Source organism: Corynebacterium sp. KPL2680, assembly GCF_040225675.1.
GTDB lineage: Bacteria > Actinomycetota > Actinomycetes > Mycobacteriales > Mycobacteriaceae > Corynebacterium > Corynebacterium rhinophilum.
In genome coordinates this window covers 57,672-114,378 of the sequence record NZ_JBEHFM010000003.1, presented here as the reverse complement: position 1 = coordinate 114,378, position 56,707 = coordinate 57,672, and the positions used below count along the sequence as shown (strand labels likewise).

The window sequence follows — 56,707 nt, the reverse complement described above, 5'->3', positions numbered from 1 at the left end:
ACGAAACCCTGCAGGCCATGCTTAATGGGCAGGTAGATGGCTACTTCGTCTTTGGCCAGAATCCGGCGGTGGCGCAGTCCAATGGTGGCATGCAACGTCGCGGTTTGGCATCGCTGAAGTGGCTAGTGGTGCGCGATTTCCAGGAAATCGAAACCGCATCGTTCTGGAAGGATGCACCGGAGATTAAAAACGGCGAGTTGAAGACCGAAGACATCGAAACCGAGGTCTTCCTAATGCCCGCAGCCACCCACGTGGAAAAGGCCGGTACCTTTACCCAGACCCAACGCATGCTGCAGTGGCGCTTCCAAGCGGCGCCGCCGCCAGGCGATGCCAAGAGCGAGCTGTGGTTCTTCTACCAGCTGGGCAAGAAGCTGAAGGAACGCCTGCGCGATTCCACTGATCCGCGCGATCTCCCGCTTCAGAAGGTGACGTGGGATTATGCGGAAGATGAGGAAGGTGAGCCGAACTCTGAGGACGTCCTCAAAGAGATCAACGGCTACTACCTGGATGGGCCTAAGAAGGGTGAGCTTTTGCCCACCTTCGTGGAGATGAAGAATGACGGCACGACCTCCGGCGGCTGCTGGATCTACACCGGCGTGTACAAGGACGGCGTTAACCAGTCCGCGCGCAAGGTCCCGGGTTCGGAGCAGAACGAGGTCGCGCCCGAGTGGGGCTGGGTATGGCCTGCTAACCGCCGCATTTTGTACAACCGTGCATCGGCCAAGCCGGATGGCACCCCGTGGTCCGAGCGCAAGAAGTACGTGTGGTGGGACGAGGCCCAGGGCAAGTGGGTAGGCGATGACGTCCCTGACTTCCCGGTGACGAAGTCGCCCGAGTACAAGGCTCCCGCCGATGCCGTCGGTCCGGACGCCCTTGATGGCACGGACGCCTTCATCATGCAGGCGGACGGTCGCGGGTGGCTCTTTGCGCCTTCCGGGCTTTCCGATGGCCCTTTGCCCACCCACTACGAGCCGCAGGAGTCTCCGGTGACCAACGTGCTGTATAAGCAGCAGCAATCGCCGACGCGCTTGACCATCAAGCGCCCGGATAACTTGCAGCGTCCAGAACCGGGCATGCCCGGTGCGGAGGTTTTTCCGTTCGTATTTTCTACCTACCGCCTTACGGAGATGTACACCTCGGGTGCGATGTCGCGCCGCCTGCCTTATCTGGCGGAGCTGCAGCCGAGCCTATTCTGCGAGGTGGATAAGGACTTGGCCGCAAAGCGCGGCTTGGAAAATGGCGAGTGGGCGACGATTATCTCGCCGCGCGGCGTGATTGAGGCGCAGGTCTTGGTCACCGATCGCATGCAGATGCTGAAGATTAATGGGGAAGAATTCCACCAGATTGGCCTGCCCTTCCACTACGGCGAGTCCGAGACCACCGCTGTGGTCGGTGACGGTGCCAACGATCTCTTGGGCCTTACGCTCGAACCGAATGTGTTCATTCAGAACTCAAAGATCGGTGCCTGCGATATCCAGCCGGGCCGCCGGCCAAGGGGAGAAGGCCGCTTGAAGCTGCTCAAGCAGTATCAGGAGCGGGCGCAGCTGAGCGTTGATTCCGGCAATGATTTGTTGTCGATTCCTGACTCGTTTACTTATAACCCCGAGCCCGAAAAGCACAGTCAATCTGGCGCGGATAGTAGTGATGATGAGACGGCAAGCGATGGCGAAGAAGGTAAGTAAATGACTAATCTACTGACCGAGGACGCGGGCCGGCACGGCGATGATTCCTACCGCCGCATGGCCTTTTTCACCGATACGTCCGTGTGCATCGGCTGCAAGGCCTGCGAGGTGGCGTGCAAGGAATGGAACCGCAACCCGGTAGAGGGATATGACGTCACCGGTAATTCCTATGACAACACCGGCGCTTTGGGCGCTAATACGTGGCGCCACGTGGCCTTTGTGGAACAAAACAATGACCGCATCGAAAAGGCACGCGAAGAGGGAAAACAGCTTATTTCCCTTGGCATGCCCACCATCGGCGGAAAGCCGGATGAGGTCGATACCACTCCGCCGGATACGGATACGTTCCGGTGGTTGATGTCCTCGGACGTCTGCAAGCACTGCACGCATGCAGGGTGTTTGGACGTCTGCCCAACGGGTGCTCTCTTCCGCACCGAGTTTGGCACCGTGGTCGTCCAAGATGATGTGTGCAATGGCTGCGGAACCTGCGTGGCGGGATGCCCCTTCGGCGTCATCGAACGCCGCGATGACGGCGGGGTGTCGTTGAAATACGATAAGACCGCGACGGTGGATTATCAGGATAATTCGCACGCCGGCATCAACGTGCTCAACAAGCTCAAGCAGCGCAAGCCCCAAGGCACAGACCATACGCCTGGCGAGGCAATGCCGATTAAGAATGTGGGCGTCGCCCAGAAGTGCACCATGTGCTATGACCGCCTGAAACAGGGCGAGCAGCCGGCCTGTTCCAAGACGTGTCCGACGGATTCCATCCAGTTCGGTACCTATGAGGACATGCTGGCCGCAGCGAAGGATCGCGTGCGCGTCCTGCACGAACAGGGCATAACGGAGGCGCGGCTCTATGGCGCCAATGACAATGATGGCGTGGGCGGAACCGGCTCTATCTTCTTATTGCTGGATTCGCCAGAGGTCTATGGCCTGCCGCCGGACCCGCGCGTGCCCACTGCGGATTTGCCGAACATGTATAAAACCGCGGCCAAGGCCATCGGTGGGATGGCACTCGCCGTGGCGGGTTCCTTTTTGATTGGAGGGCGCAAATGAGCGGTTTTGATGAGTACCGGCCACCGCAACCGGAGCGGCCGAATCGCTACCGTAATTTCGACGGGCCAAAGCGCAAGAAGAAGCGCAAGCGCCCGGGCGCGGGTGCGCAGGATGGCTCCAAAGAGGAGCGGATGGCAGAAGACTTTGAGTTTTCTTCCTACTACGGCAGGCCCGTGGTTAAGGCCCCGCCGTGGGAGTGGCCCATCGGTGGATATTTCTTATTGGGCGGTATAGCCGGCGGATCGGGCCTTTTGGCTACCGGTGCACAGGCCGCAGGCAACGCACCTTTGCGCCGGACCACGCGGGTAGCGGCCTTTGGCGCGGCGGCCGCAGGATCGGTCTTTTTGATTTTGGACCTGGGCCGGCCGGAGCGCGCGTTGAATATGTTCCGCGTCTTCAAGGTGACCTCGCCGATGTCGCTCGGATCGTGGCTGCTCGCGGGCTTTTCCACCGCGGCGGCCATTCCGGCCGCGGTAGAGGTGGATAACGCGACCAAGCGGAGATTTCCGCTGCCGAAGTGGCTGCGCGCGAGCCTGAGCAAGGCCGCGACTCCGGCCGGAGTGATAACCGGTGTGCTCGGTGGCCCACTGGCCGGATATACGGCGGTATTGCTGTCTAATACGTCCAACCCAGTGTGGAATGACATGAAGCGGCACTTGCCCTATGTCTTTGTGTCCTCGGCTTCGGCAGCAGCCTCTGGCCTGGCCATGGTGACCACTCCGGTAAAGCACGCCGGTCCCGCCCGTGCCTTAGGAATGGCAGCTGCGGCCAGCGATATCGCGGCGACGAAGGTGCTTGAAAGCAATATGGAGCCGGAGCCGCGCGAGGAATTGCATCACGGAACGCCGGGAAAGCTCATGCGCGCCTCGGAATACTTGATTGCCGCTGGCGGGGTGGGCAGTGCGGTGGCGGCGGCGACGAAGTCCCGCGCCGTGTCTGTGGCCGTGGGCCTATCATTGCTTGCCGGATCCGCGTGCACGCGCTTTGGCGTGCTCAACGCGGGCCTTGAAGCGGTCAAGAACCCGGCCACCACGATGGGCCCGCAAAAGCGCCGCGCGGAGCGGCGCCGGCGCGAGCAGGGTCTTGCCACCGACGTGCTCAGCGCAGGCTAGCGAGGGCTGGCCAGGCTTAGTCGAGGTTGGCAAAGGAATCGGCGAGCTCTTCGCCGATCTCCTGCATGCGCGATTGCTCCGCCTCTAAGGACTCGGAATCGCGGTGGAGATAGTAGTTGACCGCCGCGTCATGGACCGTGGTCACGCAGGTGGTCGAGATGGCATCCTCGACCTCCCAGGCCGAGCAATAAAAATGCCGGTCCGCTGCGGTGAAATCGAATGGTTTGTACTCATTTCCCGCGCGGCCTTGGGCGGCATTTTGCTTATCGATGTCCTCATTGACCAGTTCCAAGTAGCGCTCTGCCGCCGCATCTGGGTCATCAGGGCATACGACCTCGTTATCGGACTCGTATTTCGTGCCCAGTACGCTAACCTTCTCCGGCGAGTCGCCGCCGTAGAGCACGGAGAAGGAGTCATCCTCATCGCTGGTGGAATCGGGATCCTGGTTAGCGCCGATGAGGGTGTCGGGAAGGGAAGTGCGCAGCTCCGATAATTCGATGGGTGAGCAGCCGCGGTTGGTGCTCCCGTCGGCACAGGCGACAAGGCCCGCGCCGAGGGCGAGGGTGGCAAGGGGCAGGCTAAAAAGGCGGTGGCTCATCTTAGGAAATGGTGATGTAGGAATCGTCAGAAAGCGATGTCGTGCGGCCGATGACGGGGTAGCCCGGGACTTCGCCGATGATGAGGAGGCCGCCGGAAGTTTGGGCATCGGCAAGCAGCACTAGCTCTTCCTCCGTAAGGGAGGAGGGCTGCAGGTGCGGGCGCACCCAATCCAGATTGCGGCGCGAGCCGCCCGGGATAAAGCCTTCCGCGAGGGCATCGGTGGCACCGTCCACGGTGGGGACCGCGGAAAAGTCCAGCTCAGCCGATACGCCGGAGGCGCGGCACATCTTGTACAGGTGGCCGAGCAGCCCGAAGCCGGTGACATCGGTGGCCGCGCGCGCACCGGCGGCGACCGCATCCTGGGCGGCCTGGCGGTTGAGCGCGGTCATGGAATCGATGGCTGCTTGGGATACCTCGCCGGTGGCCTTGTGCTTATTATTCAAAATGCCCACGCCGATGGGCTTGGTCAGCGTAATGGGCAGGCCGGCCTCCGCGGCATCGTTGCGCATGAGTTTTTCGGGATCGCCGATGCCCGTCGCCGCCATGCCGTACAGCGGCTCTGGGGCGGTAATGGAGTGACCGCCGGTAATGGAAATGCCCGCCTCGGTGGCTTTATCCATGCCGCCGCGCAGCACCTCGCGCAGGACGTCCAACCCAAGCTTTTCATTGGGCCAGCCCACGAGGTTGATGGCGGTAATGGGGGTGCCACCCATAGCGTAGACATCGGATAGCGCATTGGCTGCGGCGATCTGGCCCCAGGTATAGGGATCATTGACCATGGGGGTGAAAAAGTCCGCGGTGGAAATCACGGCGAGGCCGTTGTCGATCTTGACTGCTGCAGCATCATCGCCATCGTCGAGGCCGACCAGGACATTGGGATCGGCCTTGCCGATGAGCCCTTCTACCGCTGATTCCAATTCCCCGGCGGGAATCTTGCAGGCGCAGCCGCCACCGGCGGCGAAAGAGGTTAAATTAATCTGCTCGGTCATGCTGGTCATTTTACCCGCCGGAAAGTGGTGGGGCGGCGGCGGTGGGGTGCGCGCGGGATCTGTAAAGTAGCCAGGCGGAGGCGTACGTGTCCTGGTGGGCGCCCCGGTCTTCAAAACCGGTGAGGCCGAGCATCTCGGTCTGGCAGGTTCGATTCCTGTCCGTCTCCGCCATACGCGCGCAAGGAGGAAAACGAGTGCCGAGCCATAACGCTGGTCGCCCCGCGAATAATGCCCGTGATCCCCGCCGGAATTTACCCCGCATGGATGAGCTTTTGCGGCTCCCCGCGGTAGAAAGCGCGCGGGAGATAATCGCCGAACACGCCATCCGCGCCACGATTCAAGGCGTGCTCTCCGCCGCCCGCCGCGGGGACGTGCCCGTTGCCAGCGTGGAAAAAGAAATAGCACTAAGGCTGGCAGAACACAGCACCCATTCCTTGCAGCCGGTCATCAATGCTACCGGTGTCATTATCCATACAAACTTGGGCCGCGCCCCACTGCCAGAGGCCGCGATCGCCGCGCTGCAGGACGCAGCCGGATATACCGACGTGGAAATGGACTTAGACACCGGGCGGCGCTCGTCCCGGCGTGGTGCCGGTGCCACCCAGGCCCTTTTGGCGGCCTGCCCCGGCGCGGAGGATGCGCTGGTGGTCAATAACGGTGCGGCGGCCCTATTGCTGGCCACGGCCGCGTTGGCCCCGGGCAAGGAGATCATCATCTCGCGCGGCGAGCTCATTGAAATCGGCGCGGGGTTCCGCCTACCCGAGCTGATTGAATCCACCGCGACGCGCCTGCGGGAGGTAGGCGCGACCAACCGGACGCACCTCCATGATTATGAAGGCGCGCTGGGGGAGGAGACCGGCGCGATTTTGAAGGTGCACCCGTCCAATTTTCGGATTGAGGGGTTTAGCTCCTCGGTGGGTGTGGGCGAGTTGGCGCAGCTGGCGAAGAAACAAGACACGAACCTTATTGTGGATCTCGGCTCAGGCTTGCTCACCCATGATCCGGTCCTGCCAGACGAGCCCGATATTCACGCGCAGCTCAAGGCCGGGGCGGATATTGTCATCGCCTCGGGCGATAAGCTGTTGGGCGGGCCGCAGGCCGGGATCCTGTTGGGCACTAAGGGCGCGATTGCGGCGGTGAAGAAGCACCCGTTGGCGCGGGCGGTGCGCATCGATAAGCTGCGGCTCAATGCCTTGGAAGCAGCGATCACAACGCCTGCCAATGCGGTGCAGCAGGCGCTCCACCTTGACCCGGCGTGCCACCGCGCGCGCACCGAGGCCATCGCCGCGGCGGTGGGCGGCGAGGTTGTTGACCACGCAGGCCGCGTCGGCGGGGGAGGCGCCCCCGAATACCCGCTGCCTGGCGTTGCGGTATCCCTGCCGGAGGAACTGGCGCCAAAGCTGCGCCAGCACACCCCGCCGGTGATGGCGCGCCAGCACCAGGGCCGCTGCCTCATCGACGTGCGCTGCGTGCCCGAGACCCAGGATGAGGTGCTCATCGCGGCCATCCGGGCGGTGATGTAGGTGTACGTTATCGCGACCGCCGGACATGTCGATCACGGCAAATCCAGCCTGGTGCGCGCCTTAACGGATATGGATCCGGATAGGTGGGCCGAGGAAAAGCGCCGCGGGCTGACCATTGATCTGGGCTTTGTGTGGACGGCGCTGCCCTCTGGTGCGGACGTGGCGTTTGTCGATGTCCCCGGCCACGAAAAGTTCTTTGGCAATATGCTCGCCGGTGTGGGCCCGGCCTCCGTGGTGCTCTTCGTGGTTGCCGCGGACGAGGGCTGGCAGGCCCAATCCACCGACCACCGCGATGCGCTGCACGCGCTGGGTATCGAGCACGGGATTATCGCCCTGACCCGCAGCGACCGCGCCGATGAAAAGCGCCGCGCGGAGGTCACTGCCCAGGTGCGCACGCAGTTTTCTGCCACGCCGCTTGCCGATGCCCCCATTATCCCTGTCTCCTCCCACACCGGCTATGGCCTGGCGGAACTGGGCGCGGCGCTCGATGACTTGGTGGCCCGCGTGCCCGCACCCGACACAGACGCCCCGGTGCGCCTGTGGATCGACCGCGCCTTTAGCGTCAAGGGCGCGGGAACCGTGGTGACCGGGACGCTGAGTGCTGGCACGCTGCGCACCGGCGATACCTTGGTGCTTTCCACCGCGGCAGGGGACAAGCGCGTGGAGATCCGCGGCTTGCACAGCGAAAATACCGCGCAGGAATCCTTGGGCCCCGTAACACGTGCCGCAGTTAACCTGCGCGGGGTTGATGCCGCCGATATCCACCGCGGTGACCTGCTGCTTAGCCCAGGTGCGTGGCGCGCTATCGATACCGTAGACGTCCACCGCACCTTTGGCACCGCACTTGATGAACTGCCCGATAACCTCGTGGTCCACTGCGGTACCGCCGGAGTAGAAGCGCACCTGCGGCCGCTATCAGCGGATTTTGCCCGCCTGCGCCTATCGCGCGCTATGCCGCTGGTCATCCTGGATCGCCTTGTCGTCCGCAGCCCCGGTGGCCGCCATGTCAGCGCCGGCGTGGAGGTCATCGACGTGCGCCCGCCGGAGCTATATCGCCGCGGTGCCGCCCGCAAGCGTGCCGAGGCATTGGCGGAGCACACCTCTTTCCGCAATCCTTCCTCCTACCTGCAGCGTGTGGGCTATGCCCGGCGCGCGGACCTGGAACTCGATGGTTATGACACCGATGCCACGCCGTCGGGCATCATTAACTTTCAACAGTGGTGGATTGCCGCCCGCCAGGTAACGCGCTGGAAAGAAGCGCTGACTACCGCGCTGCAGGAGCACGCCGCGGCCAATCCGCTCGCACCGGGCATGCCGCGCAAGGCGGCACTCGATGCCTTGGGACTTAAGGAAGAGGGGCTGCTGCGCCTAGCGGTGGCCGCTGCCCACGCGGAAGAATCCGAAGGCCTTATCCGCCTGCCGGGCCACACCGTGGATCTTGGCGCCGCCGAGTCCGCCGTGGCCGAATTAGAGCGCATGTTAGAAAAGGAGCCCTTCGCCGCACCGGAGGTGCACGAGCTTAAAGAGCTGGGGCTGAGCGAGAAAGAACTGGCCGCAGCCGAGCGCGCCGGGCGCCTATTACGCCTGAAAGACGGGATCATCCTCTTACCGGACGCGCCGGGCAAGGCGCGGGAGCGCCTCTCACAACTCGAGCAGCCCTTCACCCTGTCCGCCGCCCGCCAAGCGCTAGGGACCACCCGCCGGGTGGCCATCCCGCTGCTGGAATACCTCGATGCCCACGGCATTACCCGCCGCGGCGAAGGCGGCAAGCGCACACTGCGCTAAGCAAACGTGTCCGATCTATTTGCGGTGATTTCCGCCGCGCGGGCGGGACTGCTCGCGCGCCACGCGCCGGGCACGCACGCGGGCGGATTCGGAAGAAAAACGGCCCGGTTCCTCCGCGACGGGAAGTGCGCGCCAGCTCAGGTTTTGTGAGCCCGGCATGGATGAGACCAAGTCGGCCAAGCCACTGCTAGCGGGTGGTGCTGCGGCCTCATCGTTGTCGCGAGCACGAGGCGCCGGCGGGGTGGGAGATGCCTTTTCTTCTTTGTCTATGCCTACCGTGGCGCCGTCCTCTGGGGCAGCACTGTCCTCTGCGGCAGCGCCGTTCTCCGAGGTAGCGCTGGGCGTCGCGGGCGGGGCTTCTGCAGAACCTGTGGTTGCCGTGGCCGCGTCGGTATTGGGACTGACCGGGCGCCGCGTGCCTGTGGGAAGATCGCCGGCGATGTCAGCGGACTCCAGCGCGAACTCCCACTCCTCGGGCGGAGCTGGGGTGGCCCGGTGGGACGTAGTGGCACCAGGAAGCGCGGTGCGGCCAGACGGCACCCGCAGGGGTGGCACCGCCGGGGAGAATAATTCGCTATCTGGGGAATCCGCTGCGGGGATATCGACCGCGATCATCCCACCGGCGCTATACGCACGGGCGGCCATCGTGGTACCGGCTTCTTGCGCCGCCGCATACGCGGTGCGCAGGCCAGGCAACTGGCTCAACGCGCCGCACGGGCCGAGCACAGTATCGCCGCAGGCGGCCACGACGGCATCATCGATGACTTTGAGTGTGACAAAGAACTGCTGCGTTTCAAAGTGAGATAGCTGCGACTCGGTCAGGTCGCCCGCCGCAGTATCAACGACTGCACCGTGGCCGCCGGCGAGCAACGCCGATTCGGCCGGCTGGTCATTGACCGGCACCATCCACGGCCACAGCCCGAGGGAGACGGCAACCTCGAGTTCGCCCTCAACAATGCCGACCGTGGCTACTGTCTGCGGGGTGGCTTGCGATGCCTTCAACCGGTGCAGGTCCGGGTATTCGGCTGCCTCTACCTCATCGAGAAACCCGATGAAGCCAAACTCCGAACGCACCCGCCAGCCGTTGGAGTAGGTATCGGGCTCTAGAGAGACATCGATAAGCGCGGGCTGACTACCCATACCAGGGATGCTGAGCACCGTGCCGGAGATAACATGTTCCAATATAGCGACGTGTTCAACACCGAAGTAGCTGGTAGCAAGCGGGTAAGGCACCATAGGAAGACAGTAACTCCAAAGCTTCAAAGCGGGGCGTAACGTACGGGTTTCATTTTACGCATGTGGGGGTAAAACATTGCTTAGCCGGTGGTTTTCGGCATTGTTCGTTAACGTGTTAATAATTCCCACAAGTTGAATAGTGAATAATGAAATAGGAGTAGGGCTTTGTCATCTAATTCATCGTCCCGGCCCGATAACGGAACCACCAGTGGGCTGGAGAACGTTAATAATACGGAAGAAAGTCAAAAGCGCGTGCGCGGCGCACAACGCATACTGCACGACATCATCTACCCGCACAATATTCACCCTGCCTTGGTTCCTGGCGTGTCCATTGAGGACCAGAAGGTTAAATACAGCGTGGATAAGACCATCCTGGGCGTCGTCGGTGGACTCGTTATCGCCTTCGTAATATGGGGCGTGCTCGCTCCCGAACAGGTTTTTAATACCTCCTCCATCGCCCTGGACTGGGTCATGCGCAACCTAGGCTGGATCTTTACTGCACTGGCCACCTGCCTGATGTTCCTGCTGTTGATCCTCGCCTTTTCCAAATACGGAAAAATCCCACTCGGCGTGGATGGTGAAAAGCCGGAGTTTTCCACGATTAGCTGGGCCGCCATGCTCTTTGGTGCGGGCATCGGCATCGGGCTTATCTTCTTCGGACCCTACGAACCGCTCACTCATTATCTCTCACCGCGCCCAGGCGCCTATGAAGCCGCCAGCGATGAAGCGGTGCTCGGCGCGCTCGCCCAATCGGCCATGCACTGGGGCCTTAACGCGTGGGCCATCTACGCCATCGTCGGGCTGTGCGTGGCCTATGTGTCCTTCCGCCGCGGTCGCGTACCCCTCATGAGCTCCATCTTGATGCCGCTTTTTGGCAACCGCTCCACCGATTCCGCACCGGCGCGCATTATCGATGGCCTGGCGATCATCGCCACGCTCTTTGGCACTGCGGCGACTTTGGGAATTGGCGCGCTACAGATCGGCCGCGGAGTGGAAATCGTCAGCGGTTGGTCTACCACTGGCAATACCGCAGCCTTGGTCATCATTGTCGTGCTGTCCATCGGCACCATCTTTTCCGCCGTGTCTGGTGTAGCTAAGGGCGTGCGGTGGCTATCCAATATCAACCTGGCATTGGCGCTGGGTATCGCGATCTTCTTCTTCGTCATCGGACCGACTGCTCTCCTGGCCAATATGATGCCCGCGGTCATTATTGAGTACCTCGACAACACTCCCGAAATGTTGTCCGCCAACATGGGAGAGGGCGAAGATATGGTCTCCTTCCTGTCCTCATGGACCACGTTCTACTGGGCGTGGTGGGTATCGTGGTCGCCGTTCGTTGGCGTATTCGTGGCCAAGATTTCCCGCGGGCGCACCATCCGCCAATTCGTCCTTGGCGTGCTGTTTATTCCTTCCGCTATCATCATCGCAGCATTCACCATCTTGGGCGGCACCACCATTTGGCTGCAGCGCCGCGATGGCGATATCGCTCCCGATGGGACCATTGATTCCATGCCGGCGGCCGAAGACATCTTCTTCAACGTCTTGGACCATTTCCCCGGATCCAATTGGATGGCCCCGCTGGTCATCGTCATGCTAGTGGTATTTTTCATCACCACCGCGGACTCGGCCTCGCTGGTCAATTCCCAGCTCACCCAGCGCGGCAACCCGCAGCCGAAACCCACTGTCACTGTCTTTTGGGTGCTCTGTATGGCGGGCATCGCCGTGGTCATTCTCATGTCCGGCGGCAAAAACGCGCTGCAAGGCCTGCAAAACCTCATCACCATTACGGCGCTTCCTTTTGCCGTCATCATCGTGCTGATGTGCATTGCCCTCATTAGAGAACTGCGCCATGATCCGGCCTCGATCCGCCACTATTACGAGCACCAGGCCGTCTCCAATGCTGTCATCCACGGCGTGCGTGATTACGGCGATAATTTTGCCCTGTCTATCGAGCCCACAACGGGAGATTCCGATTACGCCACCGGCGGCGAGTTTGATTCCACCGCCGCAGAGGTCACGGAGTGGTACGCGCGCACTGATGAGGAAGGATATGCCATTGGTTATGACTACGAAGCTGGCCGCTACGTGGAAGATGATCCTTCGGTGGCCGATGGCGAGTTCGTATCCGGCTCCGGCGAAGACGATGCACAGACCCCGCCTTCCCATTAAGGCTTGATAATTATTGTCAGGTACAGTCACAGACTATGACCTTGTCCACGTTCGCCTTCGCCTTTGGACTGGTCCTGCTCTCGGGCCTGTCCACCTCCATCGGCGGGGCATTGGCGGTGGGAAAGCGCCAGCCAGGGCCCGCGTTTATGGCCGCGGCCCTGGGGCTTTCGGCGGGTGTGATGCTCTATGTCTCCTTCATGGAAATCCTGCCGGAGGGCATAGCGCAACTTAGCGATGCCCTCGGCGGCGAAAAACCCGGCACCTGGGCCGCGGTAGGAGCCTTCTTCGCTGGCGTTGCGGTCATCGCGATTATTGACCGGATAGTGCCAGAAGAGATCAACCCGCACGAACCGGGCACGACGGAAGAAGATGCCCGGCGCGGCAGGTTGATGAAGACGGGCGTATTTACCGCGGTAGCGCTGGGCTTGCACAATTTCCCGGAGGGCTTTGCCACCTTCTTAGCCGGCCTGGAATCTAAGGAGATTGCTGTTCCGGTGGCAGTGGCGATTGCCATCCATAATATCCCGGAAGGCATCGCCGTCGCGGTGCCGCTGCGGGAGGCGACCGGCTCGCGCAAGAAGGCCTTTTGGTGGGCTACGCTTTCCGGGCTGGCTGAACCGCTGGGCGCACTCATCGGCTTTGGTCTGCTCTTACCGGTATTGGGGCCGGCCACCATGGGCATTAGCTTTGCCGCCGTAGCCGGCATCATGGTGTTTATCTCCCTGGATGAGCTGCTTCCCACCGCGGAAGAAACTGGTGAACACCACTACGCCATCTACGGCCTTATCGCCGGTATGGCCATTATGGCGGTATCGCTCATGCTGTTTATGTAAATTAGTGCTGCGCTGCCGAGGTGGCAGACGGTGAGCCGGTCGAGGCTTTGACGGCCATGACGATGCTGGCGATGACAAGTCCGAGGATGAGCCCGCACACCATGGACAGGCCGGTGTCGGCCAGCCAGCTCAGCGCGCCATTGTGGATATGTTCAGTGGCAGCCTCGATAAACCCGTGCGGCTGGTCTACTCCGAATTCGTGGAGTCCCGAGGTGACGATATGTCCGCCTACCCACAACATGGCGGCTGTACCGATGATGCCGATGATGTCCAACACGATGGGCATGCCCTTGACCAAGGTATTGCCTAGCAGGGAATTGCCATCGCGGCGCCGGGTTAAGGCCAGGCCAATGTCATCCATCTTGACCAGCAATCCCACGGCGCCATAGACGCCCAAGGTCAAGATGATACCGACGGCGATAAGCGCACCGAGGCGCAGCCAGAAGGGTTGATCGATGACCTCATTTAAGGAAATCACCATGATCTCAGCAGACAGGATAAGGTCGGTGGTGATGGCGGATTTCACCAGGCTATCTTCGGCCTCTGGGCCCTTGTTCTGGACGGTATCGGTGGCCTCGCTAGGGGAGGAGTGGAAGAAGGAGAGGATCTTTTCCGCGCCTTCGAAGCATAAATAGGTACCGCCGCACATCAAGATGGGCGTGAGCGCCCACGGCGCAATCCAAGACAGGATCATCGCAATCGGCAAAATGATGACGAGCTTGTTGATGAGCGAACCCTTGGTGATACGCCAGATCATCGGCAGCTCGCGCTGCGGTTTTATGCCCTCGACGTATTGTGGGGTCACTGCGGCATCATCGACGACGACGCCGAGAGACTTCATAGATGTCTTGCCGCCTAAGGCGGCCACATCGTCGACGCTGGAGGCGGCGGCGCGGGCTATTAAAGCGACATCGTCAAGCAGGGCAAAAAGGCCACCGGCCATGGCTTATCCTTCGGGGGCTAAAGTTACGTTTTCTGACCAAGACAAGTCTATGCCGTGGTGGGCAAGCCAGGCCATTGCATCGTCGCCGTGGCGGGTAATTCCCTCGACCGCGTTTAGAGTGGTGTCGATGGCGAGTTCGGCGTCCTCGGCGGAAATGAGGCCAGCGGACGTCGCTGCGGAGAGCTCGTCGATGTCGAGGACAGTAATGGGTTCGCCGGTGGTGGTGACCAAGTCGACGTAGAGATCGCGGGTGGTCCACTCATTGCCTTGGCGCTGGATTTCGGCGACGTCGATATAAAAGTCCTGCTTAACCTCGACGCCGGGGCGGAAGTGGAAGATATTCGCGCGCAGGTTAAGGCTTGGCAGCAGCCACGATTCGAGGTAGCCAAAACGCGGGTGATCGGCACCGCGTGCCATATACAGGCCAAACTCGGTTTCGGTGTAGGTATCGACTTGGCGCAGGTAGCCCTTGGGATCGGTATTGGTGAAGGCCGCAGTATTAAAGGTCTCCCGCTTGACTGGGTGGAGATCAACGGCCATTACTTCACCTCTAGGAAGGCGGCGGTGGGGACGAAATCGCAGCGTGCCTCGGTGGTATTAACGGAACCGGAGAGCAGCGCGATGACTAGGCCCTTGCCTGTGTGGGCCGTGCCAGAAAGCGTTGTGGGCCCATCCTGGTTGATGCCGTTATTGTGCAGCGGGGTAATGCCGCTTTGCAGGGTATTGATATTAAACCACTGCACGTTCATGCCTCCTTGGTCCGGTGCTGCCGGTGGGGTGCCCAAGGCGGTAAAGAGGAAGACGGTTTCGCCCTCGCCGGCGCCGGGGGCGGGAATTTCCGTAGGGCCAGGTACCGCGATGCCAGAGCCGGTGGCGGCGTTGGTGCCGCCGATGCAGTGCGCGGAGACGGTGGGCCAATAAAACTGCCGGAAGTACGGGTTATCCCCCTGCGGCATGGGGACACCGCCACCACCTTCGCCGGTGCCGGCGAAGAAGTCCAAGGCGGACAAGATCGTATTGCGGGCGTCTTCGGGGATCCACGGCTGCGCAGCAAAGGCGCGCACGCGGTCCTGGGTTTCAGGGGTAGGGCGGCCGAGCTCATCCAAGGGGCTGGCGGGCATGTGCTGCTGTGCCAGTGAGGAAAGATCTGGGGCGAAGGCCTGTGCGGGCGCTACCAGGGGAGAGGCGAGGCCAATAAGCGCAGCGGTGGCAGCGGCGATGTAGCCGGTGCGGCCGCTTAGGCGCCAAGAAGTTTGGGCGTGGCTCACGGTATCAGGTCCTTATTGTCTCGCGGGGAAAGTAGTATAGCCCCATTGGTCACAGCAGTAACAGTAATAACTCTAGTAACGATAGTTATCCGCTGGGAAGTGTCAAGTACTAGGTCGTTTCAGGCACGCGAGACGTTACGGGGTGGCATAGGTCGCGTCTTGGCTCCCCAATGCTGCACTATGCCCTGTTAGGGGGTATCGTAGGACGTCGTTCAAGAACATTTCTCGCGCACCAGCGTTTGTAGATCCTCCGAAGGAGAACCCAACTAGTGAGTAATACCGAGTTCCGTAATGTTGCCATTGTCGCGCACGTTGACCATGGCAAGACCACGTTGGTCAACGGCATGCTGGAGCAGTCCGGTGCTTTTGGCGAACACGGTGAGCACACGGACCGCGTCATGGACTCCAACGATCAGGAGCGCGAGCGCGGCATTACCATTTTGGCCAAGAACACGGCCATCCGCCGCCAGGGTCTGGGCAAAGACGGCGCAGACCTCATCATTAACGTCATCGACACCCCGGGCCACGCCGACTTCGGCGGCGAGGTGGAGCGCGGCCTTTCCATGGTGGACGGTGTCGTGCTGCTTGTCGATGCCTCTGAGGGCCCCCTCCCACAGACCCGCTTCGTCTTGACCAAGGCGCTGGAGGCCAAGCTGCCGGTCATCGTCTGTGTGAACAAGACCGACCGCCCCGATGCCCGCATCGACGAGGTTGTCACCGAGTCCCAGGACCTGCTGCTGGAAATCGCCGCTGGCCTCGAGGATGAGGAAGCCGCTGCCGCTGCTGAAGAGCTACTCGATCTCCCGGTTCTGTACGCCTCCGGCCGCGCCGGCGTTGCTTCCACCGAGAACCCGGGCGATGGCAACGTTCCCGATAGCGAGGACCTGCAGGCGCTTTTCGATGTCATCTACAACGTCCTGCCCGAGCCCTCCGCTACCGTCGATGCCCCACTGCAGGCGCACGTCACCAACCTTGACGCCTCTGACTTCCTCGGCCGTATTGCGCTGCTGCGCATCTACGCCGGCCGCATCAAGAAGGGCCAGCAGGTGGCCTGGATCCACTACGACGATGAGGGCAACCAACACACCAAGACCGTCAAGGTTGCCGAGCTGCTGCGCACGGTCGGCTTCGAGCGTCAGCCGGCCGAAGAGGCCATCGCCGGCGATATCGTCGCCATCTCTGGTATTTCCGATGCCATGATTGGTGACACCATCGCCGATCCGGAAAACCCAGAGGCCCTGCCGCGCATCACCGTTGATGAGCCGGCCATCTCCATGACCATCGGTGTGAACACCTCGCCGATGGCAGGCCGCGGCGGCGGCACCAAGCTGACCGCCCGCATGGTCAAGGCCCGCTTGGAGCAGGAGCTTATCGGTAACGTCTCCCTGCGCGTGCTGCCCACCGAGCGCCCAGATACCTGGGAGGTCCAGGGCCGCGGCGAGATGGCTCTGTCCGTGCTTATCGAGTCCATGCGCCGCGAGGGCTTCGAGCTGACCATCGGTAAGCCGCAGGTAGTTACCCAGCAGATCGATGGCAAGACCTATGAGCCCTATGAGATCCTCACCATCGACTCCCCGTCGGAGCACCAGGGTGCCATCACCCAGCTGCTGGCTTCCCGCAAGGGCCAGATGCAGTCCATGGACGTGCGCGAGGGCGACTGGGTGCGCATGATCTTCCGCGTTCCCGCCCGTGGCCTCATCGGTTTCCGTACCCAGTTCATGACCGAGACCCGCGGTGCCGGCATCGCCAACTCCATCTCCGATGGCATCGATGTCTGGGCCGGCGAGATTAAGTCCCGCGCCACCGGCTCCTTGGTAGCTGACCGCACTGGCCAGATCACCCAGTACGCACTGATGCAGCTGGCTGACCGCGGCAACTTCTTCGTCGAGCCAGGCGCCGAGGCCTACGAAGGCATGGTCGTGGGTGCCAATAACCGCGATGAGGATATTGACATCAACATCACCAAGGAAAAGAAGCTGACCAATATGCGCTCTGCCACCGCAGACGCCACGGTCACCCTGGCCAAGGCCCACACGCTCTCGCTGGAAGAGGCACTGGAATTCTGTGGCAATGACGAGTGCGTCGAGGTAGCCCCAGACGTGCTGCGCGTGCGCAAGCTGGAGCTTTCCGCCACCGACCGCAAGCGCGCTGCTTCCCGCGCTAAGCAGATGAAGAAGTAATCTGCCTCGATCTAAGTGGTGGCTGCGGTTGATGCCGCAGCCGCCGCGATAATCGCCGTCGTCTCCTGCAGTATGGTTTTTACCGCAGAGGCGGCGGCATCGTCGTATTCCACCTGTTGCTTTAATTCTTTGATGCGGTTGCGCATCTCCCGGCGTTTCATTTCGGGCGCATTCTCCTTGAGTAGGGGATAGGCCCCTTTAATCTCGCGGAGAATATCCAAGATAAGCACGTCTTTGGCGCTAGGGGCTTGGGTGCCGTCAAGCACCGCCGCGAGCCTCTCGCGCACTTCATTTTCTAGCGCCGTGTCCGTCATGATGTAACGGTCGCCGCCCAGCTGCCACCACGCGGCATCCTCAATCTCCAATTGGCCGCGGTCCTGAAAATCCTGGGCAATCTTCTCGCGCGGGGAGAACCACCCCGCCTGCAGCAGTGTCTTGACCGAGCTGGTCCGGTGCTCGTGCAGGCTATCCCATGCCCAAGAAAGCACCGGGTGCTCTGGCTTTTTGTCCGTGGCGTGCACCTTATTCTTTGCAGTTATGGCAACTGCTTCGTACAGGAGCAAATCGCTAAAAAGGCCGGCGCGCAGGGCGGTCTCGTTATTGGATAGCACCTCCTTTTTACCGTTGTCCTTGGTAAGCAGGAGGAACATTTCTTGGCAGATGAGCATGGTGAGGAGATCCCTTCAATGGTGATTTCGTACGAGTTTAGCGCGCAGAATCTTCGTGTGGCGGGAAGAAGGTACTAAAGTAGTCCGCGATGAAAAATAGTCTCAAGGCCCGTGCACTTGCTGCCACTGCCGCCATCGGCCTCGCGTTTGTCAGCGGGTGTTCGGCCAATCCTGGCCCTCCGCCGGTGGTAGAAGACTCGGACGACCAGGAATCTACCGCCCAGGAAACGGCATCAACGACGACCGCGACGGACGATGAGCCGCCGCGCGCGGAGGAAGAAAAGTCGCGGCCCACCATTTCCATCGGTGTCGATCCGCTGCGCGCCGGCCTCAACCCGCACCTGGTGGCCAATAACTCCGAGCTCGTGGATCAGATTGCGGAGCTAGTCTTGCCCTCAACGTTCCACTGGGGACGCATGGATACGGACGTCCTGGAATCTGCCGCGGAGGTCACCGCGCCGGAAGGCGTGGCCCAGCGGGTGCGCTACGTTATTGCCTCCCCCGCGCAGTGGTCCGATGGCACCCCGATTTCCGGCGCGGATTTCAGCTACTTGTGGAAGAAAATGACCACGACCGCAGGTGTTAAAGACCCTGCGGGCTACCGCGCCATTTCCGCGGTGACCACATCCGATGGCGGGCGTGTGGTCACGGTAGATTTTGCAGAGCGGGTTAAGGATTGGAAGCAGCTCTTCAACCAGCTCCTTCCCTCGCACCTGCTGCAAAATTCCGATTTTGATTCGGTACTGGCCAATGACATCCCCGCCTCCGCCGGCCGCTTCTCGGTCGATAGCGTGGACCGCAGCCGCGGGGTCATCACGCTCAACCGCAATGACCGCTTTTGGGGCGCCGATCCCGCTCATATCGACGTCGTCCAGCTGCGCGAGGTGCGCGATAGTACCCAGGCGCTCAATATGCTGCGCTCTGGCCAGATTGGGTTCGCGGACTTTACCCCGGGTCAAACCTCGCAGGAAGCGCTTGGGTTGCTGGGGCACGTGAGCGATAAGACGGTTACCCGCCCGCGCCAGCTGCGCTTGCACATGTCCACTGAGCACGGCGCCTTGGAGGACGCCGCCGCGCGGCGCGGGGTGGCCTCGCTTATCGATACCGAACAGGTCGCCCGGCTCGCCACCGGCCGCGCCTCCAACCTGAAGGCCGGGCATAATCCGGTCTCAGGGGAGGCAAACCTGACGGCCCTGCGCGAACGCGCCAGCAAGAAGCCTATCCGCTTCGCCGTCGATCCGACCAGCCCCACGGCTTTGGCTGCGGCAAATACGCTTTACGATGTCCTCGAGGCCCACGGCATCCCTGCTGAGGTCACCACCGACCGGCTCACCACCATTACCACTAAGCTGCTTCCTGAAGGCAAGGTTGATGCGGTGGTGACTTGGGAGGATATCACCCTAACCTCGCTCTCGGCCGCGAATGTCTTCACTTGCGCCGAAGACCAACCGCTCGCCGGGGACCTCTCCGGGTTCTGCCCCGACAACGCCGCCGAAACACGCATGGACATTCTCTCCGGAAAGATAAGCCCTTCCACCGCGCTGGGACGAATCCGCGAGATCAATGCCCAGGACGTGTTATACGTCCCGCTCTTAGATGAAACGCGTGTGCACGCGCTAGGGGAGGGTATTGTAGGCCCCGGCCAAAGTATTGATGATTGGGATAAAGGGCTGGTCACAGCGCCAGTTTGGAGGATAGATGAGGACTAAGGACTTGGCGGGCTACCGCGTAGTTGCAGTACACGCACACCCCGATGATGAAACGCTTTTTACCGGCGGCACCCTCGCCACCCTGGCCGCGCGCGGTGCGCAGGTCACGGTCATCACCCTTACCCTCGGCGAGGACGGCGAGGTCATCGGCGCGCCTTATCAAGGGCTCGCCGAGCACCATCAGCTCGGTGGCTTCCGCGCCCGCGAATTGGCCTGCGCTCTCTCCGCTTTAGGAGTAGAGGGCATCCAGCTGGGCGGATTCGGCCACTTCCACGATTCCGGCATGGTGGGGTCGCCCTCCCACGGCAACCCCCGCGCGCTGGTCAATCGCTTGGATGAGGCGGTAGATCTGCTCCGCGCGGAATTAGATGTACTCAAGCCACACGCCATCTTGACCTATGGACCAGACGGCGGCTATAACCACCCGGACCACGTGGCGGTGCATAGGGTGGTGGAAAAGGCGGCATCGGCAAGCACGCGCATCTGGTGGGCGATTTTTGACCGCGCCGCCAATTACTCCGGCCTTGAGACCCTCGACGCGCCCGCGGGCTGGCGCAAACCCGATGCCGCGTACTTGGATAATTTCACCACTGCTGGCACGGATTTGGCCTTCGCGCTTGACGATGCCGCCCTCCACGCCAAACGCGCCGCCATGCGCGCCCACGCCACGCAAATCTGGCTGGCCGATGGCAACACCACCGCCACCAACCCCGAGGCCGCCGTCGCCGCCGTCCACGACCCAGCCGCGGTGCCTGGGGCCTACTGCCTGTCCAATAGATTGCTTATGCCCTTGCTGCGCGCCGAATACTTCCAACTCGGCAGGGGCGAGCCCGCAACCGACCTCCTGGGGGAGCTGTAATGCGCGCTGATTTTAGCCGCGGCGAGCAGGTTACAGGCCTTATCTGGCTTTCTCTCGGCGCCCTGCTATCGCTATTTCTGGAGGTCATTTACCTCACCGCCCGGATTCCGCTGGCTGATGGTGCGAGCATAGCGTTTCCCATCACCATCCTCATCGCCGCGGCCTTCAACGTGGTGCTAACCCGCACCGCGCGGCTGTGGAGTGATCGTACTTACATCACGGCCATCCCCACCATCGTCTGGGGCCTGGGATTTTTCGCGCTTATGCTGCTGGTTCCGATTACCGGTGATGTCATCGTGGGCAATAATATTCTCAGCTTGCTCCTGCTTTTGGCCGGAATCGGCGGCGGCGTTTGGCCTTTCCTAAAGCAGAAGTGACATACTATATTTCATCCCCAAACCCATGAAATCAGGAAGATTCAAGGATTCTCCATGACTTATACAATCGCTCAACCTTGCGTTGATGTAATGGACCGCGGCTGTGTTGAGGAATGCCCCGTCGATTGCATTTATGAAGGCAAGCGCATGCTCTACATCCACCCAGATGAGTGCGTGGACTGCGGTGCCTGCGAGCCCGCATGCCCGGTAGAAGCCATCTTCTACGAGGATGACGTTCCCGATGAGTGGATCGATTACAACGATGCCAACGCAGCATTCTTCGATGACTTGGGCTCTCCCGGTGGAGCGGCAGCCCTCGGCCCGCAAGATTTCGATGCGTCAATGGTAGCCGCGCTGCCCCCACAGAATCAGGAGTAATTCATGGCCCGCACACCGCTAGGACAATCGCTTCCGGATTTTCCCTGGAACTCGCTGGCTGGCGCCAAAAAGAAGGCACAGGCGCATCCAGATGGAATCGTTGACCTTTCGGTGGGCAACCCCGTAGATCCGGTTGCCCCCGGCGTGCAGCTGGCGCTGTCCTCTGCCGCCGAGGCCCCCGGATACCCGCAAACGCAGGGCACACCCGAGCTGCGCGAAGCCATCGCCTCCGCCCTGCGCCGCCGCTACCGCATGGACGTGGACCGCGTCCTGCCCGTAGTGGGCACGAAGGAGGCCATCGCGTGGCTGCCCACCCTGTTGGGCATGCGCGGCGAGACCGTCGCCTTCCCCTCGGTGGCCTATCCCACCTACGAGGTCGGCGCCCTTCTCGCCGGGGCCACTCCGCTGCGCGCTGACGACGACTTTCAGGATGCCTCCCTGGTATTCATCAATTCCCCGTCCAACCCCACCGGCCGCGTAGCTGGGGTAGAGGAGCTGCGCCGCATCGTGGCCTGGGCCCGCTCGACCGGCGCAATCATCGCCTCCGACGAGTGCTACATGGGCTTGGGCTGGAATGACGACAACCCGCCGGTATCCATCCTGGATCCGCGCGTGACCGACGGCGATAATACCGGCCTTATCGCCATGCATTCGCTGTCCAAGTCCGCGAATATGGCCTCCTACCGCGCCGGATTCTTCGCCGGCGATAACGATCTCATCACGGAGCTCTTGGAGCTGCGCAAGCACGCCGGGCTCATCGTGCCAGGCCCGATTCAGGCGGCGATGGTGGCCGCGCTTGACGATGACCCCACCGAAGCCCTCCAGTGCCAGCGCTACGCCGCGCGCCGCGCCGAATTGATGCAGGCGCTTATCAAGGCGGGCTTTACCATCGACCACTCCGATGCCGGCCTGTACCTCTGGGCCACCCGCGGCGAAGACTGCCGCGAGACCATCGACTGGTTGGCTTCCCTGGGCATCCTCGCCGCACCTGGCGATTTCTACGGCCCCTCGGGCGCACAACACGTGCGCATTGGCTTAAACGGTACTGACGAGCGGGTGCGCGCCGCCGTCGAACGCCTCGCCAGTGCCTAACTCGCCTCGCGCGTTTCGCCCGCCTGCCCGGGAGGGGATTTCTCCCCGCAAGGTGGTCTTGCACGAACGCGTTCCGCGCGAGGGCGAGTACTGGGCCGCCCGCGCGGGCGATTCGCCCTTTCCAGAGGGAACGCTTCTTCCCGCCGGTGCGGCTCTTCCCAGGCCCGTTCCCGCGTGGTACCACCCCTCCGTCCCGCCGGAGGAGCCGATTCCCTTTGACTACTGCGTAGTCCACGCGGATGAAGACATCATTGTTGCCGATAAACCACACTTTCTTCCCACCACTACGAATGGCCGCTTGCAGCGCGAAACCCTGCAAACCCGCCTGCGCGTAGACTTCGGCGAAGACGATATCGTGCCGCTTCACCGCCTCGACCGCCTGACCGCCGGCCTTGTCATCTGCTCGCGCAATCCCGCCACGCGGGCCGCCTACCAGCGCATTTTCCTGGGAGGGAGGGCGGTGAAGAGGTATAGGGGCATCGTCAAGCAGCCGCTTTTCTGTGATGAGGAAATCAGGCTGCCTATGCACAAGCCGCGGGGCAGCAGGCAGGTGCTCGTGGCCGATAATGGCACGCCTACCTCGACGTATGTGCGCGCTGCGGGTCGGGAGGTAACCATGTGGCCGCGGACCGGGCATACGCACCAGCTGCGGGTGCTGCTGAATCATCTTGGGCATCCTCTCATCGGCGATGACACATATCCCGCGCCGCGCCCGCTCGACCTCTATGACTTCTCCCGCCCGCTTTACTTGCTGCACGAAACTATATCTTTTATAGATCCTTCATCACATTCGGAGCGTCAGTTTTTCAGTTCGCGTGGCTTAGGAACTACAATCAGGTAATTACTAATCTCCGGCAAGAAAGGCAGCCCATGGCAGACCTCAGCGTTGCGCGCTTTGCGTCCAATTTTGGGCAATTCCTTAAGTTCGGTCTTGTCGGCGGCTCGGGAACCGCGGTCAACCTCTTCGTATATTTCATTGCGCAGAAACTCTTCGGCGCGGCGGGAATCTTTGCCGAGGACCCCTTCATGAACCTCTTCGGTTCTGCATTCCATATCCGCTGGTACCACGTCTTTGCCACCATCTCCTTCCTCGTAGCCAATACCTGGAACTACCAGCTCAACCGCATGTGGACCTTCCGCACCGTGTCCAAGGTGTCCTGGATTCGCGGTTTCTTCCCGTTCCTTTTGGCTGGAATCGGGGCGTTTATCGTTAGCCAGGTCATCCTGACGCTGCTCATGAATCCGAACTCGCCCGTGGGCCTACCAACCGATGTCTTCGATAACTCCACCGGATTGCGCACCAAGTCCTATTGGGCGCAGGCCATTTCCATTGTCGTTGCGATGCCCATCAACTTCATTATCAACAAGCTCTGGACGTTCCGCTCCAAGCCGAATAAACCCGTCGTCGTCGACGAGGTAGCGCCGGTTTAACTACCCGCTCCTAGCTCGGCCTAGCCCGGCTCGTTTCGCCACCCCGGCCCCGCCCTTCGCGCTCACCAGCGTGGGCTGCTGGGGTCTTTTTATGCCGCCGGTGAGCGGCAAGGGCGGGGAGGGACGTCGCCAAGCAAGTGTATGTGCGACACCCATCCCTTCGCGCTCACGCTGGGATAGTTTTCATCGACGCCATGCCTGCTCGGTGAGCGGCAAAGGAGGCTGCGCCTTTCGCGCTCACCGGCAATGGTTGCCGGCGGCGAAACTTCCTCCCGGTGAGCGGCAAGGGCGGGGAGGCGGGGCGCCGTTGTCGCTGGGACCCCTTCGCGCTCACGGGGAGTAGTAAACGAACGCCACCCGCCGTCCGCGGTGAGCGCGAAGGGCGGGTGGTGGAGGTGAGGTACTAGTCCTCGAGGGTGGCGTCGAGGCGGGACTGGTCGCGGCGGTTTTGCTTCCGTCGGAGCGCAGGGGAGATGAGGATGACCGTGAAGGTACCTACGGTGGCGCCGATGAGGTAGGGGGCAGCGGGGGCATCGGAACGCGTGAAGGCGTGGTAGGCGGTGCCGGCGAAGCAGAGGAACATCGGGATGAGGTAGAGGGCGGTCAAAGTCCAGTTGGAGCGGACGGTGGGGGTGGCGATGTGCCTGCGCATCCAGGCGGCGCTGAGGGACGTGCCGGCGATGGAGGGGACAATGGCGAGGAGTGCGAGGAGGCTGAGGCGGCCGGGGAGGGACCATGCGAGGATGGCCGCGACGATGAGCTCGAGGAATGTGATTGGGGTCAGGGTGATGGCGGAGGCCTTGGTGAGGATGTCGCGCTCGAACTCGTCGGTGGAGGCGCGCTCGATGTGGTTGAGGGATATGTTGGCGATGGCGTTAAACATGTTGTTCAGCTCCAAAGATTTCTTCGACTGTTTTATCTAGTTCGTGGCAGATGTCCAATGCGAGGTGCACGGACGGGGAGTAGTTGCCGCGTTCGATATTTGCGATAGTTTGCCGGGAGACGCCGACGCGCTCTGCTAGTTCGCCTTGCGACCATTCGCGCCAGCGCCGCCACTTGCGGACCATGTTGGGTTGTCCGGCCACATCATCACCTCTCTTGTCGTGTTTACATGACTTAATATAAAGTAAACTTGACATTATGGCAAGGGTTAGACGCATAGATGCCAGCGCCAATATGGCTGGGTGGCGGACATGGGAAGCTGTGGCTTGCGGCCTTTGAGCAGGTCACGGGTGGCTTTGATAAGCAGGATGACTTGGTCAAGGTGGTGCCTGACGTCATCGGCAGTAAAGCGCAAAACCGTGTACCCATGCGCGGTCGCGGCGTTCTGTTTGGAGCGGTCTGCCTGAAACGCGAGGCTGTGGCTGTGGTAGGTCCAGCCGTCGATCTCCACGATGAGCTTGCCCATTAAAAGATCGAAGCGGTATCCGCACACGTGGGCGTTATGAACAGGGAAAATGCCTTCGGTGCGCAGGGCACGGCTCACCTTGCGCTCCGGTGGGCTATCCGCGCCGATGGCCGAGAGCCGCATCGTCTCCTTCAACGCGCGCGGTGTCCGGCCCATTCGTTTGCGGTCCCGCTCCAGCCGGCCGGGCCCCTTTTCACCGCGGTAAAACTCTTCCAGCAGCGGGCCACAGGCCCTAGCAATCTTGCGAGCAGCCCACAGAACCTGCACCACCGGCAGCCCCTTGACCAGGCTCGTTGCCTTGAGCCGGGAATGCGAGACGCGGAAATTCTTGCCACGCAGCGTCCGCGGCCCCTCCGCTTCCAGTGGAAAGGTCAGCGGCCGGTCAAGGTGAATCTCCTGCGCGGTCTTCCCCGTAAAATGGATACGGCTCAGCCCATGCACCAGCGCCTTCGCCACCGCCAACGGCGACCACTCGTCGGTATAAATCCCCCGGTGCACGCGGTACAGCTTGCCCGCGCGCACTCGCCGCCGAATCGCGTCCTTGCCCAGCCCCTGCTCGCGCAACTGCGCAGTCGTCCATGCCCCCATGGCTTCAATTTAAAAAGCGGCCGCCTCCTCGTCCAGACGGGGTCCGACAGCCTGTGGATAACCCGCCTATTTTGAGGTCTCGCGCTCTCTTTTCCTCGCCGCTCTGTGGATAACCTCCTTCCACCCTCCCTTAGCGCTCACCGGCGGCCAGGTCTGTGCCCTTAAGCGGCCCCTGGTGAGCGCGAGGAGTGAGTGTGCCGGCCAGCCCCCTTCACGCTCACCGCTTCCGCTTTCCGATGCCCATTTCGCCTCCCCGTGAGCGCGGAGGTCGGCCCCACACCCGTCGCGCTCACCGGGAGGTGAAAACGCCGTACCCCGCCCAGTGCTGGTGAGCGCGAAGGGCGGGGTAATGGGGCGGCAGGCACGGTGGGCTGGATGTGAGGTGTAGGGCGTGAGGGCCGGAGGCAGGGAGTGGCCGCTAGGTCAGAGGGAGCGTGGAGGTCGGGTCGATGCCGCGAGCCTTGGAATTGAGCACACCCGCGATGGCGAGCACCGCGAACATGGCGGCGGCGGAGAGGAGTTGGGTGCGGGCGGTGGCATCGGTAAGCATGAGCACCGCGATGGCCGCGAAGAGGGCAAGGGCGAACCAAGTGAGATAGGGGAAGGCCCACATGCGGATGGGGAGTGGATGCAGGGCCTCGAGTTGGCGGCGTAGGCGCAGCTGGCTGACGGCGATGAAGACCCACACGATGAGCAGGGAGGCGCCGGCGGCGTTGAGCATGAAGGTGAGCAACCAGCCGGTATCGGCGTAGTTGAGGACGACCATGAGCACGGAAAGTGTGACGGATAGGGCGATGGCGGTGGTGGGCACACCCTCGGTATTGGTGGCGGCGAAGATGCGCGGGGCCTCGCCGCGGGAGGCGAGCGAGTGCATCATGCGGGAGGAGGCGAAGATTTGCGCGTTGAAAGCGGATAGCAGCGCGAGGACGATGATGACCTCCATGATGCCGGCGGCACCGGGAATGCCGGCGCGGTCGAGGACCATGGTGAACGGCGATTCGGCGGCGGTGGAGGCGGCGTCCAGGCTGGAATAGGGAAGCAGGAACGTGATGACCAGGACGGAGCCCAGGTAGAACACGGAGATCCGCAAGATGGTGGAGCGCACGGCGTTGACCAGGGATTTTTCGGGATCTTCGGATTCGGCGGACGCGATGGCGACGACCTCGATGCCGCCGAAAGCGAAGGCTACGGCGAGCAGGCCGGCGGCGACGCCGCCGAGGCCGTTGGGCATGAAGCCATCGGCAAGGAAGACGGATGTGCCCACGAAAGTGTGGCCCGGCAGGAGGCCGAAGATGAGGAGGGCGCCGATGATGAGGAAGGCGATGATGACGACGACCTTGATGAGAGCGAACCAGTACTCAAATTCGCCGAAGGTGCGCACGCGCAGCAGGTTGACGAGGCCGAAGACGGCGACGCAGATGGCGGCGGGTATCCAGGGCGGCACGTCGAACCACGAGCCGATGAAACCTGCGGCGCCGGTGATTTCGGCGCCGAGGACGGCGACAGTGGCGCACCAGTAAATCCACCCTTGGGTAAAACCTGCCCAGCGGCCGATGCCGTGTTCGGCGTATTCGGAAAAGGAGCCGGAGGCGGGGATGACCGTTCCCATCTCCCCAAGCATTTGCATCACGAGGATGGCGAGGAATCCGGCGATCGCGTAGGCGATGATTACCGCTGGGCCGGCGGCGGAAATGCCTACGCCCGTGCCGAGGAAGAGACCGGCGCCAATGGTAGAGCCAAGCCCCATCATGGTCAGGTGGCGGACCTTCAGGCCAGAACCAAGGGTAGAAGAGTTATCAGACACTTCTCCATGGTATTTCTCGGCCGCGGGGCGCCGGAATTGGGGTGGCGTTAGTTCTTGTGGAGGTCCTCGTTCAGTGCGACGGCCTCGGCATTCCACTCCACGACTTCGACAGCACCGGAGACGGAATTGCGGCGCAGCAGCAGGCCGGAGGCGCCGGAGAGCTGGGAGCCCTTAACTGCCTCGCCATTGCTGACGCCCAGGGCCTCGGCCACCTTGCCAAAGACGGCGACCTTGGTACCGGCGGTGACGTAGAGGCCGGCTTCGACAACGGCGTCATCGCCAAGCGAAATGCCGATGCCCGAGTTAGCGCCGAGCAGGCAGCGCTCGCCGATGGAAATAACTTCCTTGCCGCCGCCGGACAGGGTGCCCATGATGGAGGCGCCGCCGCCAATATCGGAGCCATCGCCCACGACGACGCCCGCGGAAATGCGGCCTTCCACCATGGAAGCGCCCAGGGTGCCGGCGTTGAAATTGACGAAGCCCTCGTGCATGACCGTGGTGCCCTCTGCCAGGTGGGCGCCCAAGCGGACGCGATCGGCATCACCGATGCGCACACCGGAGGGGACAACGTAGTCCACCATGCGGGGGAACTTATCCACGGAGTAGACCACGACGGGGCCGCGGGAGGCGAGGCGGCCGCGCACCATCTGGAAATCGGAGACGGCGCAGGGGCCGTAGTTGGTCCAGACCACGTTGTTGAGGTGGCGGAAGATGCCGTCCATGTTGAGGCCGTGCGGTTTTACCTCACGGTGGGAGAGCAGATGGAGGCGCAGGTAGGCGTTGTAGGTATCGGTAGGTGCCTCGTCGAGGTCAGCGATGGTGGTTTCCACCGCCACGCGAGCCACGCCGCGCTCTTCATCGGGGCCGACGAGGGCGGAGAACTGCTGCGGAGTCTCCTCCAGACGCGTCGTGCCGGTGGTCTCTACTTGCTTATCGGTATGAACTGCTGGGAACCAAACGTCCAAGACGGTGCCGTCGTGGGTAATGGTTGCCAGGCCACGTGCGGATGCAGAAGTCATGGTGGCTAGCTTAGCAATTACTGCCGAACTTGTTCGCGCTTGTCCGCGGGAACCACGAAGGACAAGGCGACGAGCGCGGCAAAGAGGATGATGACGGCGATGACTTGGTTGCGGGCGGAGGGGTCAAAGAGCATGAAGATGGTCAGCGCGGCCAGCGCGGTGGCGGTCGCCCACGGTAGCCAGGGGTAGCCGGGCACGCGGATGTCCGTGAGCTCGCCGTTCGCCTTCAACTGCGGGTGCAGCTTGAGGAAGGAGGCGACGATGAAGGTCCACACCACCAAGAGGCAGCCGCCGACGGCGTTGAAGAGGAAGGCCAGCAGTCCCGGCGGGTTCCAGAACTGGAGGCCCACCGAGGCGAAGGCGAAGATCATGGACAAGATGACGGCGTTGATGGGGGAGCCGGAGTGGTTGGTCTTGAGGAAGAACTTTGGCGCGCAGTGGTCCTTGGCCATGTCGAAGACCAGGCGAGAGGTGGCGTAGATCTGCGCGTTGAAGGCGGACAGGAGGGCCAGCGCGATGATGGCCTCCATGAAGCCGGCGGCGAAAGGAATCTTGGCGGCCTCGAGCACCAAGGTGAACGGTGAATTGGCGGCGGCGTCGGCATCTTGGATCTGGCTAAACGGCAAGGCCATGGTGATGACCACGATGGAGCCGATGTAGAAGATCATGATGCGCACGATGATGGCGCGCACCGCGGTTGCCACGTTGCGGGCTGGATCCTCGGACTCGGCGGCGGCGATGGTCACCAGCTCGATTCCACCGAAGGCGAAGGCCACGGCCAGCAGGCCCGCTGCGAAGCCGGGCATGCCATTGGGCAGGAAGTTATCGGTGAAGTTGGTTCCAGCGCGGGAGAGATCCATGCCGGGCAGGATGCCGAGTGCCATGAGGATGCCGACAACGAGGAAGGCGATGATGACGGCGACCTTGATGATGGCAAACCAGAACTCGAATTCACCGAAACCGCGCACTGCGGCGAAGTTCACCACGGCGAAGAAGGCCACCGCGATGAGCGCGGGAATCCACGGGGCGATATCGAACCAGCTGCCGATGATCGCGGCGGCGCCGGTGATTTCGGCGCCCATGACCATGATGAGCATGAACCAGTAGATCCAGCCCATCGTAAAGCGCGCCCAGTGGCCGAAGGCCTGGCCGGCGTAGGTGGAAAAAGAACCCAGGGAAGGGCGGGCCGCAGCGATTTCCCCGAGCATCCACATGATGAGCGCGATGAGGACGCCGGCGACGGCATAAGAAATGAGCACCGAGGTGCCGGAGATTTGGATTCCCAATCCGACGCCCAAGAAGAGACCGGCACCCACCGCGGAGCCAAGGCCCATCATGGTGAGGTGTCGCGATTTCAATTGTGTGGCTTCGGCCATAATTACCACCTTGTGAGAGGTTATTTTTTACAGTGAAGTGAACATTACACAATGCAACGGACCCAGCGGGGCGCTACCATGGCGGCTTGTGACTTTAGATCTATATGCCGACCCCATTGAAGTGACCAAGGCGCTCGTCGATATCCCAAGCCCCTCCCACCACGAGGAGGCCATCGCGGATGCGGTGGAAGAAGCCCTGCGTGGTCTAGACGTGGAGGTCGCCCGCTTTGGCAATACCGTGTGTGCGCGCACGAACCGCGGGATGGATTCCCGCGTGATTCTTGCAGGCCACATCGATACCGTTCCATTGGCAGATAACGTACCGCATCGCATGGACACCGCCGAAGATGGTGGCGAGATCATGTTCGGCTGCGGCACCGTGGACATGAAATCCGGCATGGCAGTATACCTCAACGCCTTTGCTCACCTGCATGAATCGGAAGAACTCCAGCATGATTTGACCGTCATTGCTTATGAGGGCGAAGAGGTATCCACTGAATTTAATGGGCTGGGCCACTTGCAAAAGGATCACCCCGAGTGGTTGCAGGGCGATTTTGCGCTCCTCGGTGAGCCCTCCGGCGCCATGGTCGAGGCCGGTTGCCAAGGCACGATTCGTCTGCGCGTGACGGCGCATGGCACCCGCGCGCACTCGGCCCGCGCGTGGCTCGGCTCCAACGCCGCGCACAAGCTCGCCCCCGTCATGACCCGCATTGCGGACTACGAGCCGCGCGAGGTCACCATCGATGGCTGCACCTACCGCGAGGGCCTGAACATCGTCCACCTGGAGGCCGGCGTGGCCACCAATACCTTGCCGGACGAGGCATGGATGTTCGTCAACTTCCGCTTCGCCCCGGACCGCAGTACGGAGGAGGCGTTGGAGTACATGAAGGGGGTCATCGGCAAGCATGAGGACGTCACCATAGAGATCGATGACATCGCCGGTGCCGCCCTGCCTGGCCTGGGGCAGCCTGCGGCACGCGCGCTTGTCGATGCCGTCGGCGGCAACGTCCGCGCCAAGTTCGGCTGGACCGATGTCTCGCGCTTTGCTGAGATAGGCATTCCCGCCGTAAATTTCGGTGCCGGCGATCCTGGCTTTGCGCATAAGAAGGACGAGCAGGTGCCCACGGCGCAAATCACTGAAGTTTCTACCGCACTGCTTAATTACTTGAAGGGATAAAAATGACCCCTGACCACATGCGTACCCTGCGCGGCCCGCTCTTGCTGCGCAGCGAGGGAGAACAAGGCTCCACCTTTGACCAGCGCCTGCTGGAATCCGGCGCGGACCACGAATGGCAGCACGCCGATCCGTGGCGCGTGCTGCGCATCCAAGGCGAATTCGTCGCCGGCTTTGATGCGCTGGCTAAGCTGCCCAAGGCAGTGACGGTTTTTGGCTCCGCGCGCACCAAGCCTGAGGATGCGAGCTATCAGATGGCCGAAGAACTCGGCCGCAAGCTTGCCGAATGCGCCTACGCCGTCATCACCGGCGGCGGCCCCGGCATCATGGAGGCTGCGAATAAGGGCGCGCACGAGGGCGATGGCCTCTCGGTGGGACTCGGCATCGAATTGCCGCACGAGCAGGGACTCAATAAGTACGTGGACTTGGGCCTGAACTTCCGCTACTTCTTTGCCCGCAAGACCATGTTCTTGAAGTACTCCCAGGCCTTCGTCTGCCTGCCCGGCGGCATGGGCACCATGGATGAATTCTTCGAGGTTCTCTGCATGGTTCAGACGGGTAAGGTCACCAACTATCCCATCGTGCTCATGGGTACCGAGTACTGGTCTGGCCTGCTGGAATGGATAAAAAATACCCTCGCCGCCGGTGGCTACATCAACGAAGACGACCAAGAGCTTTTCCTGCTTACCGATGACCCCGATGATGCCGTCGCCCACATCATCGAGCGCCACAAGGTCATGAGCGATAAGCGCATTAGGGAGCCGCGTTGAGCCTCGCGCGCGTGATGGCGATAGTCAATCGCACCCCAGACTCCTTTTATGACAAGGGGGCCACCTTTGACATGGACCCCGCCCTCAAGCGCTGCGATGAGGCCATTGTGGCGGGAGCCTCCATCATCGATATCGGCGGAGTCAAGGCCGGGCCGGGCGAGGAAGTGGATAGCGCGGAAGAAATCGACCGTGTCGTGCCCACCATCGCCCGCGTGCATGAGCGGCACCCAGAGGTTCTTATCTCCGTAGACACCTGGCGCAGCGAGGTGGCCGAGGCCGCCATCGCCGCCGGGGCCGGGCTGGTCAATGACACGTGGGCCGGCTGGGATCCGCAGCTTATCGAGGTCGCCGGCCACCACCGCGTGGGCTACGTGTGCTCGCATACCGGCGGGATTACCCCGCGCACCCGCCCGCACCGCGTGCACTTTGATGATGTCGTCGCTGACGTCATTGCTGAGACCACCGCCCTGGCGGAAAAGGCCGCGGGACTCGGCTGCCCGGAAGAGCTCACCTTCATCGATCCCACGCACGACTTTGGCAAAAACACCTATCACGGCCTAGAGCTCCTGCGACGTATCGACGAGATCGTCGATACCGGCTGGCCCGTGCTCATGGCGCTATCCAATAAGGACTTCGTGGGCGAGACCCTCGCGCGCGGGGTAGGAGACCGCGTCGCCGGAACGCTCGCCGCCACCGCCTGGGCAGCAGCGCACGGTGTGGCCGCCTTCCGCGTCCACGAGGTTGCTGAGACCGTCGACGTCATCCGCATGACTGCCGCCATCCAGGGCACGGCCGCGCCCCTTGATACCACCCGCGGGCTCGCATGAGCGTTTCCGTCATCATCCCCGCGCTCAACGAGGAACCCACCGTGGTCGGCGTTATCCGCGCCTGCCTTGCCGATGACCCCCTCGAAGTGCTCGTCATCGACGCCGACTCCACCGACGACACCGCCGCAGTCGCGCGCGCAGCCGGCGCCGATGTGCGCAACTGGCGCGATATCCTGCCCGAACCGCCGCGCCCCGGCAAGGGCGAATCCCTCTGGCGCGGGGTCGCCGCCGCGCGCGGGGACATCGTCGTCTTTATCGACGCTGACCTAGAATCCGCCGCGTCCGGCATGGTCACAGCACTCGCGGCGCCCTTTGAGGATCCCCGCGTAAACATGGTCAAGGCCCGCTATCGCCGCAGCCTCAACGGCCAACCCACCGGCGGCGGGCGCGTGACCGAACTCACTGCAAAGCCACTCATCCGGCAGTTCTTCCCAGAGCTAGCCCACATCGATCAGCCCCTGGGCGGCGAGTACGCGATCCGCCGCACGGCCGCGCTAGAGGTGCCTTTTGTGGAAGGTTATGGGGTGGAAGCGGGGCTGCTGGTGGACATCGGCAAGCGCGGCGGGCTGACAGAAGTCGACCTAGGCACACGAGTCCACCGCAACCGGCCGCTTCATGAGCTGGCACCGATGGCGGATATCGTGGCGCGCACGCTGCTCTCGCGCGCCGGGGTGGGAGCGCCAATTGCTCAGCGCCCGCCGCTGCTAGGTAGGATTTAAGCCATGCTGTCCTGGATTGTGCTCATCGTGGTGCTCATTGCGTTCATTGTGATCGGAACGTGGCTGTGGGGCTCGATATTTGGGCCCGGGACCGTGATGGACCCGCCCGATGAGCCGCAGAAGGTGCTGGAAAATAACCGCGCCGCCGCAGCTCAGGGCCGTTTTGAGGACGTGCAATTCGAGGTCGTCCCGCGCGGGTACCGCCAGGATCAGGTCGATGATCTGCTCGCGCAACTTGAGCAAGAATTAGCGGCCGCGCGGAAAAGCGGGCAAAAAGAGACTAAGCTGGAAAGAAACGAAGATAGTTAAGGAGCCCTACTATGGCAGCAATGAAGCCACGTACCACTGGCGGCGAAATGGAAGCGGTGGTGGAATCCCGCAAGATCGTCATGCGCATCCCATCCGACGGCGGCGGGCGCATCGTTATCGAGCTGAACAAAGAAGAGGCCGCGGAGCTCGGTTCTTTGTTGACCGAGGTTTCTAGCTAGTCTGGATACATGCTTTCTCATATCGTCGACATTCTGGCCGATCCAAACGACGGCACGGCGCTTTCCGGCGCCGATGATTTTTCCCGCCTCGTTTCGGAGTCCGGCCATTCCTTTGATGTGGCCAAGCAAGGGTATGTGACCTTAGCGGCCGGTGCTGGCCTCAAGCACAAGGGCGATGACATGGACATGGTCAACGCCCGCGAAGCGTACCTAGCCACCGGCCATTTCGCGCCCTTTGTCGAGTCTGTGACCGGCGCGGTGCAAGACGCGCTCGATGCCAGCTCGCTGTCTGCCTCTACGCCCGCCTCGCTCCTCGAGGTCGGCGCCGGAACCGGCTACTATCTAGCCCACACGCTTGATTCCATTGACGGCGCGCGCGGCGTCGGACTCGATATTTCCCCGCACGCAGCCAAGCACTTGGCCAAGTGCCACCCGCGCGTGGGCGCCGTGGTTGCCGATGTCTGGCAGCAACTTCCCATCCGCGATGAATCCATCGACGCCATTTCCGTCGTCTTTGCACCGCGCAACCCATCCGAGTTCCAGCGTGTACTCGCCCCCGGCGGCCAAGTCATCGTCCTGACCCCAGGCGCCGGACACCTCGATGAGCTGCGCGAACCCCTCGGCATCCTCGGCGTAGAAGAGGGCAAGGTTGACCGCATGTATGAGCAGGCGGAAGGCCACCTCGAGCAAGCGGCCGACCCAGTCGATATTTCCTTCCCCATCCAGTTGGACAAGGCGGCCATCGCCGCACAGGTAGGAATGAGCCCGTCCGCCCGCCACATCAGCGCCGACGAGCTCGCCGAGCGCATGGCCGCCCTTACTCCCACGCTGACGGTCACCGCCCGCGCCCGGCTGGACCGCCTCCGCGCCGTTTCCTAATCGCACACCTGCCTCGCGGCAACCTGTACCGCCCTTCGCGCTCACCAGCAGCGCGCGGGGCGGTTCTTTTTCGCTTCCGGTGAGCGCGAAGGACGGGTGTGGAATCGGCCAGTCACCGTACCCTCCCTTGGCGCTCACGAGGAACAGCTTGCCGATGCCCCTCCACCTTGCCCGTGAGCGCGAAGGGCTGGTGGCATCGGCAGGGCGGTGGCTGACGGAAAACGAGGATGCAGAATGCGGCTAAGGACGGCATCTTTTGACCCGTGCGGTCGGTCCTGGGTCAGATGGAAGGAATACCCGCCCTTCGCGCTCACGGCAAGCACATTCTGATAGCCGGAGTCGCTCGCCGGTGAGCGCGAAGGGCGGGGGTGGAATAGGCCAGTCACCGTTGCCTCCCTTGGCGCTCACGGGGAGCTGCTTGCCGATGTCGCGACGCCTCGCCGGTGAGCGCGAAGGGCGGGGCCGAAAGGCGCGTGGCGACAGGCTTGGGCAGAAAGGCGGGGGCCGAGAGGCGGGTGGCCGGGTAGGAGGGCTGCAGTATTAGAGCTTGGAGCCGGAGCGCTGCCAGTCTTGTTCGATGACTGCGTCGCCGGTGGTCTCGACATCCATGCCGGAGCAGCCGCCGTCGAAATAGACGCGGGAGGCCATGGCGATGAGGCCGCCGTCGACGAATACCTCTACCGTGGAGCCGTCTTGGATGATGGTGAGGGTGTCGGAGTCGCCATCGGCAAGCGTGGCTGTGGCGGGAGCGGAATCAGCGAAGAAGTGGTCGAAGGCCTTGTTCATGGAACGATCGAGGCTGATTTCCTCGCCGGAGTGGCAGATGGTGGCGGCGGGGTCGCCGTTGCCATCGAGAAGGGTGATGGTGACGCTGGAGCCGGTGGGAACCTCCATGACGCCGGTCCAGGAGCGCGCGTAATCCGAAAGCTTGACCGCCTCGGGCAGGCCGGTGGCCGGTGCCTGGTACAAGACGCCGCCCTCGAGCGTGACCTGGCGCGGCAGGGAGAGGGCATTCGACCAGCCTTCGGCATCCCAAGAGGCGTGTTGGGTGGCGTCGTCGCCGCGGCCATTGCCGTTGAGAAGGCCGAGGATGACGGCGCGCTCGTAGCGGTTTTCTTCAGGGATCGTGCCTGCGGTGGCATTCGTATTGCGCGGGCGGGAGAAATCGTGGCCGAAGTCCACGCGGCGGAATCCGGAAACCACCGTGAAGGTGGTGTCTTCCAGCTGACCCACGAGGTAGCCGGAAACATCGCGGCCGTCGCGCTCGAGGGTGACAAAGAGTACGTCGTAGATCTCTTCGTCGACTTCATCGCGCAGGCGCACGATGCGCGGGGAAACCACTGGGGGAATAGGGGAATTGGCAGGCACTTCGCCGTCCAGGAAGCCAGGGTCGCCCTCAAAGGTAAGGCTACCGCGTAGGGACCACGAGATGCCGTCGTGGCTTTCTAGAATGACCGGCTGCGGGGTTTCGGTGCGGCCAGAAAGCGCCAGCATGAGCCAACCCTTGTGGCCGTCTTCGCGGTCATCGGTGGCCCAATCGGGCACGACGGAGGGCGAGCGGAACCGGGTGTGGTCGGTGGTATTGCCGGCCACCTCGCCGAAGCGCACGACGTTGGGGTCGAGGGCCGAGGAATCATCGGATACCTCGCAGACATCGTCGATACCGGAATAGCGCGCGAGGCGAATGGAGGTGCCGGTCGCGGTCACGGAGGTGAAATAGAGGTTGGTAGCGTCCTCACCCTGGGCCACGGAACCCGCGCGGAGGGCGAGCTCACCGCCGACGGGTGCGAGGACATCATCGCAGTCCAGCCAGTTAAACGGCGCTTCCTCCGAATAGGTGTGTCCCCAGCGGGCGGGGGCATCGGAAGTGGGGCGATATTGATAGAACATGTGCCACGTATCGCCATCGCGAAGGACACCGGCGGGTGCATCTAGGATGCCGGCATCGGGGATGAAGTGGAGTTCGGGGCGGTGAGTCGTCACGGCATTCCTCTCTTAAATCAGGTGCGGGTTCAAGCTTGGGTTGGGGTGGCAGCCACGCCAGGGAGGAAACTCGTTGACCTGCCACGCGGTGGTTTCGCCGCCGTGCGCGGGCGAGGACTTTATGGGGCAGTGTCCGGCTGTCATGTACACCCAGAATACGGATATCTTTTAGCGCGTGCAGGGCCCTCGCTTGCCGATGCCCCCTTTAAAGCTTCGTTACCAATGTCAGCCCCGAACCCAGTGGGAGCCGGGTCACGGTGGCGCCTTCGAGTTCGCGGAGGTATTCATCGGCCTCGCGCGCGGCGGCGGTATCGCGGTCGGTGCGGGAGGTGTCGGCGACGGTGCCATCGAGAAGCGCATTGGCAAGCACGAGCGTGCCGTGCTGGTGCAGCAGGGGCCAGGCCGCCTTGATGAGGGCGGGGAGGTCGAGGGCGGCGACGTCCGCGTAAATGACCTGGTAGGCCTCGGTGGCCAGGCGCCCGAGCACGTCGAGGGGGCGCGAGGGGAGAAAGCGGCCGCGGGTGGGGGCGTAGCCTGCCTCGCGGAAGGCGGCCTTGGCGCTGCGCTGGTGCTCGGCCTCAGGGTCGATGCACGTGAGGATGCCGTTGTCTGGCATGCCCGCGAACAGGTAGAGACCGACGACGGAGGCGGCAGGGGTAATCGCCACGGCCTGGGGGCGGTCTACCACACCGGAGGAGGTTGCCGTCAGCGTGGTGAGAAGCTGACCGGTGGATTCATCCGGGACGGGCAGGCCGTATTCCTCGGCGTGGTCGCGGGCTCCGCGGAGAGCCGCCGAAGGCTCACTGGTGGAATCGATATAGGAGCGCAGTGCGTCATATGCGGTAGTAGTCACGATTAAGACAATAGGTAAAGTTGCGCGCTAGGGTGGCAAAAACGCGCCTAGCCAGCGAAATTGTGGTCTGTGGGAAGTATGTGACGGACTCACAGGATATTATCAGCGCAGCAGCTGGAGTTTCCGCGCCGAGTATAGAAAAATGACATCCATGACAGAAACGAAGCGCGATGCCGAGTCCGTTGCCTCCACCGATCCGAACGTGGAGTTGACCGGTACCGCGGCGTTCGATGCTGGGGAAGCCACGATGCCTTCGTGGGCCGAATTGGTGGCAGAGCACGCCGATGGCGTGTACCGCTTGGCCTACCGTTTATCCGGTGACCAGCAGGATGCCGAGGATCTCACCCAAGAGACCTTTATGCGTGTCTTCCGCTCTTTGGATAAGTACCAACCGGGTACCTTTGGCGGCTGGCTGCACCGCATCACCACGAACCTCTTTTTGGATATGGTGCGCCACCGCTCCAAGATCCGCATGGAGTCCCTACCTGAGGATTATGAGCGCGTTCCGGGTACGGATATGACCCCGGAGCAGGCCTATACCGTGGCCAACCTGGATCCCGTGCTGCAGTCCGCGCTGGATAGCCTGGCGCCGGATTTCCGTGTCGCCGTGGTTCTGTGTGATATCGAAGGCATGAGCTATGACGAAATCGCCGAAACCCTCGGCGTGAAGATGGGCACGGTGCGCTCACGCATCCACCGCGGCCGCTCCCAACTGCGTGCGGCGCTGGAAAAAGAGGCACAGACCAATGCGGAAGCGCGCATCTTGTTGCGCACGCGCTAGAATCGAATCGTTAGCTCCCCTGCCGCGTGGCAGGGGGGATTAAGTGTGAGTAATCCGGCTGTGGCATGAACGTGAGGAGGGGTGTCGATGGACTCACTGCGCGGACGCCGCACCCTCTCCAGGCTCAGCGTGCGGGGTGACTTTACCCCCGCGCAGGCGAAGGCCCGGGATAAGGCAAAGGCGCGGGCGCGGCGCAGCGATTCCATCGGCCACCTCGGCCCAGAGGCCGTCGTTGCCTTCGTGGACGGGGAGATGGAGCCCAAAGCCATGCACCGCGTGCGCATCCACCTGGTCCACTGCGCGGAATGCCGCGCCGACGTGCACCACCAGCGCCATGCCTCTGAGTGGGTGCGTCACTGCAGCGATGATTCCGCGGTGAAGGCCCCGCAGTCCTTATTGGCCAAGCTGGCGGGAATGGCTACGGAAGGCGTGGCCCCGGGCCCCGATGCGTCGACCCCGGCGCACCGGCCGGAGCAGGATTTCCTGGATAAAGTCGAGACGGTGGTACGCGCGATTAAACACAATCAGCGCGGACAGAACTAAACGGAGGGCGAGGATTTAACCGTGTTTTCTTCCATTGGCTGGCCCGAGATTATTGTCATTGTCCTCCTCGGCATCGTCATCATCGGCCCGGAGCGCATGCCGGAAGTCATCAAGGACGTGCGCGCGGCCATCTACGCCGCCCGCAAGGCCATCAATAATGCGAAGGCCGAGCTCAACGGCGAGATGGGGTCCATCTCCGCGGAATTCGACGATATCCGTGGCCCGCTCAACCAAGCTGCACAGTGGACGCGGTTAGGCCCGAAGGGTGCTATTACCAAGGCGCTTTTCGATGGCGACGATTCCGCCTGGGACGACTTCAATCCCCAGAAGATGGCCGAAGACATTAAATCCGGCACCGCGCCGAAAGAACCCGAACAGCGCGCGCAGGACAACAATGGCCCCGCCCGGCCCACCTTTAACTATGCCGAGGTATATGGCGATACCACCGAAACCACCCAGCAGCCGCCCCAGCAACAACAAAAGCCGCAGCGCGGTGGGGAAGATTCCACCGGCGGCGGCTCTGAGTGGAGCGACGTTACCTAATACAACGCGCTCTTAGTTCACGCCCAAGTTGAGGCTCTTGCCCACGAGGGAATCGGAGCGGATGGCGAGCTTATCAGCAACTGCCCTGATTTCCTTTGCGGCAGGGGAGTCGGGTGCTTCGAGCACGATGGGTGTGCCGGCGTCGCTATTCGAGCGCAGGGACGGATCCAGCGGTACGGACGCCAGCAGCGGCACCTCGTGGCCCAGGATGACGCCGAGGCGGTCTGCGACGATCTGGCCGCCGCCTTCACCAAAGACATCCATGGTGGAGCCATCCGGCATGACCATGGCGCTCATGTTCTCAATCACGCCGGCCACGCGCTGGCGCGTTTGTTGGGAGATGGAACCGGCGCGCTCGGCTACCTCTGCTGCAGCGGCCTGCGGCGTGGTGACGATGAGCAGCTCCGCATTCGGGATGAGCTGCGCAACGGACAGCGCTACATCGCCGGTACCCGGAGGCAGGTCGAGGAGGAGGACATCGAGGTCGCCCCAGAATACGTCCGCCAAGAACTGCTGCAGCGCGCGGTGGAGCATGGGCCCGCGCCAGACGACGGGCGCGTTACCCTCCACGAACTGCCCAATCGAGATGTGCTTAATGCCGTGGGAGATGGGGGGCAGCAGCATTTCATCATCAAGCACGGTGGGGCCGTCGGTTGAGCCGAGCAGGCTGGGCACGGAGTGGCCGTAAATATCGGCATCGACAATGCCGACCTTCAGGCCCTTATCCACCAGCGCTGCGGCAAGGTTGACGGTCATCGAGGACTTGCCGACGCCACCCTTACCCGATGCCACCGCAAATACGCGGGTCGTCGAATCGGGCTTCGCAAAGGGAATCTCGGGTTCGGCCTTGCCGCCGCGTAGCTTTTGCTTCAGCTCGCGGCGTTGCTCATCGCTCATCGCGTCCATGGTCACGGTGACCTTGCCAACGCCGTCGATATCCTCGACCGCGGCACGGGTATTGGTCTCGATGGTGGACTTCATGGGGCAGCCCGCGATGGTCAGATAAATGCCAACGGTGACGTCGTTTCCTTCGATATCGACCGATTTCACCATATTGAGTTCGGTGATGGGGCGGCCGATTTCTGGATCCTGTACGTGGGAAAGAGCCTCGCGTACGGCTGATTCGGTAATAGAGCTAGACATAACTCTTGCCATCTTAGTCACGGCGCTACCTCAGGTAAACACGCCTGCACGGTAGACTCTGTGGGACGTTTAAATCCATCCGTTTGTATCGGTGAACTAGAAAAATTAGAAGGAGCACCCTCAGTGAAGCGCAGCCCCGCCCGTCGATATGCCCGCGCTACTGTTACCGCGGTGGTAGGCGCTGCGCTGCTTGCTGGCTGCTCAGACAAGGTCGAGACCAGCCCCGCTGCGGCACAATCCGAACCGGAACAGGTGCAGATCGTCGTTGACCCTGCAGAAACAGATCAGCTCATCTTAGGCGAGGTATTCCGGCAGTCGCTCTTGGAGGAAGGACGCATAGCCGAATTGAAGAAAGAAGAAACCTTCAAAACACATGGAGGCAAGGGCAGTTCCCTAAACCCGGAAGGCAATTTTTACGTTGGGTGCACCGGCAGCTTTTTAAGCCACTTTAATCCCGGTGAGGCGCGCGATATCTCGGCGGAATATAAAAAGGCAGAAGAAGACAGTGAGCCGGGCGGGGAGGACTTCCTAGCCCGCACCCACATTGCACTCATGTCTACCTTGCCCACTCAACTTGCCACCGTCGAGCCCTCCGGCGCTCACGGTTGTGAGGATGCGCAACCAGAGCTGCCAGAAAACTTCGTGGTCATCTATAGCGATAGCCTCTTTGACCGCGAAGAGGAAAAATCCGTCGCCGCGGTCACCAAATTCATCACACAAAAAGATATCTCTGACATGGTGGAGGCGCTAGAGGATGGCGAAGAGCTGAAGAAGGTCGTCCACGAATGGATGGAAGCTTCCGGAATGGACATTGTCAATGAAGAAAGCGATTCCGGCTCCTCCGGCGGCTCGGATCTGAGCAGTTCTTAAGCTTTTGGTGCGGTCCGTTCTACCCACCGCCCGCCCTTCGCGCTCACCGGCAGGCGCGCTTTAGCGTGCGTTCGGCCTCTTCGTGATCGCGAAGGGTGGGGTAGGCGAACTGGTAAATCTAATCGTCGCACCATTTCTGCGATAGCTGCACCGCGCCCCTTGACGCTCACGGGCGGTGCTTGCCGATGCCCCTCCACCTCGCCGGTGAGCGCGAAGGGCGGGTAGGCGGCTGGCTGGAAGCGAACCTAGCGAGGCGAAGGCAACAGCGTCCATGAAATAGCATTAAGCATGAAAATGCCCCAGTGAGGAAATAACCTCACTGGGGCATTCAGCGCTGTACTGCGCTAGGTGCGGCTTCGGCGATTAAAAGCGATTAAACGTCAAAGGCCTCTTCAAGCAAGTTCTTCTGCTCAATCTGGTGCACCTTGGCGTTACCCGTAGCCGTAGAGGACTGGGCGCGGCGGGAAACGCGGACCATTTCCGGCATATCCGGAATGAGGTTGCGCAGGTGCTCGTTGTAGAACGGCCATGGGCCTTGGTTGGCGGGCTCGTCCTGTACGAACCGGACCTGGGTGGCGTTCGGGTACATCTCGAATGCCTCGCTCAGGCGGTTGAACGGAATCGGGTGGAGCATTTCCACGCGGACGATGGCGATGTCATCGCGGCCGTCAGCCTCGCGCTTCTTCTCCAAGTCCCAGTAGAGCTTGCCGGAGACCAGCATGATGGTCTTAACCTTGTCCGTATCGCCGACCTTCTTGTTATTGACGTCCACGAAGTGGGGGTCATTGATAACAGAGCGGAACTTCTTGACCTCGGTGAACTCCTCAACGGAGGAGGTAGCGGCCTTGTTGCGCAGCATGGACTTCGGGGTGAAGACGACCAGCGGGCGCTTCATTTCACCCAAAGCCTGGCGGCGCAGCAAGTGGAAGTGGTTAGCCGGGGTGGACGGCTGAGCCACGGTCATGGAACCTTCCGCACACAGCTGCAGATAGCGCTCGATGCGGGCGGAGGAGTGGTCTGGGCCCTGGCCTTCGTAGCCGTGCGGCAGGAGGAGAACCAGGCTGGACAACTGGCCCCACTTGGCCTCACCGGAAGAGAGGTACTCATCGATGATGGTCTGGGCACCGTTGGCGAAGTCACCGAACTGGGCCTCCCACGCCACGAGGGCGTCGGGGTTACCCACGGTGTAGCCGTATTCGAAGCCCATGCCGACGAACTCGGTAAGCGCGGAGTTGTAGACCATGAACTTACCGCCGTTGTCCTTGGACACTGCCAGGGAATTGAGCGGGTTGTACTCGTTGCTATTGCGGTGATCGAAGGTCACGGCGTGGCGCTGGGTGAAGGTACCGCGGCGGGAATCCTCACCGGCCAGGCGCACGACCTTGCCCTGGTTAGCCAAGGAACCGAAGGCGAGCAGTTCGCCCCAGCCCCAGTCGATGCCGCCTTCGCGGACAGACTTCGCACGGTCCTTGGCCACCTTGGCCACGCGCTTGTGGTACTCGAAGTCCTCGGGTGGGTTGCCGTAGGCATCGCCAAGCTCGACCATCTCTTCAGCGGTGATGGAGGTATCCAGGCCGCGGGTGAGATCCTGCGAGGAGGTAATACCGGTCTGTTCCTTGGGGCCGGCCTTTTCGGCTTCCTTGTGCTCGGTGAATACTGACTCCATCTGGTCGTGGAAGTCGCGTGCCGCTGCCTCGGCGTCCTCGGCAGACAGGTCGCCACGGCCGATGAGCTCGTTGGTGTAGTGCTCGCGCACAGGCTCGTGGTTCTCAATGACCGAGTACAGCTGCGGCTGGGTCATGGATGGGTCATCGGCCTCGTTGTGGCCGCGCAGACGGTAGACCACGAGGTCAATGAAGACGTCCTTGCCAAACTGGCGGCGGTATTCTGCGGCCATCTGGCCAACCCAGACAACGGCCTCTGGGTCATCACCGTTGACGTGGAAGACCGGGCAGTCAAAGCCCTTGGCCAAGTCGGTGACGTAGTGGGTGGAACGGCCGGAATCCGGGGTGGTGGTAAAGCCCACCTGGTTGTTGACCACGATGTGGATGGTACCGCCGTTGGTAAAGCCGCGCAGCTGGGACAGGTTGATGGTCTCCTGTACGACGCCGAGGCCGGTGAAGGATGCATCGCCGTGGAGCATGACGGGAACGACGGAGTAGCCGTCCTTGCCCTTGTCCAAGATGTCTTGCTTGGCGCGGGCGATGCCCTCCATGACTGGGTCCACAGCCTCGAGGTGGGACGGGTTGGCTGCAAGGGTGACCTTGATTTCACCATCGCCGAACATCTGCAGGTGCTCGCCCTCGGAGCCCAAGTGGTACCTCACGTCACCAGAGCCGCCGAGCTGGCCGCCCTTGTAGTTGCCGTCGAACTCGCCGAAGATATCTGCCAGCGGCTTGCCCACGATATTGAACAGCACATTCAGACGGCCGCGGTGCGGCATGCCCATGACAACCTCGTCGAGGCCCTGGCCCGCAGCGGTATCGATGATGGAATCCAAAAGCGGGATAAGGGTTTCAGAGCCCTCGAGGGAGAAGCGCTTCTGGCCCACGTACTTGGTCTGCAGGAAGTTCTCGAATGCCTCGGCGGCGTTGACCTTCTGCAGGATGTACTTCTGCTCGGCATTGGTCGGCTTTGGCATGCCGGCCTCGAGGCGGTCCTGCATCCAGCTGCGCTCGTCGCGGTCCAGGATGTGGGTGTATTCGGAGCCGACCTTCAGGGTATAAGCAGCGCGCAGGCGGGAAAGCACCTCGCGCAAGGTCATCTGTTCCTTGCCGCCGAAGCCGCCGACGTTGAAGACGCGGTCCAAGTCCCAGATGGTCAGGCCGTGCGTAGCGATGTCGAGGTCGCGGTGATCCGGGCTAGGCAGGCCGGGCTGGGACCAGCCGAGCGGGTTGACATCGGCAAGCAAGTGCCCGCGGGAGCGGTAGGACTCGATGAGCTGCATGACGCGGGTGTTCTTGTCCACGCCAGAGTTGGGGATGTCCTGTGCCCAGCGGAAGGGCTCATAAGGAACGCCCATGGACTCGAAGAGCTCGTCCCAGAAGGCGTCATCAACAATGAGCTTGCCGATGGTGCGCAGGAACTCGCCGGACTCTGCACCCTGGATAACGCGGTGGTCATAGGTGGAGGTCAAGGTGACCAGGCGGCCGACGCCCAAGTCAGCCAGGCGGTCAGCGGAGGCGCCGGCGAATTCTGCCGGGTAATCCATGGAACCAACGCCGATAATGGAGCCTGCGCCCTTGGTCAGGCGAGCAATGGAGTGGCGGGTGCCGATGCCACCCGGGTTGGTCAGGTTAATGGTGACCCCAGAGAAGTCATCCATGGTGAGCTTATTCTTACGGGAACGGGTAACGATGTCCTCGTAAGCCTCAATGAACTCGGCGAAAGACTTGGTCTCGCACTCCTTGATGGCGGCGACCACGAGGGCGCGGGAGCCATCCTTCTGCGGGAGGTCGATGGCCAGGCCCAGGTTGATGTGCTCAGGCTGGACGACGAAGGGCTTGCCGTCCTTTTCCTCGTAGCGCACGTTCATGCCAGGGTGCAGCTGCACGGCCTTGACCATGGCGTAGCCAATAATGTGGGTAAAGGAGATCTTGCCACCGCGGGTGCGCTTCAGGTGGTCATTGATCATGGAGCGGTTTTCCCACATGAGCTTGACCGGCATATCGCGCACGGTGGTAGCGGTAGGAATCTCGAGGGATTCTTCCATGTTCTTAGCAATCGCCTTAAACATGCCCTTGAGCTGGCGCTCGTCGCCGCCCTTATAATCTTCTAGGTCATTCAGCGGAGACTGCGCATTCTTGCCCGCAGAATGCTTCGCCTTCGCGGACTTTTCCTTGGCCTTAGATACAGACTCTTTCACGTTGGTATCGCGGGCCTCTTGCTTGCGGGCGGTGGTAGTGCCTTCGGTCTTCTTGGCCGAGGACGTGGACTCTGCCTTTGCCTTCTGTGGCTGTGGCTTAGATGCTTTAGATGGAGCCTCAGCTTCCGGCTGCGCCTTGGGCGCGCCGTTTGCTTCGAAATAGTCGCGCCACTCCTTGTCTACGGAGCTAGGATCCTTGGAGTACTGCTGGAACTGCTCGTCTATCAGCCACGCATTCGGGCCGAAGATGCTCGATGTGCTCACGGCAGGTTTTCGCCTCATTTCTCTGCTTTAAAATGGTCGTTTATTCGACTTTAGTCCGGACTTTGTACGAGCGCATTTATCACCCGCCAAAGTGTCTGCCTATATGATACGGGCCAATCCCTCACCTTCACTATGTCAGGGGTACTGAATTCGCTCTAAACGATCATTGGGTACCCGCCTCAGTGTGGGAAAGAGGGGAGAGCTGGTGGCGGGCGTGTTCGATGACCTGATTGGCCAGCTTGCGATTGGCCTTCGTGCCAATGACCGCGCCGATGCCCATAGGCATGAGCTTGCCCACCCATGCCCACTTCATGCGCTTGGTGATTTGCTTGGTAAATACCTTGGTCAGGCGGCCATTGATGCCAGATAGCGTGGGACCGGAAAAGCGGGAGAGGGAGGCTACGGAACGCGCCCCCGTGACCGTGCCGAGGTCCCCCACGAAAGTATCAACCACCGCGGAACCCTTCGAGCCAGTCAGTACCACCAGCACCAGGGCGCGGCGGCGCTCGGGCGAGGAGATATCGTCGCCGCGCAGGTACGCGGACGCCAGGATGTACCACGCGGCGGCTTCAAGAAAGACCACGGATTCCGCACCAATGGTGGCAGCACCCGTAAATAGCCCGATGCCGGGCACGGATGCGGAGGCACCAGCGGCCGCGCCCGTGCCGGTAGTGATATTGATGAAGTGCTTGTTAATAAAGCCCTGCAACTCTTGGTCAGTTGCATCCGGGTGATGCTTCTTTAGGTTCTTGACGTATTTGGAAATAACACCAGATTGCACGGATACGGCGCGGTCCAAAGAGTTCAGCAGAGCCTTGGTAAATCGGCCGCTGTGCTCTGGATCGATGTCATATGTGTCAGTAGCTGCGTCATCTGGGGCGGACTTTTTAAATATGGACATGCCTTCTCCCACACCAATCCTTAATTTGTTGGGGCAGTAGTATTAATTGATTTTTTACCTAGCATAGCCCTGGCCTTGAAAGAAGGGGGCGCGCATGTGCGATTCGGATCGCGGCCGGCGTGCAATCTACCTAAGGTAGGGAGTATGCCTTACCCGCAGGATGGTCAACGCGACAGTGGGGACTCTTATTCCGAAGAGTCCACCGCTGCCGCGCGCTTGCGGGCCATGCGCGCACACGAGCGCGCCCGTCAGGCCCACGAGCGGGCACAGAATGCCTACGCGGATGAGCTCACGGTGCGCACGACCTCCGGCTGGGTGCGTGGGGTCATCGAAGAAGACCTTAGGGTAGATCGCCCCATTAGCGCCGGGCCGGTGCGCACGTGGCGTGGCATTCCCTTCGGCGCCTCCACGGCCGGCGACAATCGCTTCCGCGCCCCGCGCCCGGCGCCGCGCTGGGACGGGGTGCGCGATTGCAGCCAATTCGGGCCAATTGCCCCACAACCCACGTACTCCTGGACTGACCGCATCGTCGGCTCCGAGGACTGCCTGTACCTAGACATCGTGCGCCCGCGCACGGAAGAAAAGTTGCCCGTCGTGGTGTATTTGCACGGCGGCAGCTTCATCATGGGCTCATCCCACATGCTCATGTTGCGCGGATTTGAGCTCGCCACCCGTATGGACGTGATCTACGTTTCCATCAACTTTCGCCTCAACGCCTTGGGATATCTCGATCTGCGCAGCCTTGGCGGCGAGTGCAGCGCTAACCCCGCCGTGGCGGATCAGATTCTGGCCCTTAATTGGGTGCGAGATAATATCGCTGCCTTTGGCGGTGACCCAGACTCCGTTACTCTCATGGGCGAATCCGCGGGTGGTGCCGCGGTGCTGGCGCTGATGACCAGCCCGCCGGCCGAGGGGCTCTTCCACCGCGCCATTGCCCAATCTCCACCCATCGCGCTGGTGCATTCCCGCGCCCAATCCACCTTGTGGGCCCGCGAACTTGCCCGCCGAGTGGGCCTGCCGCGTCGGGTGAGCGTGGATGATCTGCGCCAAGAAGACTGTGCGGATGTGGTGCGCTCCGGCCAATCCATGATGTGGCGCGCCGGCGAGCTACTGCACTTAAACTCCTGCTACGCGCCCACGGTGGACGGCGAACTTTTGCCCGAGCACCCTATCACCGCCTTTGAGCAGGGCCATCAACACAAAATTCCGTTGCTGATTGGCACGAATTCGGATGAAGCCAGCTTTGGCAAGTTCCTCTTTCAGCGCCAAAGCGCCCGGGAGCGCGCAGCCCTCCGGCTTTTGGCCTCCTATGATCCCCACCACGCCCCTGAGGTCGTGGCCGCCTATCGCGGCGCGGTCCGCAGGGAGGATTTTGCGCACTTGCTTGCCGATGCCCTCTTCTGGGCACCCTCCACCCGCATCGCCAGCGCCCACTCCGAAGTGGCCGATACGTGGATGTACCGCTTCGACTTCGCCTCCGCCGTCTTGAAGTGGCTGGGGCTAGGCGCCATGCACTCGATGGAATTGGGCAATGTCTTCGGTGATCCCCAATCCTCGCGCGCCTCCCTGTTAACCGGTTGGGGCTCGCGCGCTGAGATGGAGGAATTGACCTCCACCATGCAGGATCACTGGGCCGCGTTCATCCACGGCGGCAGCCCCAAGGCGCAGTGGCCGCGCTATGAGGGCGGTGCGCGCGCGACCATGATTTTTGATGAACAGGCCTATATCGTGCATGCCCCCAATGACGGTCGCCGCAAAGCGTGGGAGGATTACCACATGGTGGAGTGGGGAAGTGGGCGCCCAGAGCTCGTGCGCTCCCTTGGTTTCCAACCACACAGGCGGGATTAGCGGTAGAATCCAGAGTGACCGCGGGCGGCGTCTTGCCCACCGCGGAGACCTCTGCTTCCGAAGGATGGATTTTCACCACCATGAGCTTTTTCGAAGATATCGCTTCCGCATTGGACGCCGAGGGCATCGAGTCCCGCGTCAACGAAGACGTCATGTTCGTTCCAATCACCTCTGATTTGGAAATCCAGTTTGTTGAAATCGATCCTCTCTTGCCTGCCGCCAACGTGTACATCGCTGCGGCGGATGTGGATGAAGACGATGAAGAATTCGAGGCCGTCTTGGTCTCCGTTGCCTTTTCCGTCGAAGACGCCGTAGAAGCCGTCTCCCGCCACATCGCCACCGACCAGGTTGTTACCGTCCTGCGTGACCTCCTGGAAGGTACCGATGAGCGCATCGCGGAATTGGAGTTTGACCAGGATGAACTCAACCCGCACCTCGTGGTGGCGGAAGTAGGCAACGATTCAGAGCTGCGCGTATTAGTAGAAACCATCGACGGCGTGCCCTCTGCCATCGTGCGCTTCTTGGCCTTCGACTTCGATGAAGAAGATATGGAAGAGCTCGAGGATGAGGCCGTCACGGAGCTATGGCAGGTGGATGAGGATGGCGAAGACCTCGATGAAAACGAGCGCCTTGCCCTCTTTGGCAACACCGATTCTGATGACATCCCCATCGTAGAAGTCCCCGCTGAGGCCCTAGAACTTGGTACCTACACCGATTTCGACCGCCTCTTTGACGTGCTCGGGTTGGTCTCGGAACAGGCCCTTGATTGGGAGGCACAGCTCGTCAACTTCGATGAGGATGACTTCGAGGAACCAGACGTCTACGACATTTTTTGCGAAGATGCCGATGATGACGATGACGAGGACCTTGAGTTCTTCGACACCTTCACCGAAGAAGACGACGCTGACGCTGATGACGAGGGCGACAACAACTAAGCCCCTAAGCCGCTTGCTGGAATCCCGCGAACAGGGATTCCGGCGAACGAACGGGCTTAAAGGCGCTATCCACGAGCCATACGTAGGTGGCATTCGGTCCGCGAGAGATCTCGTGGACGGCACCAGCTAATTCTGCGGGGACAAGCGTGCGCACCCATCCTTCCGCCGTGGCGGGATCGACTAACTGCCCAAAGTTATCGGTGATCCGAATAGTAATGAGGTAGGCGGGGATGCGGCTTTCACCGAACCCGCGGATCCTCGCCTTCACTCGTGCTCCCACGCGGTGGCGGGTAATGCTCATGCTGTAGTCCGCGCCACCTGGCGTGGGTGGCAGCTGTTTTATGGGCGGACGCCACGTCGGGGTGGGGCGAGCCAAGGACCGTGGGTGGTGCATGATGGCGGAAATAGAGCTGACGGTCTCATAGTGGTGGTAGGCCAAGTCGGCGGCGATTTCCGTAGCCATGGCATTGGGTTGACTGGGTACTGTGTGCGAAAAGTTCTTATCTACGTTGTGCATGGCACTTACTCTAAACCGCAGGGCCGACATGAACTCGAACAATGCAAACGAATGTTCGAACAAGTAGCCTAAATAGCTTTCAGACCTTCAAAGGCATAAGGTTGCACGTGCTATGAAGAGTGCTAATGCCGAACCGGCGCCCTACGAAAAGCCCAAGGTGCCGCGGGAAATCTGGGTAATGGTGACGGCGGCGTTCATTATCGCCTTAGGTTATGGCCTTATCGCCCCGCTTTTGCCGCAGTTCGTGGTCAGTTTCGATGTATCGATGGCCGCCGCAGGTCTCGTGGTCTCCATCTTCGCCGCCTCCCGGCTGATCTTCGCGCCCGTGTCCGGTTCGTTGGTGGACCGCGTCGGCTCGCGCCGCGTCTACTTGGTGGGCCTGATGACCGTGGCCGTGACCACGGGCCTGGTTGCTATTGCCCAGGAGTATTGGCACATCGTGGTGCTGCGCGCATTGGCGGGGCTGGGCTCGACCATGTTTACCGTCTCCGCGATGGGCCTTATCGTGCGCCTGTCTCCACCGTCGATTCGCGGTAAGTGCTCCGCCACCTATGCCACGGCATTCCTGCTGGGCAATGTCGCCGGCCCAGTGCTCGGCGCCAGCCTGTCCTTCTTGGGTTTTCGCTGGCCATTTTTCATTTACGGCATCGGCGTGATGCTTGCTGCGTTCGTTGTCTGGTGGCAGATGCCGCGGGTCAACCACTCCCAAACCACCACCTCGGACCTGCCTCCCATGCGCCTGCAGGAGGCCTGGGGTGATACCGCATTCCGTGCTGTGCTGACCTCCAACTTTGCCCACGGTTGGATCAATATGGGCGTGCGGGTGTCCGTCCTGCCGCTTTTCGCCGCTGCCATTTTCCATAATGGCGCCGCAGCCTCGGGCCTAGCTCTCGCGGCCTTCGCCGCAGGCAATGCGATTATTCTCCAGTTCTCCGGCCGGTGGTCTGATCTCCACGGCCGCAAACCGCTGATCCTTATTGGCTTGGTGGGCTCCGCCATCTTCATGGTGCTCATGGGGCTGGCCACCAGCGTGTGGTTCCTCTTGCTCGTATCCGCGCTTGCGGGTGCAGCATCGGGCCTTATCAATCCTTCCCAGACCGCCGCGGTGGCAGACATCGTGGGCAACGAGCGCTCCGGCGGCAAGGTATTGTCCGCCTTCCAGATGTCAGGAGACTTCGGCCAGATCGTGGGCCCCATGCTCATCGGGCTGCTTGCCGATGTTTATGGCTTCCCCACAGCCTTCACGGTCTGCGGTGCCATTGCCATCTTCGGCATCATCGCCTGGCTCTTCGGCCGCGAGCCCCGCCAGGAGTCCACGGTGGAAGTAGAGCGCATGCCGAAAAGTAGTTGACGGCAACCGTTCAATGTCGAGGCATCCTGCCCTGGGAGGTGGAGAGTTTACGGAAAATTGGCGCGTACCTCGAAGATTACGGGCAACAAGGCTAGAAGAGCCCGGCAACCTGGGACACGCACAGGTAGACAAAGGCTGCCGAAATGATGCCCATCAAGGTGTTGATGAACCAACCATTGCGCCATTCCTTCGGGGTGTGCTTGGTATTAAGCAGTACCAAGAGCGTAAGACCCAGGAACGGCATGAAGAATGCGCCCAGAACGCCGTAGCCAATGATCAATCCGGTGGGTTTGCCCAGCAGTAGGAGAAGCATTGGTGGGAAGGTCAACCAGATGAGGTAAGCGCGGTAGTACTTACCGCCCGTGCTAGTGCTGGGGTGGCCCTGTGGAAGGTTCTTCAGGTGGCCCACGTAGTCCGCAAACATGAGAGACACACCGTTCCACACGCCTAAGCAGGAAGAGAATGCGGCAGAGAAGAATCCGACGATGAACCACTTAGAAATAAAGGTTCCGTAGCGGGCCTCCAGCACGTCCGCCATGTCCACCAAGCCCTGGTCATTATCGGAGACAGCGACATTAGCGCTGTACAAAAGCTCGGCACCAAGGACAAGCGTAGCCAGGACGAAAATACCGGTGACGGCATAGGCCACCGAGTTATCCATGCGCATGACCTTCATCCACTTGGGCGTGAACCATTTCTTTTCTCGCAGCCAGTAGCCATAGGCAGCAAGGGTAATCGTGCCGCCGACACCACCGGCGATGGAGAGCACGTAGACGAAAGAACCATCCGGGATGGTGGGGACAAGGCCGCGCAGAATCTCTGGAAAATTAGGCGCGGTAATTGCGGCGATGCCCACCACAGTGACAAACATGATGCCAACCAAGACGGCGGCCAGTTTTTCAAAGAGTTGGTATTGCCCCAGCCACGTGAGGATAAAACACAACACGCCGGTCAGGATGGCCCACATGGTCAAGTTCGTGCCGGGAAAGAGTGCGCTTAATGCCAAGCCGGTACCGGACATGGCGGCGGCGCCATAGACCAAGCCCCAGATGACAATGTAGGGCGCGAAGTACCACGAGGTCCAGCGTCCTAGCTCCCGCCAGCCGTGGAACATGGTGTTTCCGGTGGCCAAGCTGTAGCGGCCGACGCCTTCCACCAGCACGATTTTCATAATCGTACCGACGATGACGGCCCATAACAGTGCGTAACCGTAGCGCTGGCCGGCAATCATGGTTGCTACTAGGTCAGCGGCACCGACGCCGGTGGCCGCGGCGACCAAACCCGGACCAACGAGGGTCCATTTCACCTTTGCTTGTGGCTCAGAATCGTGTGTCTGTTGGCCTGCGGCGGAAGTTGCGCCGGTGTGGTTACCTGATTGGCTCATGACACTTCCTTAAGTGGTTGTGGTGTGAATCACTTAAAGGGAATGTATCACTTTCGTGAGTAAATCGCTCCTTGAGTTAACTAATTACTAACCTCCTGGACAATGCCTGGTTGAGCGCCGGGAGCGACTGGAGTGAAAAGCTTGAGGTTGAAGACGACTCTATCCTCAGTGTTCTGCTGATTCTCTTGTGTCTTGAGCTGTGGTGGAGGGTACCGACTGATATTAAAACCAAGATTTACGGTCAAATTATGTAATTCCGTCTATCTCATATTGAAATTTGATTAAACAAACTTTATCAAGGCAGAGGTAATTCAAAATTCAGCAGTATCGGCTATGTACTCGATGCTATTCAGCTATTTAAATGGGATTTGGGGTGCTGCGACGATTGGGTCCGATTCACGGGCTTTTCGCCAGTTGACTCCATCGATGGTCACAAACTTTTCATCTTCATCTGGTTGCAGAGGAAAAAGTCGAACAGACAGGGATTCTCCTTCACCTGGAATAGGGAGTTGAAGCGCATCGGCAATTTCGCGATGAGCGTTGTAATCGCCCAAAATAACGATCCCTTCGGGCTGAAGTGCTGAGCGTGAACCTCCGTTGTAGCGTATCCGCTTCATATAGTCTTTCTGCTGCGCGACGGTCGCTACGATGCCGCGTGGGATTCTCATTTCCTGGGCTGTTCGAAATAATTCGTTCAAGCGTGCGGCGCCCGATTTGAGCGAAAGTATTCTGTCTTTGTCGTCCGGATCTAGTTGCAGAAGGGTATTCGGGGGAAATGGTTCATCAAAGTGCAGCCAGGTAATGTATTTCCTGCCCGCAGCTGAAACTGTCCGTTTTCCATCACGGTTTCCACCTTTGTTGAGTACAGAGTTATCAAACTTGATAAAGCCAACTCGGAAGCGGGAAGTTGCGTCGTCTGCGTGGCAAAGCATGCCATGATGCCCGAGTGCTTCACTAGGTATCATCCAGCCAAAACGAGACTTCGAATATTTACAATCTACTTCGTAGTCTTTGATTTCGAAGTCCATTACTTCGCCGTCATTGATTATGTCGTCAAACTCGCGTCGAATATTGATTTCTACGATTGACCCGAGATGGGCTGATTCAGTTTTGGAAAGCTGTTCAATCGAATAGCGTCCGGTGTGTTGGCCATCGTAGATTTGGTCGAAAGAATCTCGAAAAACTCTGGCGAGCCGTTTTCCATCGGGATCAACAGACTGAAATGCCTCGATGAAAAGGGGGATTGCATTTTCGGGATGGTGCGGAGTGGTCACAATACTTCCTAAGCCAAGGTTGGTTGCAATATTTGAGCTGGTTCGGCGGGCTGTTCCGATTTAGTTAGTGGGCGCTTACGCAATGCTTTTTTGATCTGTTCCCCTATAGCTTTGGCGACAGGGGGTGGGAATGCATTGCCAACTTGTCGCCATTGAGCAGTTTTCCCTCCTGCCCAGTTCCAGTCATCTGGGAATCCCTGGATCACGCCACCCATGCGGACTGTGAGGCGCGGTAATTCTTCTTCGTAGTTTAACGTGAAGTCCGAGGAAGGCGCTTCCTCCGCGATGGAAGTGCCCTTAACGCCGAGTGCCTTCCAAGCCTGCTTTGCCCGTGTGGGGCCTACGTCAGCGCCACCGTGTTTCTTGCTTCCGCCTACGAGAGTCGGTGCAACTGTGTTTGCGTTTGTAGCCCATTTCTCTGCACCTTTCCAGCCATTTTCGGCCATTAGATCTTTAAGAGCTTCTCCAACCGTTACTTGGTGAGGAATTTTGTTTGGCCACGCGAAAAACTCGGAGAACTCTTTCTTTAGAGCTACAAGGATGAAGCGAGGTCGTAGCTGCGGAACTCCGTAATCGGCAGCTTGGAGGAGCTCCCAGAATACCTGGTATCCCAACTCTTCAAGCTTGATAATTATATTTCGGCGGTAGTCAGCGAAGCGCTTTTGGCCGAGTCCTTTTACGTTTTCCAAAAGGACAGCAGGTGGGTCTATCTCATCGATCAGGCGCAGTGCCTCTGGGAAAAGATCACGGTCATCATCGGCCCCTAACTGTTTGCCGGCAATGGAAAATGGCGGGCAAGGAACTCCTCCGGCAAAGAGATCTATTTTATGACGCCATGGTTTGCCATCGAAGTCGTGAACATCCATTTCTAGAACGTTCCACTTTCCATGAGGTCCTGAATCTCCACGGTTGAGGCGTAGAGTCTGTGCAGCCCATTGGTCGACTTCGATGACAGCTTTGTGGGTGAATCCCGCAGTCTCTAGTCCTAGAGCTTGACCACCGGCCCCAGCACAAATTTCTAGTGAAGTTAGTTTGTTATAGGTCACTGGGAAATCCTTTCTAGAAATTTCGTGATGTGGACGCGCTGGGCTCAGAGGTTCAACTATTTTACCTTTAGGAGCATATGCAGAGTGTGGACAAATTGCTAAGCGTGTGTGGAATCTATGTTCGAAATGGTTGGAGGAATCTTGAGAAGTCCTAAATGGTTACGAGACGAGATTCTTCTTGTTGCTGAGGTGGGAATCAAACTTGGGTGGCCTTCGTCTTGTCCGGAGCGAGAACTGAGTCGTGTGACCGCACTCCTGGCTGGGGGATTAATGCACGGAGACGGAGCTGAACTTGGGCCAAAGTTTAGAAACGTAAATGGGGTCGGGCGAAAATACGCTGACCTAAATAGTGCCAGGCCTTCCTATATAGGAAAGCCCACTAACGGAGGTAAAGCTACGGCTGGAATTGCAGCCCTAGCGGAGGAGGACCCTCAACTTGTCACCTATTTAGCGGAGGATGTGCGGAGGATGCTAGCGACTAGATCTTATCGAAGAAAAGACTTGAGCTACCTACCTTTCGATTAGGGGTGAGTTTTTCCACGGCTGGAATATCCGCTGGCGCCCAGGTCAGCTCCATTGCTTCTGCGGGGGTAACCCACCTGGTTGCGTCATGATCGCTCAGGCGAAGCTCGCCGCTGATGAGCGTGCAATAAAAGGTGGTTAGTTCGATGGTGGCAAAGTCGTACTCGTAGGTGGTTGTCGTGAGCTTGGTGCCTACGTGCGCGATGAGGTTGAGTTCCTCGCGAATTTCGCGAGCTAAAGCCTGTTCGGGTGTCTCGCCCGGTTCGATTTTTCCGCCTGGAAATTCCCAATGTCCTTCTAGGGGTTTTCCGGGCTTCTTGCGGCAGGCGAGGAATCGGTTGCCATCGTGAAAGACGGCACCGACGACGCGGATGGGGTTAGACATAGTTCCATTGTGCCTTGAGCTAGGAAACGCTAGACAATAACGTGTTATTTAGATAACGTAATCGCAATGTTCGCGTCAGGCTGTCGCGCGGGCTTGATCATCATGCAAGCTTGAGGGGCGGTCTATCGTGACTTCTACTGATTCAGTTAATTCCTCCATCCAGAGCCATGACGGGGAAGTCCCGCGGCCTGAGGGACGGTGGAAACTCTTTGTTTATAGCGCCATTGGCGCGTTCGTGTTCTTCTTTCCTGTGACGTATAAGGAAAAGAACTCCATTCCTTTGGACCACATGGTCACCATCGTGCGCGATAGCATTCCGGCGGTGGTGCCGTGGCTTATTTTTGCGCTCGCAGTGTATGGAACGGTGCGTAGCTTTAGTACGGGGGCGTTTAAGGAAAGCGCGCTGCAGGCGGTCTTTGCGGTCCTCAATATCGCCGGTGCCATCATTTCCTTCCTCATGGTTATTGACGCGCTGCCGTGGGTATTAGGTGATGAAGATTTGGTTCCCTTCTTGTGGAACTCCATTGCCACGCCGGTGGGGCTTATCGTGCCCATCGGCGGTACCTTCCTGGCATTTCTCATTGGCTTTGGGCTCTTGGAATTTGTCGGGGTGCTGATGCAACCCATCATGCGCCCGCTGTGGAAGACGCCGGGGCGCTCCGCCATCGATGCGGTGGCATCCTTTGTCGGTTCGTATTCGCTGGGCATTTTGGTCACGGACCGCGTCTATCAAAAGGGCGGTTATACCGGCAGA

54 protein-coding genes and 1 tRNA gene (2 of these 55 only partly in view) are annotated in these 56,707 nt (G+C 61.0%); 31 read left to right on the top strand and 24 right to left on the bottom strand.

Going from position 1 to position 56,707, the window contains the following annotated elements; all coding sequences use genetic code 11:
• The 3 genes in view from fdnG to nrfD are tightly spaced (each overlapping or abutting the next) and all read left to right on the top strand, a layout consistent with a single transcriptional unit that may run on beyond the window.
• On the top strand, positions 1–1,682 hold the 3' portion of the coding sequence (fdnG, locus tag ABRP66_RS02710) for a formate dehydrogenase-N subunit alpha (protein ID WP_349838311.1). It extends 1,594 nt beyond the left edge of the window; only the last 1,682 of its 3,276 coding nucleotides appear in the window; the start codon falls outside the window, past its left edge; the stop codon is at positions 1,680–1,682.
• Positions 1,683–2,741: a 4Fe-4S dicluster domain-containing protein gene (locus ABRP66_RS02705; protein WP_349838310.1), complete on the top strand. Its 1,059-nt coding sequence runs from the start codon at positions 1,683–1,685 to the stop codon at positions 2,739–2,741.
• Positions 2,738–3,853, top strand: a complete 1,116-nt coding sequence (gene nrfD, locus ABRP66_RS02700; RefSeq protein WP_349838309.1) for an NrfD/PsrC family molybdoenzyme membrane anchor subunit — start codon at positions 2,738–2,740, stop codon at positions 3,851–3,853. Before ABRP66_RS02705 ends, nrfD begins: the two co-directional genes overlap by 4 nt.
• 16 nt (positions 3,854–3,869) lie before the next feature.
• Here nrfD and ABRP66_RS02695 read toward each other — a convergent pair whose 3' ends face one another.
• Both ABRP66_RS02695 and selD read right to left on the bottom strand, forming a co-directional pair.
• Complete coding sequence (locus ABRP66_RS02695) at positions 3,870–4,451, bottom strand: hypothetical protein (RefSeq protein WP_349838308.1); 582 nt, start codon at positions 4,449–4,451, stop codon at positions 3,870–3,872.
• Between the two features lies 1 nt (position 4,452).
• The gene (gene selD / locus ABRP66_RS02690) at positions 4,453–5,442 is read right to left on the bottom strand and encodes a selenide, water dikinase SelD (RefSeq protein WP_349838307.1); all 990 of its coding nucleotides are present in this window, start codon (positions 5,440–5,442) and stop codon (positions 4,453–4,455) included.
• Positions 5,443–5,518: 76 nt separating this feature from the next.
• Between selD and ABRP66_RS02685 the strand changes: the two genes are divergently transcribed.
• The 3 genes from ABRP66_RS02685 to selB all read left to right on the top strand — a co-directional run bounded on the left by ABRP66_RS02685 (position 5,519) and on the right by selB (position 8,750).
• Positions 5,519–5,613 (top strand) — tRNA-Sec (locus ABRP66_RS02685).
• A gap of 23 nt (positions 5,614–5,636) precedes the next feature.
• A complete protein-coding gene (gene selA / locus ABRP66_RS02680; protein WP_349838306.1) occupies positions 5,637–6,965 on the top strand; it encodes an L-seryl-tRNA(Sec) selenium transferase in 1,329 nt (442 codons plus the stop codon).
• Positions 6,966–8,750, top strand: coding sequence for a selenocysteine-specific translation elongation factor (gene selB / locus ABRP66_RS02675; protein WP_349838305.1), 1,785 nt, complete (start codon positions 6,966–6,968; stop codon positions 8,748–8,750).
• Between the two features lie 15 nt (positions 8,751–8,765).
• On the opposite strand, the gene ABRP66_RS02670 is transcribed toward selB, so the two are convergent.
• A complete protein-coding gene (locus ABRP66_RS02670) occupies positions 8,766–9,986 on the bottom strand; it encodes a hypothetical protein (RefSeq protein WP_284850351.1) in 1,221 nt (406 codons plus the stop codon).
• A gap of 252 nt (positions 9,987–10,238) precedes the next feature.
• Here ABRP66_RS02670 and ABRP66_RS02665 point away from each other — a divergent pair, with 252 nt between their 5' ends.
• Both ABRP66_RS02665 and zupT read left to right on the top strand, forming a co-directional pair.
• Positions 10,239–12,155, top strand: coding sequence for a BCCT family transporter (locus ABRP66_RS02665; protein WP_410757591.1), 1,917 nt, complete (start codon positions 10,239–10,241; stop codon positions 12,153–12,155).
• Between the two features lie 35 nt (positions 12,156–12,190).
• Positions 12,191–12,988, top strand: coding sequence for a zinc transporter ZupT (zupT, locus tag ABRP66_RS02660; protein WP_284850352.1), 798 nt, complete (start codon positions 12,191–12,193; stop codon positions 12,986–12,988).
• Between the two features lies 1 nt (position 12,989).
• On the opposite strand, the gene ABRP66_RS02655 is transcribed toward zupT, so the two are convergent.
• From ABRP66_RS02655 to ABRP66_RS02645, 3 genes are read right to left on the bottom strand one after another with little or no spacing between them, the layout of a single operon-like run.
• On the bottom strand, positions 12,990–13,931 hold the full coding sequence (locus ABRP66_RS02655) for a DUF808 domain-containing protein (RefSeq protein WP_349838304.1): 942 nt from the start codon (positions 13,929–13,931) through the stop codon (positions 12,990–12,992).
• 3 nt (positions 13,932–13,934) lie between these two features.
• Positions 13,935–14,471, bottom strand: coding sequence for a ribonuclease FAU-1 family protein (locus tag ABRP66_RS02650; protein ID WP_284796307.1), 537 nt, complete (start codon positions 14,469–14,471; stop codon positions 13,935–13,937).
• Entirely contained in the window at positions 14,471–15,199 is a 729-nt protein-coding gene (locus tag ABRP66_RS02645) for an Rv1157c family protein (RefSeq protein WP_349838303.1), read from the bottom strand. The genes ABRP66_RS02650 and ABRP66_RS02645 overlap by 1 nt, the downstream gene beginning before the upstream one ends.
• 269 nt (positions 15,200–15,468) lie before the next feature.
• Between ABRP66_RS02645 and typA the strand changes: the two genes are divergently transcribed.
• Positions 15,469–17,379 carry a translational GTPase TypA gene (gene typA / locus ABRP66_RS02640; RefSeq protein WP_349838302.1) on the top strand — a complete coding sequence of 637 codons (1,911 nt, stop codon included), beginning with the start codon at positions 15,469–15,471 and terminating at the stop codon, positions 17,377–17,379.
• A gap of 11 nt (positions 17,380–17,390) precedes the next feature.
• Here the strand turns inward: typA and ABRP66_RS02635 are convergent, their stop codons facing one another.
• On the bottom strand, positions 17,391–18,047 hold the full coding sequence (locus ABRP66_RS02635; RefSeq protein ID WP_349838301.1) for a GOLPH3/VPS74 family protein: 657 nt from the start codon (positions 18,045–18,047) through the stop codon (positions 17,391–17,393).
• Between the two features lie 89 nt (positions 18,048–18,136).
• Here ABRP66_RS02635 and ABRP66_RS02630 point away from each other — a divergent pair, with 89 nt between their 5' ends.
• Genes ABRP66_RS02630 through ABRP66_RS02600 form a run of 7 tightly spaced genes read left to right on the top strand, consistent with a single transcriptional unit; the run spans position 18,137 to position 23,893 of the window.
• Positions 18,137–19,756, top strand: coding sequence for an ABC transporter family substrate-binding protein (locus ABRP66_RS02630; protein ID WP_349838300.1), 1,620 nt, complete (start codon positions 18,137–18,139; stop codon positions 19,754–19,756).
• Positions 19,746–20,615, top strand: coding sequence for a PIG-L family deacetylase (locus ABRP66_RS02625; protein WP_284784664.1), 870 nt, complete (start codon positions 19,746–19,748; stop codon positions 20,613–20,615). Before ABRP66_RS02630 ends, ABRP66_RS02625 begins: the two co-directional genes overlap by 11 nt.
• Positions 20,615–20,992 carry a hypothetical protein gene (locus ABRP66_RS02620; protein ID WP_284769912.1) on the top strand — a complete coding sequence of 126 codons (378 nt, stop codon included), beginning with the start codon at positions 20,615–20,617 and terminating at the stop codon, positions 20,990–20,992. Before ABRP66_RS02625 ends, ABRP66_RS02620 begins: the two co-directional genes overlap by 1 nt.
• Positions 20,993–21,046: 54 nt before the next feature.
• Positions 21,047–21,370: a ferredoxin gene (gene fdxA, locus ABRP66_RS02615; protein ID WP_023017724.1), complete on the top strand. Its 324-nt coding sequence runs from the start codon at positions 21,047–21,049 to the stop codon at positions 21,368–21,370.
• Positions 21,371–21,373: 3 nt separating this feature from the next.
• A complete protein-coding gene (gene dapC / locus ABRP66_RS02610; protein WP_349838299.1) occupies positions 21,374–22,462 on the top strand; it encodes a succinyldiaminopimelate transaminase in 1,089 nt (362 codons plus the stop codon).
• 52 nt (positions 22,463–22,514) lie between these two features.
• Positions 22,515–23,303, top strand: coding sequence for a pseudouridine synthase (locus tag ABRP66_RS02605; RefSeq protein ID WP_284850367.1), 789 nt, complete (start codon positions 22,515–22,517; stop codon positions 23,301–23,303).
• Between the two features lie 29 nt (positions 23,304–23,332).
• Positions 23,333–23,893, top strand: coding sequence for a GtrA family protein (locus ABRP66_RS02600; protein ID WP_284850362.1), 561 nt, complete (start codon positions 23,333–23,335; stop codon positions 23,891–23,893).
• A 403-nt stretch (positions 23,894–24,296) separates the two neighbouring features.
• Here the strand turns inward: ABRP66_RS02600 and ABRP66_RS02595 are convergent, their stop codons facing one another.
• From ABRP66_RS02595 to ABRP66_RS02570, 6 genes are all read right to left on the bottom strand, one after another.
• Positions 24,297–24,776 (bottom strand): transcriptional regulator, encoded by a 480-nt coding sequence (locus ABRP66_RS02595; RefSeq protein WP_284769909.1) that lies wholly within the window; start codon positions 24,774–24,776, stop codon positions 24,297–24,299.
• Entirely contained in the window at positions 24,769–24,978 is a 210-nt protein-coding gene (locus ABRP66_RS02590; protein ID WP_284769908.1) for a helix-turn-helix transcriptional regulator, read from the bottom strand. The genes ABRP66_RS02595 and ABRP66_RS02590 overlap by 8 nt, the downstream gene beginning before the upstream one ends.
• Before the next feature lie 65 nt (positions 24,979–25,043).
• On the bottom strand, positions 25,044–25,889 hold the full coding sequence (locus ABRP66_RS02585; RefSeq protein ID WP_284769907.1) for a type IV toxin-antitoxin system AbiEi family antitoxin domain-containing protein: 846 nt from the start codon (positions 25,887–25,889) through the stop codon (positions 25,044–25,046).
• A 418-nt stretch (positions 25,890–26,307) separates the two neighbouring features.
• On the bottom strand, positions 26,308–27,639 hold the full coding sequence (locus ABRP66_RS02580; protein WP_349838315.1) for an amino acid permease: 1,332 nt from the start codon (positions 27,637–27,639) through the stop codon (positions 26,308–26,310).
• Positions 27,640–27,740: 101 nt separating this feature from the next.
• Positions 27,741–28,712 (bottom strand): 2,3,4,5-tetrahydropyridine-2,6-dicarboxylate N-succinyltransferase, encoded by a 972-nt coding sequence (gene dapD, locus ABRP66_RS02575; protein WP_349838298.1) that lies wholly within the window; start codon positions 28,710–28,712, stop codon positions 27,741–27,743.
• Positions 28,713–28,729: 17 nt separating this feature from the next.
• On the bottom strand, positions 28,730–30,088 hold the full coding sequence (locus ABRP66_RS02570) for an amino acid permease (RefSeq protein ID WP_284769904.1): 1,359 nt from the start codon (positions 30,086–30,088) through the stop codon (positions 28,730–28,732).
• Positions 30,089–30,176: 88 nt separating this feature from the next.
• Here ABRP66_RS02570 and dapE point away from each other — a divergent pair, with 88 nt between their 5' ends.
• From dapE to ABRP66_RS02535, 7 genes are read left to right on the top strand one after another with little or no spacing between them, the layout of a single operon-like run.
• A complete protein-coding gene (gene dapE, locus ABRP66_RS02565) occupies positions 30,177–31,265 on the top strand; it encodes a succinyl-diaminopimelate desuccinylase (protein ID WP_284769903.1) in 1,089 nt (362 codons plus the stop codon).
• 2 nt (positions 31,266–31,267) lie between these two features.
• Positions 31,268–32,032, top strand: a complete 765-nt coding sequence (locus tag ABRP66_RS02560) for an LOG family protein (protein WP_284853493.1) — start codon at positions 31,268–31,270, stop codon at positions 32,030–32,032.
• 14 nt (positions 32,033–32,046) lie between these two features.
• On the top strand, positions 32,047–32,859 hold the full coding sequence (folP, locus tag ABRP66_RS02555) for a dihydropteroate synthase (RefSeq protein ID WP_284769973.1): 813 nt from the start codon (positions 32,047–32,049) through the stop codon (positions 32,857–32,859).
• Positions 32,856–33,578 (top strand): glucosyl-3-phosphoglycerate synthase, encoded by a 723-nt coding sequence (locus ABRP66_RS02550; protein ID WP_349838297.1) that lies wholly within the window; start codon positions 32,856–32,858, stop codon positions 33,576–33,578. Before folP ends, ABRP66_RS02550 begins: the two co-directional genes overlap by 4 nt.
• A gap of 3 nt (positions 33,579–33,581) precedes the next feature.
• Entirely contained in the window at positions 33,582–33,887 is a 306-nt protein-coding gene (locus ABRP66_RS02545; RefSeq protein ID WP_349838296.1) for a DivIVA domain-containing protein, read from the top strand.
• 11 nt (positions 33,888–33,898) lie between these two features.
• The gene (locus ABRP66_RS02540; protein WP_005280113.1) at positions 33,899–34,066 is read left to right on the top strand and encodes a DUF3117 domain-containing protein; all 168 of its coding nucleotides are present in this window, start codon (positions 33,899–33,901) and stop codon (positions 34,064–34,066) included.
• Between the two features lie 9 nt (positions 34,067–34,075).
• Positions 34,076–34,945: a methyltransferase domain-containing protein gene (locus tag ABRP66_RS02535; protein ID WP_349838295.1), complete on the top strand. Its 870-nt coding sequence runs from the start codon at positions 34,076–34,078 to the stop codon at positions 34,943–34,945.
• Positions 34,946–35,485: 540 nt separating this feature from the next.
• On the opposite strand, the gene ABRP66_RS02530 is transcribed toward ABRP66_RS02535, so the two are convergent.
• From ABRP66_RS02530 to ABRP66_RS02520, 3 genes are all read right to left on the bottom strand, one after another.
• Positions 35,486–36,928: a GH32 C-terminal domain-containing protein gene (locus tag ABRP66_RS02530; protein ID WP_349838294.1), complete on the bottom strand. Its 1,443-nt coding sequence runs from the start codon at positions 36,926–36,928 to the stop codon at positions 35,486–35,488.
• Between the two features lie 12 nt (positions 36,929–36,940).
• On the bottom strand, positions 36,941–37,072 hold the full coding sequence (locus ABRP66_RS02525) for a hypothetical protein (RefSeq protein ID WP_284769897.1): 132 nt from the start codon (positions 37,070–37,072) through the stop codon (positions 36,941–36,943).
• 61 nt (positions 37,073–37,133) lie between these two features.
• Positions 37,134–37,781, bottom strand: a complete 648-nt coding sequence (locus ABRP66_RS02520) for an O-methyltransferase (RefSeq protein ID WP_023028631.1) — start codon at positions 37,779–37,781, stop codon at positions 37,134–37,136.
• 151 nt (positions 37,782–37,932) lie between these two features.
• Here ABRP66_RS02520 and sigE point away from each other — a divergent pair, with 151 nt between their 5' ends.
• The 3 genes from sigE (at position 37,933) to ABRP66_RS02505 (ending at position 39,648) form a co-directional block, all read left to right on the top strand.
• Positions 37,933–38,562, top strand: coding sequence for an RNA polymerase sigma factor SigE (sigE, locus tag ABRP66_RS02515; RefSeq protein WP_005280118.1), 630 nt, complete (start codon positions 37,933–37,935; stop codon positions 38,560–38,562).
• 87 nt (positions 38,563–38,649) lie between these two features.
• Positions 38,650–39,105, top strand: coding sequence for an anti-sigma factor family protein (locus ABRP66_RS02510; protein WP_284769895.1), 456 nt, complete (start codon positions 38,650–38,652; stop codon positions 39,103–39,105).
• Positions 39,106–39,126: 21 nt separating this feature from the next.
• Complete coding sequence (locus ABRP66_RS02505; protein ID WP_284769894.1) at positions 39,127–39,648, top strand: twin-arginine translocase TatA/TatE family subunit; 522 nt, start codon at positions 39,127–39,129, stop codon at positions 39,646–39,648.
• A 12-nt stretch (positions 39,649–39,660) separates the two neighbouring features.
• Here the strand turns inward: ABRP66_RS02505 and ABRP66_RS02500 are convergent, their stop codons facing one another.
• Positions 39,661–40,791 carry an Mrp/NBP35 family ATP-binding protein gene (locus ABRP66_RS02500; RefSeq protein WP_284782512.1) on the bottom strand — a complete coding sequence of 377 codons (1,131 nt, stop codon included), beginning with the start codon at positions 40,789–40,791 and terminating at the stop codon, positions 39,661–39,663.
• Between the two features lie 123 nt (positions 40,792–40,914).
• On the opposite strand from ABRP66_RS02500, the gene ABRP66_RS02495 reads away from it, so the two are divergent.
• Positions 40,915–41,661: a hypothetical protein gene (locus ABRP66_RS02495; protein WP_284782513.1), complete on the top strand. Its 747-nt coding sequence runs from the start codon at positions 40,915–40,917 to the stop codon at positions 41,659–41,661.
• A gap of 373 nt (positions 41,662–42,034) precedes the next feature.
• Here the strand turns inward: ABRP66_RS02495 and ABRP66_RS02490 are convergent, their stop codons facing one another.
• Together ABRP66_RS02490 and ABRP66_RS02485 are read right to left on the bottom strand one after the other, a co-directional pair.
• Positions 42,035–45,790 carry a multifunctional oxoglutarate decarboxylase/oxoglutarate dehydrogenase thiamine pyrophosphate-binding subunit/dihydrolipoyllysine-residue succinyltransferase subunit gene (locus ABRP66_RS02490; RefSeq protein WP_502879902.1) on the bottom strand — a complete coding sequence of 1,252 codons (3,756 nt, stop codon included), beginning with the start codon at positions 45,788–45,790 and terminating at the stop codon, positions 42,035–42,037.
• A 163-nt stretch (positions 45,791–45,953) separates the two neighbouring features.
• Positions 45,954–46,691 (bottom strand): hypothetical protein, encoded by a 738-nt coding sequence (locus ABRP66_RS02485; protein WP_284782515.1) that lies wholly within the window; start codon positions 46,689–46,691, stop codon positions 45,954–45,956.
• Between the two features lie 144 nt (positions 46,692–46,835).
• Here ABRP66_RS02485 and ABRP66_RS02480 point away from each other — a divergent pair, with 144 nt between their 5' ends.
• Positions 46,836–48,539, top strand: coding sequence for a carboxylesterase/lipase family protein (locus ABRP66_RS02480; protein WP_296088135.1), 1,704 nt, complete (start codon positions 46,836–46,838; stop codon positions 48,537–48,539).
• A gap of 80 nt (positions 48,540–48,619) precedes the next feature.
• Positions 48,620–49,474, top strand: a complete 855-nt coding sequence (locus ABRP66_RS02475) for a DNA primase (protein ID WP_284782611.1) — start codon at positions 48,620–48,622, stop codon at positions 49,472–49,474.
• A gap of 4 nt (positions 49,475–49,478) precedes the next feature.
• Here ABRP66_RS02475 and ABRP66_RS02470 read toward each other — a convergent pair whose 3' ends face one another.
• Positions 49,479–49,991 (bottom strand): hypothetical protein, encoded by a 513-nt coding sequence (locus ABRP66_RS02470; protein WP_284782517.1) that lies wholly within the window; start codon positions 49,989–49,991, stop codon positions 49,479–49,481.
• A 112-nt stretch (positions 49,992–50,103) separates the two neighbouring features.
• Between ABRP66_RS02470 and ABRP66_RS02465 the strand changes: the two genes are divergently transcribed.
• Entirely contained in the window at positions 50,104–51,342 is a 1,239-nt protein-coding gene (locus tag ABRP66_RS02465) for an MFS transporter (protein WP_284850464.1), read from the top strand.
• Between the two features lie 91 nt (positions 51,343–51,433).
• Here ABRP66_RS02465 and ABRP66_RS02460 read toward each other — a convergent pair whose 3' ends face one another.
• From ABRP66_RS02460 to ABRP66_RS02445, 4 genes are all read right to left on the bottom strand, one after another.
• A complete protein-coding gene (locus ABRP66_RS02460; RefSeq protein WP_284850465.1) occupies positions 51,434–52,726 on the bottom strand; it encodes an Nramp family divalent metal transporter in 1,293 nt (430 codons plus the stop codon).
• A gap of 353 nt (positions 52,727–53,079) precedes the next feature.
• Positions 53,080–54,000: a NaeI family type II restriction endonuclease gene (locus ABRP66_RS02455; RefSeq protein ID WP_284850466.1), complete on the bottom strand. Its 921-nt coding sequence runs from the start codon at positions 53,998–54,000 to the stop codon at positions 53,080–53,082.
• 8 nt (positions 54,001–54,008) lie between these two features.
• Positions 54,009–55,046, bottom strand: a complete 1,038-nt coding sequence (locus ABRP66_RS02450; RefSeq protein ID WP_284852170.1) for a DNA cytosine methyltransferase — start codon at positions 55,044–55,046, stop codon at positions 54,009–54,011.
• A 478-nt stretch (positions 55,047–55,524) separates the two neighbouring features.
• Positions 55,525–55,953 (bottom strand): (deoxy)nucleoside triphosphate pyrophosphohydrolase, encoded by a 429-nt coding sequence (locus tag ABRP66_RS02445; RefSeq protein ID WP_284850468.1) that lies wholly within the window; start codon positions 55,951–55,953, stop codon positions 55,525–55,527.
• A 127-nt stretch (positions 55,954–56,080) separates the two neighbouring features.
• On the opposite strand from ABRP66_RS02445, the gene ABRP66_RS02440 reads away from it, so the two are divergent.
• Positions 56,081–56,707, top strand: the beginning of a protein-coding gene (locus tag ABRP66_RS02440; protein ID WP_284782524.1) for a YjiH family protein. 720 nt of this gene lie beyond the right edge of the window; 627 of the gene's 1,347 nt are visible here — the first part of the coding sequence; the start codon lies at positions 56,081–56,083; its stop codon lies beyond the right edge, outside the window.

What these genes read in the sequence shown, in the direction of transcription:
- ABRP66_RS02705 (WP_349838310.1), top strand. Translation starts at nt 1,683, where the DNA reads ATGACTAATCTACTGACCGAGGACGCGGGCCGGCACGGCGATGATTCC.
- nrfD (WP_349838309.1), top strand. Translation starts at nt 2,738, where the DNA reads ATGAGCGGTTTTGATGAGTACCGGCCACCGCAACCGGAGCGGCCGAAT.
- ABRP66_RS02695 (WP_349838308.1), bottom strand. Translation starts at nt 4,451, where the DNA reads ATGAGCCACCGCCTTTTTAGCCTGCCCCTTGCCACCCTCGCCCTCGGC.
- selD (WP_349838307.1), bottom strand. Translation starts at nt 5,442, where the DNA reads ATGACCGAGCAGATTAATTTAACCTCTTTCGCCGCCGGTGGCGGCTGC.
- ABRP66_RS02670 (WP_284850351.1), bottom strand. Translation starts at nt 9,986, where the DNA reads ATGGTGCCTTACCCGCTTGCTACCAGCTACTTCGGTGTTGAACACGTC.
- zupT (WP_284850352.1), top strand. Translation starts at nt 12,191, where the DNA reads ATGACCTTGTCCACGTTCGCCTTCGCCTTTGGACTGGTCCTGCTCTCG.
- ABRP66_RS02655 (WP_349838304.1), bottom strand. Translation starts at nt 13,931, where the DNA reads ATGGCCGGTGGCCTTTTTGCCCTGCTTGACGATGTCGCTTTAATAGCC.
- ABRP66_RS02650 (WP_284796307.1), bottom strand. Translation starts at nt 14,471, where the DNA reads ATGGCCGTTGATCTCCACCCAGTCAAGCGGGAGACCTTTAATACTGCG.
- ABRP66_RS02635 (WP_349838301.1), bottom strand. Translation starts at nt 18,047, where the DNA reads ATGCTCATCTGCCAAGAAATGTTCCTCCTGCTTACCAAGGACAACGGT.
- ABRP66_RS02630 (WP_349838300.1), top strand. Translation starts at nt 18,137, where the DNA reads ATGAAAAATAGTCTCAAGGCCCGTGCACTTGCTGCCACTGCCGCCATC.
- ABRP66_RS02625 (WP_284784664.1), top strand. Translation starts at nt 19,746, where the DNA reads ATGAGGACTAAGGACTTGGCGGGCTACCGCGTAGTTGCAGTACACGCA.
- ABRP66_RS02620 (WP_284769912.1), top strand. Translation starts at nt 20,615, where the DNA reads ATGCGCGCTGATTTTAGCCGCGGCGAGCAGGTTACAGGCCTTATCTGG.
- fdxA (WP_023017724.1), top strand. Translation starts at nt 21,047, where the DNA reads ATGACTTATACAATCGCTCAACCTTGCGTTGATGTAATGGACCGCGGC.
- dapC (WP_349838299.1), top strand. Translation starts at nt 21,374, where the DNA reads ATGGCCCGCACACCGCTAGGACAATCGCTTCCGGATTTTCCCTGGAAC.
- ABRP66_RS02600 (WP_284850362.1), top strand. Translation starts at nt 23,333, where the DNA reads ATGGCAGACCTCAGCGTTGCGCGCTTTGCGTCCAATTTTGGGCAATTC.
- ABRP66_RS02595 (WP_284769909.1), bottom strand. Translation starts at nt 24,776, where the DNA reads ATGTTTAACGCCATCGCCAACATATCCCTCAACCACATCGAGCGCGCC.
- ABRP66_RS02585 (WP_284769907.1), bottom strand. Translation starts at nt 25,889, where the DNA reads ATGGGGGCATGGACGACTGCGCAGTTGCGCGAGCAGGGGCTGGGCAAG.
- ABRP66_RS02580 (WP_349838315.1), bottom strand. Translation starts at nt 27,639, where the DNA reads ATGATGGGGCTTGGCTCTACCATTGGCGCCGGTCTCTTCCTCGGCACG.
- dapD (WP_349838298.1), bottom strand. Translation starts at nt 28,712, where the DNA reads ATGACTTCTGCATCCGCACGTGGCCTGGCAACCATTACCCACGACGGC.
- ABRP66_RS02570 (WP_284769904.1), bottom strand. Translation starts at nt 30,088, where the DNA reads ATGGCCGAAGCCACACAATTGAAATCGCGACACCTCACCATGATGGGC.
- ABRP66_RS02560 (WP_284853493.1), top strand. Translation starts at nt 31,268, where the DNA reads ATGACCCCTGACCACATGCGTACCCTGCGCGGCCCGCTCTTGCTGCGC.
- folP (WP_284769973.1), top strand. Translation starts at nt 32,047, where the DNA reads ATGGCGATAGTCAATCGCACCCCAGACTCCTTTTATGACAAGGGGGCC.
- ABRP66_RS02550 (WP_349838297.1), top strand. Translation starts at nt 32,856, where the DNA reads ATGAGCGTTTCCGTCATCATCCCCGCGCTCAACGAGGAACCCACCGTG.
- ABRP66_RS02545 (WP_349838296.1), top strand. Translation starts at nt 33,582, where the DNA reads ATGCTGTCCTGGATTGTGCTCATCGTGGTGCTCATTGCGTTCATTGTG.
- ABRP66_RS02540 (WP_005280113.1), top strand. Translation starts at nt 33,899, where the DNA reads ATGGCAGCAATGAAGCCACGTACCACTGGCGGCGAAATGGAAGCGGTG.
- ABRP66_RS02535 (WP_349838295.1), top strand. Translation starts at nt 34,076, where the DNA reads ATGCTTTCTCATATCGTCGACATTCTGGCCGATCCAAACGACGGCACG.
- ABRP66_RS02525 (WP_284769897.1), bottom strand. Translation starts at nt 37,072, where the DNA reads ATGACAGCCGGACACTGCCCCATAAAGTCCTCGCCCGCGCACGGCGGC.
- sigE (WP_005280118.1), top strand. Translation starts at nt 37,933, where the DNA reads ATGACAGAAACGAAGCGCGATGCCGAGTCCGTTGCCTCCACCGATCCG.
- ABRP66_RS02510 (WP_284769895.1), top strand. Translation starts at nt 38,650, where the DNA reads ATGGACTCACTGCGCGGACGCCGCACCCTCTCCAGGCTCAGCGTGCGG.
- ABRP66_RS02500 (WP_284782512.1), bottom strand. Translation starts at nt 40,791, where the DNA reads ATGTCTAGCTCTATTACCGAATCAGCCGTACGCGAGGCTCTTTCCCAC.
- ABRP66_RS02485 (WP_284782515.1), bottom strand. Translation starts at nt 46,691, where the DNA reads ATGTCCATATTTAAAAAGTCCGCCCCAGATGACGCAGCTACTGACACA.
- ABRP66_RS02480 (WP_296088135.1), top strand. Translation starts at nt 46,836, where the DNA reads ATGCCTTACCCGCAGGATGGTCAACGCGACAGTGGGGACTCTTATTCC.
- ABRP66_RS02475 (WP_284782611.1), top strand. Translation starts at nt 48,620, where the DNA reads ATGAGCTTTTTCGAAGATATCGCTTCCGCATTGGACGCCGAGGGCATC.
- ABRP66_RS02470 (WP_284782517.1), bottom strand. Translation starts at nt 49,991, where the DNA reads ATGCACAACGTAGATAAGAACTTTTCGCACACAGTACCCAGTCAACCC.
- ABRP66_RS02465 (WP_284850464.1), top strand. Translation starts at nt 50,104, where the DNA reads ATGAAGAGTGCTAATGCCGAACCGGCGCCCTACGAAAAGCCCAAGGTG.
- ABRP66_RS02460 (WP_284850465.1), bottom strand. Translation starts at nt 52,726, where the DNA reads ATGAGCCAATCAGGTAACCACACCGGCGCAACTTCCGCCGCAGGCCAA.
- ABRP66_RS02445 (WP_284850468.1), bottom strand. Translation starts at nt 55,953, where the DNA reads ATGTCTAACCCCATCCGCGTCGTCGGTGCCGTCTTTCACGATGGCAAC.